This window comes from Stenotrophomonas sp. STEN009, assembly GCF_056760395.1.
This window is the reverse complement of record NZ_JBRRES010000009.1, coordinates 1-56,607: the sequence shown is the minus strand read 5'-3', so window position 1 is coordinate 56,607 and position 56,607 is coordinate 1. Positions and strand designations below refer to the sequence as shown.

Below are 56,607 nucleotides of genomic sequence, written 5' to 3'. Positions count from 1 at the left end.
GGAAGGCTTCATCAAGCTGTTCGGCATGAGCTCCACGCTGTACGCGCAGGTCAATCGCGGTTGACAGCGATTGCGCTGGGGCGCTCCAGCAGAGGCGATACGGTAGCGCCGGGCCATGCCCGGCGGAATTTCACAGGAACTGTTGATTCATGCTTGAACAGACACTCGATCACCTGCAGGCCCTGGTGTCCTTCGACACCCGCAACCCGCCGCGCGCGATCAGCACCGCTGGCATCTTCGATTACCTGCGCGCCAACCTGCCGGGTTTCACCGTTGAAGTGATCGATCACGGGGCCGGTGCGGTCAGCCTGTATGCCGTGCGCGGCACACCGAAGTACCTGTTCAACGTGCATCTGGACACGGTGCCGGATTCGCCACACTGGACTGCCGACCCGCACGTGATGCGCCGCCTGGACGATCGTGTGGTCGGCCTGGGCGTGTGTGACATCAAGGGCGCTGCGGCGGCGCTGGTGGCTGCGGCCAATGCCAGTGACGGCGACGCCGCGTTCCTGTTCTCCAGCGACGAGGAAGCCAACGATCCACGCTGCATTGCCGCGTTCCTGGCCCGTGGCATTGCCTATGACGCGGTGCTGGTGGCCGAGCCGACCATGAGCGAGGCCGTGCTCGCGCACCGTGGCATCAGCTCGGTGCTGATGCAGTTCGCCGGCCGTGCGGGCCATGCGTCCGGCAGGCAGGATGCCGCCGCCAGTGCGCTGCACCAGGCGATGCGCTGGGGCAATCGGGCCCTGGATCACGTGGATTCCCTTGCATCTGCACGCTTCGGTGGCCTGACCGGCCTGCGTTTCAACATCGGGCGCGTCGAAGGCGGGATCAAGGCCAACATGATCGCACCGGCAGCCGAAGTGCGTTTCGGCTTCCGCCCCCTGCCCTCGATGGACATTGATGCGCTGCTGGCGACCTTCGCGGGTCTTGCCGAACCGGAAGCCGCGCTGTTCACCGAAACCTTCCGTGGCCCCAGCCTTCCGGCCGGTGACATCGCCGAAGCCGAGAACCGCCGTCTGCTGGCGCGTGACGTGGCCGATGCACTGGAGCTGCCGATCGGCAACGCGGTGGACTTCTGGACCGAGGCCTCGCTGTTCTCCGCGGCAGGCTATACCACGCTGGTGTTCGGCCCCGGCGACATTGCCCAGGCCCACACGGCCGATGAGTTCGTGACGCTGGAGCAGCTGCAACGCTATACCGACGCCGTGCACCGCATCATCGGCACCGGCGCCTGATCAACCCCACAACGCCGCCATGCCCCGGCATGGTGGAACTGCAACGCGGCGACCGCCGCCCGTGACGAAACCGAAATGTCTCCTGCCCTCCAGCCCCACCGCCAGACCCGCCAGACCATCGTGCGCCTGCTGTCCAGCATGGCCAGCGCGAAGGAGATCAGCCAGTACCTCAAGCGCTTCTCGCAGCTGGACGCCAAGCGCTTCGCCGTGGTCAAGGTCGGTGGCGCCGTGCTGCGCGACGATCTTGAAGCGCTGACTTCCTCGCTGTCCTTCCTGCAGGAAGTCGGGCTGACCCCGATCGTGCTGCACGGTGCCGGCCCTCAGCTGGACGCCGAGCTGTCTGCCGCCGGCATCGAGAAGCAGACCGTCAACGGCCTGCGCGTGACCTCGCCGGAAGCACTGGCGATCGTGCGCCGGGTGTTCCAGCAATCCAACCTGCGCCTGGTCGAAGCCCTGCAGCAGAATGGAGCGCGTGCCACCTCGATCACCGGTGGCGTGTTCGAGGCCGAGTACCTGGACGTGGACACCTACGGCCTGGTCGGTGAAGTGAAGAAGGTCAACCTGGCGCCGATCGAAGCCAGCCTGCGCGCCGGATCGATCCCGGTCATCACCAGCCTGGGTGAGACCGCCGGCGGACAGATCCTGAACGTCAATGCCGACTTTGCCGCCAACGAACTGGTGCAGGAACTGCAGCCGTACAAGATCATCTTCCTGACCGGTACCGGTGGCCTGCTGGACGAGGCGGGCAACGTCATCGATTCGATCAACCTGTCCACCGAGTACGACCACCTGATCGCACAGCCGTGGATCCACGGCGGCATGAAGGTCAAGATCGAACAGATCAAGGATCTGCTCGATCGCTTGCCGCTGGAATCGTCGGTGTCGATCACCCGCCCGGCCGATCTGGCCAAGGAACTGTTCACCCACAAGGGCTCAGGCACGCTGGTGCGCAAGGGCGAGAAGGTGCTGCGCGCGGCCACGTGGGACGAGTTGGATCTGCCACGCCTGAAGGGCCTGATCGAATCCAGCTTCGGCCGCACCCTGGTGCCGGACTACTTCCAGAAGACCAGGCTGCTGCGCGCGTACGTCAGCGAGAACTATCGGACGGCCGTCATCCTGACCAACGAGGCCGAAGGTGTCTATCTGGACAAGTTCGCCGTGCTCGATGATGCGCAGGGCGAGGGCCTGGGGCGTGCGGTCTGGAACGTGATGCTGGAGGAAACGCCTCAGCTGTTCTGGCGCTCGCGTCACGGCAATCCGATCAATCACTTCTACTACGCCGAATCCGACGGCTGCTACAAGCAGGACCAGTGGAAGGTGTTCTGGTTCGGTGCCGATGGCATCGACCGCATCCGCACCTATGTCGATCACTGCGCTGCACGCGCACCGAGCCTGCAGGGCTGAACGATGACCGTCACCGACACCTGGGCGACGGTGCCGACCCTGCGCGGCCAGCATGTGACGCTGCAGCCCTTGCAGCAGGGACACGTGGACGGCCTGCGTGCCGCGCTGGAAGGCAGCGGACTGGACCGGCTCTGGTACACCCAGGTGCCGGCGCCGGCACAGGCAGGCGCCTACGTACAGGCCGCACTGCAGGCGCAGGCGGAGGGCAGGGTGCTGCCCTTCGTCATCCGTGATGCCGCTGGCGACATCGTCGGCAGCACCCGCTTCTATGACCTCGATGCCGCCGTGCCCAGGCTCAGTCTCGGCTATACCTGGTATGCACCGCGCGCGCAGCGTACCGGTGCCAATACCGAGGCCAAGCTGTTGCTGCTGCAGCATGCCTTCGAAGTCATGGGCTGCATCAGCGTGGTGCTGGAAACCAGCTGGTTCAACACCACCTCGCGCACCGCCATCGCCCGCCTGGGGGCCAAGCAGGATGGCGTGCTGCGCAACCACAAGCGGCATGCCGACGGCACGCCGCGCGACACCGTCATCTTTTCCATCATCGATGCGGAATGGCAGGGCGTGAAGCGCCACCTGCAGTACCGTCTGGACAGCCACGCATGAACGATTCGATTTTCTCCCTGGGCATCATCGGTGCCCGCGGCCATACCGGTGCCGAACTGATCAAGCTCGTTGCCGCGCATCCGCGCCTGCGCCTGGCGTTCGTATCCTCGCGCGAACGTGCAGGGCAGCGCCTGTCTGACCATCACCCGGAAGTTCAGGGTGACCTGCGCTACGAGAATCTCGACGCCGAGGCGGTGGCGGCCAAGGGCGTGGACGCGGTGATCCTGGCGCTGCCCAATGGCCTGGCCGCACCGTTCGTGGCCGCGCTTGAAAGCGCCCGGCCCGATACGGTGATCGTGGACCTGTCGGCCGATTACCGCTTCGACCACAGCTGGTACTACGGTCTGCCGGAGCTGACCCGGGGTCGCTACACCGGGCAGAAGCACATCAGCAATCCTGGCTGCTACGCCACCGCGATGCAGCTGGCGATCCATCCGCTGCTGGACCTGCTGGCCGGGCCGCCGCAGTGCTTCGGCGTGTCCGGCTACTCCGGTGCGGGCACCACGCCCTCCGACAAGAACAACGTCGAGCTGCTGGCCGACAACCTGATGCCGTACGCGCTGACCAACCACGTGCACGAGCGCGAGGTGTCGGTGCAGCTGGGGGTGGCAGTGGAGTTCATGCCGCATGTGGCGCCCCATTTCCGCGGCATCACCCTGACCGCCAATCTGTGGTTGAACCGCGCACAGACGCGCGAGCAGATCGTCGAGCGTTTCCAGCAGGCCTATGCCGGCGAAGCACTCATCGAGGTGGTGGATGACGCGCCGTGGGTCAGCCGCATCGCCGGCCGCCACGGTGCCCAGATCGGTGGCTTCACCCTGGCCCCGGGTGGCAAGCGGGTAGTGGTGGTGGCGACCCTGGACAACCTGCTGAAGGGCGCGGCCACCCAGGCCATGCAGAATCTCAACCTTGCGCTGGGCATCGACGAACTGACGTCGATCCCGCACTGAACCCGCATCCGGAGCCCCCATGGCAGACCTTCTTTGGCAGAAACCCGGCGTCGCTGTCGACGCCCAGATCCAGACCTTCCTCGCCGGCGATGACGTGATCCTCGACCGTGAGTTCTTCCTGCATGACATCGCGGCCAGCGCCGCGCATGCACAGGGCCTGCAGCACATCGGCATCCTCGCCGCCAGCGAGCTGGAGGGCCTGCTGCGCGAGCTGGAGGTGCTGGCAGACGACTTCCGCGCAGGCCGTTTCGTGCTGGATACGCGCTATGAAGACGGTCACTCGGCGATCGAAGCGCGCCTGACCGAGCGGTTGGGTGATGCCGGCCGCAAGATCCACACCGGTCGCAGCCGCAATGACCAGATCCTGGTCGCCACGCGCCTGTGGCTGAAGGAAAAGCTGCAGCGCGTCGCCCAGCTCAGCGCCGAGGTGGCCAAGGTCGCGCTCGACCGCGGGCAGGCGGAAAAGGACCTGCCGGTGCCGGGCTATACGCACATCCAGCGAGCCGTCGTGTCCTCGGCGGGCATGTGGTGGGCCGGCTGGGCGGAAGCCTTCATCGACAATGCCATCCGTGCACGTGACACCCATGCGCTGGTCGATGCCAACCCGCTGGGCACCGCCGCCGGGTATGGCGTGAACCTGCCGCTGGACCGTGAACACACCACGGCTGCGCTCGGTTTCGCGCGCATGCAGGTATCACCGATCTATGCACAGCTGTCGCGCGGCAAGTTCGAGCTGGCCGCCCTGGAGGCGCTGGGTGGCGCTACCCTGGACCTGCGTCGCATCGCCTGGGACCTGTCGCTGTTCACCAGCGCCGAATTCGGCTTCGTCGCACTGCCGGCGCAGTACACCACCGGCAGCTCGATCATGCCGAACAAGCGCAACCCCGATGTGATCGAACTGATGCGTGCCACCCACGCCAGCGTTGCTGCGGCGCGCACCGAAATCGAACAGCTGCTGTCGCTGCCGTCCGGCTACCATCGTGATCTGCAGTCGTCCAAGGGGGCCATCTTCCACGGCTTCGGTCGCGGCCTGGCCGCGCTGGAACTGCTGCCGGCGCTGCTGGCCAACCTGGAATGGCGCGAGGACAGGCTGCGCGCGGCGATCGACTCCGGCATGTATGCCACCGACGTCGCGGTCGAGGCCGCCGTGGCCGGCGTGCCGTTCCGCGACGCCTACAAGGCCGCCGCGGCAGGTGCCGACAGCGCAGGGCAGGGACGCACGCCGGAGGGCAGCCTGGCCGCGCGTGTTTCGCCGGGTTCGGCATCGGACCTGCGCCTGGATGAGCTGCGCGCGCGCTGGCAGGCGCTGTCCTGATGGCGGGCACCGTCTATCTGGTCCTGGCCATGCGCCGGCCCGGCTTCAGTGCCACCGCTGTGCAGCCGCATCTGGATTTCCTCGATGGACTGCGTGCGCAGGGCCGACTGCAGCTCACCGGTGGTTTCGCCGACGGCAGCGGCGGTGCCTACGTGCTGTGCAACGTGGAGAGCCTCGCACAGGCGCAGGCCATCGTCGCCACGGATCCGCTGGTGACGATGCAGGCCTCCGAGCTGACCGTGCACGAATGGAATACCCGCTGAGAGCCCGGCCATGACCCCGCACGCCGCCCCCGTCGCTTCGCCGTTTCCCGAACAGGCGCTGCCGCCATGGCGACGTGCCGTCCTGAAGGTGGGCAGCAGCCTGCTCGCTGCCGATGGAGGCGGCCTGTCACCACGCCATGCGCTGGGCCTGGCCCAGTTCGTCTCGGCCAATGTGCTGGCCGGCCGCGAAGTGGTGATCGTCTCGTCCGGCGCGGTCGCCGCCGGCCGCGCGATCCTGCCGCGTGCCGATGCGCCGGGCGCTGCGATGGCCGCGCGGCAGGCACTGGCTGCGCTTGGCCAGGCGCAGCTGATCGGCCTGTGGCAGCGCTTCTTCGAGCGCCCGGTCGCGCAGGTGCTGCTGACCCACGACGATCTGCGCAACCGCCGCCGCTACCTCAACGCCCGCGCCACCCTCACCGAACTGCTGCGGCTGGGTGCGCTGCCGGTGGTGAACGAGAACGACACCGTCTCGGTGGATGAACTCAAGCTCGGCGACAACGACAACCTGGCCGCGACCGTGGCGGCGCTGGTCGATGCCGACGCATTGTTCATCGCCACCGACATCGATGGCCTGTACAGCGCCGATCCGCGCACCGTGGCCGACGCACGGCCGCTGCACGATGTGCCGGAACTGGGCCCGGACGTGCTGGCGATGGCCGGCGGCGCCGGCTCGCGCGCGGGCACCGGGGGCATGCGTACCAAGCTGGAGGCCGCAGCCAAGGCCGGCCGGCTGGGTATCGAAACCTATCTGTTCAACGGCCGCAGCGGCGAGGTGGTGCGCGCGCTGGCGCAGGATCGCCTGTTCGGCACCCGGATCCATGCCGCACGCAGCCGTGAAGCGGCGCGCAAGCACTGGCTGCGCCATGCCCCCCTGGCCGATGGCGCGATCGTGATCGACGCGGGCGCGGCGCAGGCGATGCGTGAGAAGGGCGCCTCGCTGCTGCCCGGTGGCATCACCGGTGCCGACGGTGATTTCCGCCGGGGCGACATGGTGCAGGTGTGCTGGAACACCGCCGAAGGGCGGGTCTGCGTTGCCCGTGGTGTCAGCCAGTACGCGGCTGACGACGTGCGCCGCATCGCTGGCCGCCATTCGCGCGACATCCAGGCCGTACTGGGCTACAACTATGGGGGCAGCGTCGTCCATCGTGACGATCTGGTGCTGCCATGACCGGACCGCAGGACACCCCGATGAGTGACATCCAAGCACAGGCACGCGCCTGCCGTGACGCGGCCCAGGCGGTTGCAGGCCTCGACAGCGAAGCGCGTCGCGCGCTGCTGCAGGCCATGGCACAGGCACTGGAAGTGAATGCCGGCCAGATCCTGGCCGGCAATGCGCGCGACCTGGCCGCCGCGCGCGACAAGGGCGTCGGCAGTGCCATGCTGGACCGGCTGGCACTGGACCCGCCGCGTCTGCTGGCGATGGCCGACGCGGTGCGTGAGGTTGCCGCGTTGCCCGACCCGGTCGGGCAGGTGACCCGCGACGACGTCCGCCCCAACGGCATCCGCGTGCAGAAAGTGCGGGTGCCGCTGGGCGTGATCGCGATGATCTACGAGGCGCGCCCGAACGTGACCGCCGAAGCGGCCGCACTGTGCCTGAAGGCAGGCAACGGCGTGATCCTGCGTGGGGGCTCCGAGGCGATCCATTCCAATACCGCCATTGCCCAGGCATTGGCCGGTGCGTTGCAGGCCAACGGTGTTCCCCCCGCAGCGGTGACTGTACTGACCGACCTGCGGCGTGAGGCGATGCTGGAGCTGCTGCAGCTGCACGAGCTGATCGACCTGGCGATTCCGCGGGGCGGCGAAGGCCTGATCCGCTTTGTCGCCGAACACGCGCGCGTGCCGGTGATCAAGCACTACAAGGGCGTCTGCCATCTGTTCGTGGATGCCAGCGCCGATCTCGACCAGGCCATCGGTCTGCTGGTCGATGGCAAGTGCAGCCGGCCGGCCGCATGCAATTCACTGGAGACGCTGCTGGTGCATCAGCGCGTGGCGGCGGAGTTCCTGCCACGCGTGGCGCAGTCGCTTGGCGAACGGGGCGTACAACTGCGCGCGGATGCCCGCGCGCGTCCGTTGCTGCCGGGCAGCACCGAGGCGACCGACGAGGACTACGCAGCCGAATTCCTCGATCTGGTGTTGGCCGTGCGCGTGGTCGATGATCTCGATGCGGCAATCGCGCATATCCGCCGCTACACCTCCGATCACACCGAAGTGATCGCGACCACCGATGCCGTCAATGCCGAGCGGTTCGTCAATGCGCTGCGCTCGGCGGTGGTGATGGTCAACGCGTCCTCGCGCTTTTCGGACGGCGGCCAGCTTGGGCTGGGCAGCGAGATCGGCATCTCCACCACGCGCCTGCATGCCTATGGTCCGATGGGGCTGGAGGCACTGACGGTCGAGCGCTTCGTGGTCCGCGGCGAGGGTCAGACGCGGGTCTGACCCGGCAGCCGCCAGGCCTGCGCCGGCGGCGAGCCGTTTTACCAGAGGTCTTCCAGCTTTCGCGGCTTGCAGGCCACCCACGATGCGCACAGCATCAGCGTGGCGCAGCCGAACAGGAAGCCGAACGGCAGCGTCCAGCCGTTGCTGACGGTATGCAGCCAACCGACCAGGAACGGACCCAGGCAGCTGAAGCTGTAACCCACGCCCTGCATGAAGCCGGACAGCGCGGCGGAACCGGTCGGGGTACGCGTGCGCAGGTTGATCAGGGTCAGCGCCAGCGGGAAGGTCGAGGGGCCCACGCCGAGCAGGCAGGCCCACAGCAGCGGCGCCTTCATGGGGGCCAGCAGCAGGCCGGCAAAGGCGATCACGAATGACGAATAGCCGATCAGGACCAGCGGGAACGGATTCTGCAGGCGCACCGCCATCGACGGAATGACCAGCGACGGCAACAGGCCCAGCGCCGAGAACACCGCCACCATCACCCCACCGAACGCAGGTGTGGCGCCGGCTTCGACCACGATGCGCGGCAGCCAGGTGAACATCGAATAGGTCATCAACGATGTCATGCCGAACATCAGCGTCATGCTCCAGCCCAACGAGGTGCGCCAGACCTTGCCGTGAGGCTGCGCGGTGGGATCGGCAGCGTCGGCCTGCGGCTTCGGCGCGCGCCTGGCCAGTACCAGCCACGGCAGCGCGGCGGCCAATGCCAGCAATGCCCACATGCCCAGCGATACGCGCCAGCCGGCCGCGCTGGCCACCGGCACCGCCAGCAGTGCCGGCAGCATGGTGCCCAGCTGCAGCACGCTGATGTAGAGCGTGCTCATGGTGCCGACCTTGTTGGCGAAATAGCGTTTCACCAGCGGCGGCACCACCACGTTGCCGATGCCCATTCCAGCCAGCGCGACGACCGCGCCCAGCAACAGGGTGCCGACGTTGCCGGCGCTGGAGCGCAGCAGCAGGCCTGCCGTGGCCAGGATCATCGCCAGCAGGGTGGTGCGCTCCAGGCCCAGGCGCCGGGCCACGGCCGGCGTGGCCACGCCGAACAGCGCGAACGAGGCGGTCGGCAGCATGCCCAGTACGCCGGTCATGGTGGTGCCGAATCCGAACTGCTGGCCCAGTACGTCCAGCAGCGGGGTGATCGAGGTGACGGCAGTACGCAGGTTGACCGCCGCCAGCAGGATGGCGGCGAATGCCAGAACGCGGCCGTGCAGCAGCGACGGCGATTCGGATGAGGAGGAGCTCATGGTGGTCCTTGCAGGTGTCGCACGCCGCCACAGTGGCGTGCAGCGCCGGCATCGGTCTACGCCGACGCGGCAGGTGGGGGAGTGGACATCATTGTACGTGGCTGGCGAGGCGAGGTCCCGTCGGCGCAATCTGTCGCTATCGGCACCTTCCGGCGCGCTGCGGCGCGCCTCTCCGGCGTTGCGTCCGGCGGGTCGCTGGACGGCAGACACAAAAAAACCCGGAGGACGATGGCGTCTTCCAGGCTTCTTGGTGACCACCGGAGTGGTCGGGGAGACAGGATTCGAACCTGCGACCTCTACGTCCCGAACGTAGCGCTCTACCAGACTGAGCTACACCCCGAAGGGAGCCGCCTATTGTAGCCATTCACCCCGATGGCGGCAAGGGGTGAACGCCGTTTCCTTCACGCTGCCGGGGGCAGCGGCTCTTCAGGGAACAAAAAAGCCTGGACGACTTCACCAGGCTTCAATGCGACCACCGAAGTGGTCGGGGAGACAGGATTCGAACCTGCGACCTCTACGTCCCGAACGTAGCGCTCTACCAGACTGAGCTACACCCCGAAGGAGCCGCCTAAGATACCGTGTGAAGGCCTGGGCGGCAAGGTTTTTTTACATTTCAGCGACGATTCTCTGTGTCGATGCGGTTCTGTTCGCGGGCTTCGAACCACATGCCGTTGAGGATGGCGACCGTCGAGGCGAGGCCGGCGCCGAGGATCCAGGCGAAATACCACATGTTCGGTTCTCCTTGGGAGGCAGGGGATCAGTAGGCGTTGGGGTTGCTGCCCATTTCATCGCTGGTGGTCTTGCCCTTGAGCACGCGGTACACCCAGGTGGTGTAAGCGAGGATGATCGGCAGGAACACCACCGTGGCCAGCAGCATGATCCACAGGGTCAGATGGCTGGACGAGGCATCCCACACGGTCAGGCTGGAGGTGGGCTGGCTGGAGGACGGCAGCAGGAACGGGAAGATCGCGAAGCCGACGGTCAGGATGATGCCGGCGATGGCTGCGCCGGAGGCGATGAAGGCCAGGCCGCCGCGACGGGCACGCAGCAGCACCGCGCTGGCGAGCAGGCCAAGCAGGCCGACCAGCGGCGCCAGCAGGGTAGCCGGCATGGTGCTGTAGTTGCGCATCCAGCCGCCGGCCGCGCCCAGCTCGGCGCTCTTCAGCAGCGGGTTGGTGGCGCCGTCGGTGATCACCTGCGAGGTGATCTGGTAGCCCGGCAGGCCGAAGGCCACCCAGGCTCCCCCGACCGCGAACAGTGCGAAGGCGATCAGCGCGGCAATGCTGCCAAAGCGTGCCGAGCGTTCAGCCACCGGGCCATCGGTCTTGATCACCAGCATCGCGGCACCGTGGGCCACCAGCATGGAAACGCTGAGCAGGCCGGCCAGCAGCGCGAACGGCATCAGCAGCCCGAAGAACGAGCCGGTGTAGAAGATGCGCATGCTGTCATCGAAGTGGAACGGCACGCCCAGCAGGACGTTGCCCACCGCCACGCCCATGATCAGCGCAGGGATGAAGCCGCCGATGAACAGCGCCCAGTCCCAGGTGTTGCGCCAGCGCTCGCCCGGCATCTTGCTGCGGAACTTGAAGCCGACCGGGCGCAGGATCAGGGCAAACAGGATGACGAACATCGCCAGGTAGAAGCCTGAGAAGCTGACCGCGTACAGCGGCGGCCAGGCGGCGAAGATCGCACCACCACCCAGGATCAGCCACACCTGGTTGCCTTCCCATACCGGGCCGATGGTGTTGATCACCAGCCGGCGCTCGGCGTCGGTGCGGGCCACGAAAGGCAGCAGCGTGCCCACTCCCAGGTCGAAACCATCCATCACCGCGAAGCCGATCAGCAGGATGCCGAGCAGCAGCCACCAGATCACGCGCAGCGTGGTGTAGTCCAGAAGAATGAAATCCATCTTGGTTTTCTCCTGCCTCAGGCCTGGCCGGCGGCCGGCGCTGCGGCATTGTGGGAAGCATGCGGGCGGGGCGACTGCAGCGACGGCAGCACCTCGTCCGGACCCTTGCGGATCGCCTTGAGCATCAGCTTGATCTCGACCACGATCAGTGCGGTGTAGATCGCGGTGAAGCCGGCCAGGGTCAGCACGATCTGGTGCAGGGCCAGGCCCGATGCCGCGTAGAACGTCGGCAGCACGCCATCAACCGCCCAGGGCTGACGGCCGTACTCGGCGACGAACCAGCCGCATTCGATCGCGATCCACGGTGCCGGCAGCGTCCACAGGGCCAGCGTGAGGAACCAGCGCTTGTCCTGGAAGTTGTTGCGGCACGAGTAGTAGAAGGCCAATGCGAAGAAGGCGATCAGGTAGAAGCCCAGGCCCGCCATCACGCGGAAGGTCCAGAACAGCGGCATCACGCGCGGCACGGTATCCATTGCCGCCTGCGAGATCTGCTCGGGGGTGGCGTTGAGGATGTCCTCGCGGTAGCGCTTGAGCAGCAGCCCATGGCCCAGATCCTGCCAGTGGCGGTCGAACATCTCACGGGCTTCGACGTCGTTCTTGTTCGCGCGCAGGCGCTCCAGCGCACCGTAGGCGAGCTGGCCGCCGCGTACGCGGTGCTCGGCACGCTCCACCAGTTCCAGGATGCCCGGGATCGGCTGGTCCAGCGAACGGGTGGCGATCAGGCCCATCAGGTATGGGATCTTCACCGCATAGTCGTTCTGGTGCGTCTGCTGGTTGGGAATGCCGAAGGCGGTGAAGTCCGCCGGGGCACGCTCGGTCTCCCACATCGCCTCGATCGCGGCCAGCTTCATCTTCTGGTGCTCGCTGGCGGCGTAGCCACTCTCATCGCCCAGCACCACCACCGACAGCGATGACAGCAGGCCGAACGCAGCGGCCACCGCGAACGAACGGCGGGCCAGGTCCTTGTGCTTGTTGCGCAGCAGGAACAGGGCACTGATCGACATCACGAACACCGCGCCGGTCACGTAGCCGGCGCTGACGGTATGCACGAACTTGGCCTGCGCCACCGGGTTGAACACCACGGCCATGAAATCGACCACTTCCATGCGCATGGTTTCCGGGTTGAACACCGCGCCGGTGGGGTTCTGCATCCAGCCGTTGGCGATCAGGATCCACACCGCCGACAGGTTGGTGCCCAGCGCCATCAGCCAGGTGACCGTCAGGTGCTTGACCTTGCTCAGGCGGTTCCAGCCGAAGAAGAACAGGCCGACGAAGGTGGCTTCCAGGAAGAAGGCCATCAGCCCTTCGATCGCCAGCGGCGCACCGAAGATGTCACCCACATAATGGCTGTAATACGACCAGTTCATGCCGAACTGGAATTCCATGACGATGCCGGTGGCCACGCCCATGGCGAAGTTGATGCCGAAAAGCACGCCCCAGAACAGGGTCATCCGGCGCCAGATCTCCTTGCCGGTCATCACGTAGACACTCTCCATGATGGCGACCATGAACGACAGGCCCAGGGTGAGTGGTACGAATAGGAAGTGGTACATCGCGGTCAGCGCGAATTGCAGCCGCGACAGTTCTACGACTGTCTGATCAATCATGGCCTGGCTACCTCGTTGGATAGTGCCGTTGCAGGTGGCGGGAAGGGTGGTCTACGACGTGAATGATGTGACCGACTACTTCAGACAGCCTTGATCCAGATCAATGTATGAACAGGTACGCGAAGAGATCGTATGCGGGCCCTGTGAAAACTGCGACCCCTGGCCGCAGGGGGAGGCTGTTGCCTGTGCCTACAATGCCATCCATCCTCCACTCCCTGTGAAGACCCTTTGAGCGCTGCCGAACCGACCGTCCTTTCGCCGGAAGCAGAGACGAACCGGCAGCGGCGTGCCCGCACCGCGTGGCTGGCCGACCTTGCGCGGGGGGCACGGGGCCGCCAGCGCCTGGCGGCCGTATGCATCAGCCTGTCCGGCGCGCTGCTGATCGGCCAGGCCGCCGCCATCGCCTGGCTTGTGCAGCAGGTTCTGGTGGAGCAGGCGCCGCTGTCCTCGGGCCTGCCGGTGCTGGCCGCACTGGCGCTGATCCTCCTGCTGCGCACGGCATTGGGCAGCGCGACCCAGGCTGCCGCCGGCGATGTTGCCGACACTGCCCGCCTGGCCCTGCGCGAGCGCGTGTTCGCCCGCCTGCTCGGCCACGGGCCGCTGTGGCTGCGGCAGCGCCGCACCGGCGAGCTGGGCGAGCTGCTGCTGCATCACGGTGATGCGATCGAGAATTATTACAGCGGTTTCCTGCCGGTGCGCACTGAAGTGGTGGTGGTGCCCGTGCTGATCCTGGCCGCGGTGGCCTGGGTGGATTGGGTGGTGGCGCTGATCCTGCTGTTCACGGCGCCGCTGGTGCCGTTCTTCATGATGCTGGTGGGGTGGGGCGCCGAAGCGGCAGGTCGCGCGCAGCTGGGCGAGCTGGCGCGCATGAGCGGCCATTTCGCCGACCGTATCAAGGGCCTGGGCCTGCTGCGCGTGTACGGACGGGGCGAGGCTGAGCTGGCGGGCATAGAAGCCGCTGCCGAGGGCGTGCGGCTGCGCACGATGAAAGTGCTGCGGATCGCGTTCCTGTCGTCCACGGTGCTGGAGTTCTTCGCTTCCGTCAGCGTGGCGATGGTCGCGCTGTACCTGGGCCTGAGCTATCTGGGCATGATGTCGCTGCATGCGGCCGTGCCGACGTTGGGCGCAGGCCTGTTCTGCCTGCTGCTGGCACCGGAATTCTACGCGCCGCTGCGACGACTGGCCGCGCATTATCACGATCGTGCCAACGCGCTGGCCGCGGCAGCCGAAGTGGAGCGCCTGCTGCAGTCGTTGCCGGATGAGCAGGGACTGATCGAGAACGAGGTCGTGCCGCTGGCAGTGGAGCCGGCCGAGGCCGCACTGCCGCCGCTGCAGGCGCAGGGCCTGGTGCTGCGCCCGCTGGGCGCGTCGCAGGATGTGCTGCAGGGCGTGGATGTGCTGCTGGAGCCAGGCCAGCGGCTGGCACTGGTGGGTGCCAGCGGCAGCGGCAAGAGCACGCTGCTGGAGGCACTGGCCGGCTGGCTGCCGCCGCGCGAGGGCAGGCTGATGCTGCGCCCCGGCGTGCAGGTGGCCTATGCCAGCCAGCGCCCCTATCTGTTCCACGGCAGCATCGCCGACAACCTGCGGCTGGCCGATCCTGGCGCCAGTGATGCACGATTGCGCGCGGTGGCCGAGGCAGCGCAGGTGCTCACGTTCGCGCAGGGGCTGCCGCAGGGGCTGGATACGATCATCGGTGAACGCGGCTTCGGCCTGTCCGGAGGCGAGGCACGACGCATCGGCCTGGCCCGCCTGCTGCTGCGCGACCCGCAGGTGCTGTTGCTGGATGAGCCGACCGCCTTCCTCGATGCAGATACCGAGGCCGCGCTGCTGCGCAGTCTTGCCGCCTACGCGCGCGGTCGCAGCGTGGTGGTTGCCACCCACAGCCCGGCCGTGATCGCCTGGGCTGATCGCTGCCTGCTGCTGCCGGAAGGACGTCTGGTCGAGCCGGCGCAGGCGGTGCACGCATGAGCCGCTCGCCCGATACGCTGCGTGCGGTGTTCCTGCAGCAGCGGCCGCGCCTGCTGCTGACCATGCTGCTGCTGTGGACCACGATGCTGGCAGGTACCGCCCTGCTTGGCCTGTCCGGTGGCTTCCTCACCGCAGCGGCGCTGGCCGGTGCCGCCGGTCTCGGCCAGGGCTTCAACTTCTTTTCGCCTTCGGCCGGCATCCGTGGCCTGACCATGGCACGCATCGTTTCCCGTTATTTCGAGAAGCTGGTTGGCCACGACGCCACGTTGCGCATCGCCCGCGACCTGAGGGTGTGGTTCTTCCGGCGTGCCCTGCCGCTGGCGCCCGCGCGGCTGGGTGCCACCCGCACCGGCGAGCTGCTCGCGCGCCTGCTCGGTGATATCGGTGAAGTGGACGGCCTGCTGGTCCGCGCGCTGGGCCCGCTGGTCGCGCTGGGTGCCCTGTCGACGGTGGCCGTGCTGTCGGCGGCGATGATCCTGCCGTCCGCAGCGGTGCTGCTGGCGGTGCTGGCCGCGCTGATTGCCTTCGGTGTGCCGTGGCTGGGCGTGCGTGGCCGCGATGGCGAGGAAGCGGATCGCGCCGCGCATCGAGCCGCACTGCGCACTGCCGCGTTTGAAGGACTGGAAGGCGCGGGCGATCTGGCGGCGCTGCATGCCGATGCGGCGTGGCAGCTGAAGGTGCGGGTGGCCGCCAAGCAGTTGGCCGCGCGTGATCGCCGTCGCCGCTGGCGCCTGATCGCCGCGTCGACACTGCACGGCAGCGTGGCCGGACTTGGCCTGGTGGCCATGCTGGCGCTGGCCCTGCATGCGGCCGAGCAGCAGCGCATCGCCGCTGAAATGGCAGCCGGACTGGTGTTCCTGACGGTGGCGCTGATCGAGCTGTGGGCGGGGATGGGCCTGGCATGGCAGTCGTTGCAGTCCGGTCGCATCTCGGCCGATCGCCTGCAGTCCATCGTCGAGCAGCCGCCGGCCGTGGACGAACCGCTGGCACCGCAGCCGGTTCCGGTGCACGCACGCGTGCACTGGGATGACGTCCACTTCCAGTGGCCGGGGGCGGTACGCCCGGTGCTGCGCGGGCTGCAGCTGACGTTGGCGCCCGGCGAGCGCATCGCGATCCGTGGCGACAGTGGCTGCGGCAAGACCACGTTGTCCAGCCTGCTGCTGCGCCTGTGGGATCCGCAGCAGGGCCGGCTGACCTATGGCGGGCGGGACCTGCGTGATTTCGCCCAGGCCGATTGGCATCGGCAGCTGGCCTGGCTGCCGCAGAACGCCCCGGTGTTCGCCGGCAGCGTGGCGGAGAACCTGCGCCTGGGGGATCCTGATGCCGACGATGCTGCACTGTGGGCGGTGTTGCACAGGGTGCGGCTGGGCGAGTGGGCCGAGCGCAATGGTGGCCTGCTGGCCTGGGTTGGCGAGAACGGTGCGACGATGTCCGCGGGTCAGGCGCGACGCCTGGCGCTGGCCCGCGCGCTGTTGCGCAACGCGCCGATCCTGTTGCTGGACGAACCGACCGAAGGCCTGGACGTGGACACGGCCCATGTGCTGCTGCAGGATCTGGCCGGCCTGCTGGACGGTCGCAGCCTGTTGATGATCACCCATGACGACCTGCCCGATGGCGTGGTCGACGCGCAGTACCGGTTGCGCGATGGCGTGCTGATCCGCGAGGCGTGAGCGGCGCGCCTCATCAGGAAAATTCGCGCAGCATCACGGCGATCGAGGCCACATTGGCCAGCACGCACAACCCGAACACCCACTGGAACGCGGCTTTGCGATGCTTGTGGCGGAACGTCGCTTGGCCCAGCAATGCGCCGGGCCAGCCGCCGGCGAAGGCCAGCAGCTGGAGTGTCCGTTCCGGAATGCGCCGGTGGTTGCGTTGCGCGGCGCGCTTGTCATGGCCATACAGGCCAAACGACACGGCACTGGCCAGCAGGCACCAGCCGCCCAGCCACAGGGGCAGAACGCCGCTGATCGTCAGTGCGATCAGCGCGCCGAAGGCGGCCAGCGCGAGATGACGCCGCCATCCCACTAGAGCGTGTCGAGGAAGCTGCGAACAGCCGGGCCGAACCGATCGAAATCGACCAGGAAGGCATCATGGCCCTGCGGCGAGTCCAGTCCGATGAAGCGTGCATCGGCGCCGCCGGCGCGCAGGCCGTCGGCCACCTGCTGCTGCTGCTGCACCGGGAACAGGATGTCGGTGTTGGCACCGATGGCCAGCGCCTTGTCCACACGGATCCTGGCCAGTCCAGCCATGACATCGCCATCGGCATACTCGGCCAGGTCGAACCAGTCCATCGAGCGGCTCAGGTACAGATAGCAGTTCGGATCGAAGAAGCGCACGAAGCGGCGCGCGTGGCCTTCGAGATAACTTTCGACCTGGAACTCCAGGCCGAACGGATCGTCGTCGGCCTGGTCCGAATCCAGGCGCACGCGACCGAAGCGGCCGTCCCATTCCAGCGCCGAGCGGTAGGTGATCACCCCCAGCTTGCGCGCCATGCGCATGCCGGATTCAGGGTACTGGGTGTCGTCGTAGCGGCCACTGTTCCAGCGTGGATCGAGACGGATCGCTTCCCGCTGCAGCGATCGGATGGCGATGGAGAACGGCAGCGCCTGCGCACTGCCGGAAATGTTGATGTGGCTGCGCGCGATTCCCGGATGCAGCATCAGCACCGCCAGCGCGGTCATGCCGCCCATCGAGTTGCCGATCACGCAGGCCAGCCGTTCGATACCCAGCGCACGCACCACCTCGACGGCGGCGCGTGCGCCGTCTTCGATCGACAGCTCGGGGAAGTCGAGCCGGTACGGTTCGCCGGTCGCCGGATTGATCGATGCCGGTCCTGTCGAGCCCTTGCAGCTGCCCAGCGAGTTCACGCAGACCACGAACCAGCGGTCGGTATTGATCGGCTTGCCCGGCCCGAGCATCGCCTCCCACCAGCCCGGTGCGGGATTGCCTGCGTTGCCTGCGGCATGTGCGTCCGGCGACAGGCCGGTGACGATCAGGATCGCGTTGCCCCCATCGGCAGCCAGCGTGCCCCAGGTCTCGTAGGCCACGCGCGCACCGTGCAGGGCGCCGCCGCGCTTGAACGGGAAGGGCGAAGGCAGGGCATGGAAGCGGGTGCCGGGCGGAATGAATTCGGTCATGCGGGCATTCTAGCGGGGCCACATGTGGAGCTGGCGACACGCTGGTTTCCATCAGCGGGCGAATGTCGCACGCCAACCCTGTGTCGGGCATGGCCCGGCGCTACCGATGGCAAGCGCACAGGTAGCGCCGGGCCGTGCCCGGCGAGCGCAGCGGTGCGGTGTTACGGAAACCGCAGTTCCACCACATCCTCATGCGGCAGGGTCACCTTTACCGGCAGGCTCTGCAGGTCACCGTCGCCGCGATTGGCACTGCCACTGCGCGAGATCCGCGCCAGCACTTCCACCTCGCGATGCGCTGACAGGGGGGCGGTGGGCATTGGACTGTCGCCGTCGCCAAGTCCGACCGTGCCGGGAAAACCAGCCAGAGGCAGCTTGCGCACCGCGACCGGCATCGGCGGGCCGCCGACCGCACGTGCCAGCACGAAGATCTGCGCGCCCGCGGGCCATTGCGCATGCTGCACGGAGGTGGGCAGCTGCACACGCACCTGCAGCAGTGCAGGCGAGGTCGCCGGGGCCGGATCATGCGCCTGTGCGGCCGCTTCGCGGGCAATGGCGATCTGTGCCTGCAGCGCCTGCGCGGCACCCGGTTCCAGGTGCGGCAGCAGGCCGCTCCAGACATCGGCGGCTTCGTTGTTGCGGCCGCGCTGGCGCAGGGCGATGCCGAGCAGCCAGCTGGCCCGTTCGGCTTCGGGCGCCAGCGTGCGCGCCCGCTGCAGCCACGATACAGCGGTGTCGTCGAACTGCTTTCCGGCATCGGCCTGGGCGCGCGCCTGCGCCGCTTCCACCAGCACGCCCGGGTCGTCCGGTGCCAGTGCCACCGCGCGTGCGAAGGCTTCGGCAGCCGCGGCGGCGTTGCCCAGTTCGCTCTGCGAGCGGCCGAGCAGGGCCCAGCCATCGGCACGTTGTGGATCGCGCTGCAGCGCGCCCTGCAGGGCCTGCACGCCCTCGCGCAGGGTCGCCACCGATGGCGCCGGCTGCACCCGTGCCGCCTGCGGGTTCCCCACCAGCTGGTACAGGCAGGCGCCGGCGATGCCCACGGCAGCCACGGCGACGACGAAGCCGGTGCGGCCTTGCCGCCGCAGCGGCCACAACACCAGCAGCGCAGTGAGCGCAGCGCTGGCGGCAGCCGCGAAAAGCAGCCAATCGTTCACCAGTCCTCTCCCACGTCGGCCGATGTCGGCGGTGCGGCGGCCACGGTGCGGGCACGACGGCGGACGATGCCCACCACCACCAGCGCGCCGGCGCCCAGTACCAGCAGCGGACCACCCCACAGCAACCAGGTGCCCGGCTGCAGTGGGGGCTGGTAAAGCACGAAGTCGCCATAGCGGGCGACGAGGAAGCGCTTGATCTGCGTATCGTCATGGCCCTGCTGCATCAGCTGCAGTACCTCCCGGCGCAGGTCCTGGGCGATCTGGGCGTTGGAATCGGCCAGCGACTGGTTCTGGCACTGCACGCAGCGCAGCTGCGCGGCGAGGTCGTGGAAACGACGCTCCTCCGCTGCATCACGGAACTGCAGCGGCTTTGGGTCATGCAGTGGTTGCTGCGCCAGGCCGGGCAACGACCCGGCCAGCAGCAGTACCAGCAGCCCGCGCAGGCCGCTACGGAGCAACGCGCTGCGAACCGGCCGCATCGTTCTGAGCCTTCTCGATCTTCTCCAGCGCCGGGATCAGCTTCTCGTCGACCACCTTCTGCGTCATCGCTCCGCTGTACTTCCAGCGCACGATGCCGCTGCCGTCGACGAGGAAGGTCTCCGGCGCGGCCGTTACGCCCCAGTCGATCGCGGTACGGCCTTCGATGTCGCTGAGCACGACCATGAACGGATTGCCCAGCTGTTCCAGCCAGTGCAGGGCATCGGTGGGGTCGTCTTTCCAGTTGTAGCCGATCACGCGCACGCGCTTGCTCTCGGCGAAACGGGTCAGTACCGGGTGTTCCTCGCGGCAGGCCGCGCACCAGCTGCCCCAGACGTTCAGCAGATAGGGCGCACCGCGCAGTTCTTCGCTGCGCACGATCATCTGCGGATCGTGCAGCACCGGCAGCGCGAAGGCGGGGGCGGGCTTGTCGATGAGGGCCGAAGGCAGCACGTCGCGCTGCGGGTCGCCCGACTTCATCACGCCGTAGATCATCAACCCGAGCAGGCCGAAGAAGAACAGCACGCCGATAACGATGGCGACCGGCGGCAGCGGGCGGGAGGGGCGCGGGGCGGGGGACTCGGACATGGAAACTCCTACGGACGACGGAAGCGGCGGTCAGCGGCGGTGATGAATCCACCCAGGGCCATCAGCAGCGCGCCCAGCCAGATCCAGCGCACGAACGGTTTGATGTGGACGCGGACCGCCCATGCATTGTTGCCCAGCGGCTCACCCAATGCCACGTAGACATCACCGCCGATGCGCGCATCGATGCCGGCCTCGGTCATCACCTGGCCACCGCTGGCGTACTGCCGCTTCTCCGGATGCAGCAGGGCCAGTTCGCGGTCGTCGCGGAACACCCGCAGATGACCGCGGTCGGCAATGAAGTTGGGGCCCTCGCGGTGATCCACGCCTTCGAAGCGCACTTCGTGACCGCCGACCACGATCTGCTGGCCCGGTGCCAGCGCCACTTCGCGCTGCACGTTCAGCGCTTCCACCAGCAACGCGCCCGCCAGAAACACGGCGACGCCGGCATGGGCAACGATCATGCCGAGCATTTCGGCAGTAAAGCGGCCATTGCCACGCAACCGCTGCCAGACGAAGCGGGCGGTGCCCAGCGCGACCCAGGCCGCCGCGGCGACGCCGATGCCGGCTTTCCATCCGTTCTGCGGCGCCTGCCACCAGGCCAGCGCACCGAGCAGTACCGCCAGACCGAACCAGGGGGCGAGCAGGGCCATCGCGCGCGAAGGCTGGTCGCGCTGCCATTTCACCAGCGGGCCGAAGGGCAGCAGCAGCACCAACGGCGCCATCAACAGCAGGAACAGGCTGCCGAAGTAGGGTGGGCCGACCGAAATCTTGCCCAGCGCCAGCGCATCGGCCAGCAGCGGGTACAGCGTGCCGAGCAGGACCATCGCGCAGGCGGTGGCCAGCAGCAGGTTGTTGGCCAGCAGCAGCGTTTCGCGCGAGGTTGCGGTGAAGCCGCGGCGGGCATCATCGGCGTCGATGCTCAGCTGGCCCGCGCGCAGCGCGTACAGCAGCAGGCTTCCACCCACCAGCAGTGACAGGAACACGAGGATGAACAGGCCCCGCGAAGGATCGGCGGCGAACGAGTGCACGCTGGTCAGCACGCCGGAGCGCACCAGGAACGTGCCCAGCAGCGACAGCGCGAATGCGGCGATCGCCAGCAGCAGGGTCCAGCTGCCGAAGGTGCCGCGCTTCTCGGTGACCGCCTGCGAGTGGATCAGTGCGGCGCCGACCAGCCATGGCATGAAGCTGGCGTTCTCGACCGGATCCCAGAACCACCAGCCGCCCCAGCCCAGTTCGTAGTAGGCCCACCAGCTGCCCAGGGCGATGCCCAGGGTCAGGAACGCCCAGGCGACATTGGTCCATGGCCGCGTCCAGCGCAGCCAGCGTGCGTCCACGCGTCCCTCCAGCAGCGCGGCCACGGCGAAGGCGAACGGCACCGCGAAACCCACGTAGCCCAGGTACAGCATCGGCGGGTGGATGATCAGTCCCGGATCCTGCAGCAGCGGATTGAGGTCACGGCCCTCCAGCGGGGCCGGGTTCAAGCGCAGGAACGGGTTGGAGGTGAAGATCAGGAAGGCGAGGAAGCCCACGCTGACGATGCCCATCACCGCCAGCACGCGCGCCTGCACGTGCCGGGGCAGGTGCCGTGAGAACAGCGCGACCGCTCCAGTCCACAGCGCCAGCACCAGCGCCCACATCAGCAGCGAGCCTTCGTGCGCGCCCCACACCGCCGAGTAGCGGTAGATGAGTGGCAGCAGTGAGTTGGAGTTCTCGGCCACGTAGCGCACCGAGAAGTCCTGCTGCACGAAGGTGGCGGTCAGCACCGCGAATGCACCGGCCACCAGCAGCAGCTGCGCGTAAGCGGCCGGCCGTGCCACCGCCATCCACGCCGCGTTGCCGCGATGGGCGCCGGCCAGCGGCAGGCCGGCCAGAAGCAGCGACGCCAGCAGTGCGCACAGCAGCAGGATCTGACCCAGTTCGGGCAGCACTCAGCGGACCTCGGGTGCCGTCACCGGCACGTCGTGCTTGAGATGGGCCTGGCCCATCTTGTCGGCCACTTCCTTCGGCACGTACTGCTCGTCATGCTTGGCCAGCACTTCGTCGGCGACGAACACGGCGTTCTGCAGCGCGCCCTCCTGCAGGCGGCCGCTGGCGACCACGGCCGTGCCTTCGGCGAACATGTCCGGCAGGATGCGCGAGGTCGTCACCGCCAGCTGGGCATCGCCATCGGTGACCAGGAAGTGGGCTTCCAGCGAGCCGGGCGGGCGGTTGAAGGAACCCTTCACCACCATGCCGCCGAGGCGGAACCGAGATTGCGGCTCGACGTCGCCACGCAGCACTTCGGAGGGCGTGTACAGGTAGGCAATGTTGCGCTCCAGTGCCATCGCCACCAGCGCGGTGGCCAGGCCGGAAGCGAGCAGGGCCAGCAGGACCCAGGCCAGGCGGCGGCGTTGGACCGGTGTCATCGTTCCAGCTCCGTGGACAGCGACGGTGGGACATCCTGGGCGCTGGCACGTGCCTGCTGCCGCTGCTGCCGGGCCTGTGCCATGCGCCGGGCGGCGCGCAGGCGCAGCCAGGAACCGAGCGCGTCGGCGCAGAGCACCAGCACGAACACCGCGTACGCACCGATCACGTAGGGCAGGTGGCTCATTGCGGGTTCTCCGCAGCAGCCTGCGCGGCGTCGATGCGGCCACCGACCCAGGCCTTGCCGGCCTCGCGGTCGAGATTGTCGGCGCGCGCCTTGGCCAGCACCGAACCGGCGAACCAGAACTTGGTACCGATCACCATCCACCACAGCGGGGCGATCATCGCACTGTCGATGGCCGATTCACCGAACACGTTGATCGACTGGCGCTGGTGCAACCCACCCCACCAGTCCACGGAATAGCGGATCACCGGCAGCAGGCTGACGCCGACGATGGCCAGCAGGCCGGCCGCACGGGCGGCACTGCGGCGGTCCTCGATGGCGTGGTACAGGCCGATCACGCCCAGATACAGGAACAGCAGCACCAGTTCGCTGGTCATTCGCGGGTCCCAGTCCCACCAGGTCCCCCACGTGCCCTTGCCCCAGATGCTGCCGGTGAGCAGGGTGATCAGCGTGAAGCCCGCGCCCATCGGCGCGCACGCCATGGCCAGGATCTCGCAGACCTTGATCCGCCAGATCAGGGCAATGGCGGCGTACAGCGCCATCAGCGCGAATACGAACAGGCTCATCCAGGCGCTGGGCACATGGATGTAGAGGATGCGGAAACTGTCCAGCTGCCGGGCTTCCGGCGGCACCACCAGCAATGCCTGCCAGATTCCGACAAGCAGGACCGGCACGGCCGCGAGGTAGAACACCCGCGACCAGCGGGCGGCGAAACGATCGAACGTGGGCGGAGAACCGAGTTGGTGGAACCAGCGGACAATCGGATTCATGCGTGACGGCTATCCAGCAGGGGTGGATTGGCTCTCAGCTCGATCAACTCAGAGAAATACGAATCGCAGCGGCAGTCGCCAGCGGTGCCAGCACCAGTGCCACCAGCAGGCCGGCACCCAGCATCAGCAGCGCGCCGACCGGATCCTGTCCACGGCTGGCTGCAGCCAGGCTGCCTGCACCGAAGACCAGCACCGGTACGTACAACGGCAACGACAGCAACGCCACGAGAATACCAGAGCGCCGGATGCCCACGGTCAGTGCAGCGACCACACCACCGATCAGGCTCAGCAACGGTGTTCCCAGCAGCAACGATGCCAGCAACATCGGCAGCTGGTCATGCGGCAGATGCAGCATTTCCGCCAGCAGCGGGCTCAGTACGATCAGTGGCAGGGCCGTGGTGGCCCAGTGCAGCAGCACCCGCACCAGCACCAGCCACGCCAGTGGCACCGGTGCCAGCAGCCATTGCTCCAGCGAGCCATCCTCCGCGTCGGAGCGGAACAGCGAATCCAGCGCAAGCTGCCCGGCCAGCAGCACCGCCAGCCACAGCACCGCACCAGCGGTCGCCGCCAGCGGCTGTGGATCGCGTCCCTGTGCCAGTGCGAACAGCACCACCACCAGCAGGGCGAACAGCAGCGGCTGCAACGCATCGCCGCGGCGGCGCCAGAGCAGGCGCAGGTCACGCCTGACCAGGGCGCGCGCGGTCTGCCACAGGCCCGGTTCGGTACCCGGGGCGATCATGCGGCACCGCCGAGGTCGAGCTGGCGGGTACGCACCGGTGGTGCGGCGTAGGCCCCATGGGTGGTGACCAGGGCGGCGCCACCTGCACGCAGGTGTGCCGAAATCATCCGGTTGACCAGGGTGATGCCCTCCAGGTCGAGGTTGGCGTAGGGCTCGTCGAGCAGCCACAGCGGGGCGGGCGAGAGCCAGATGCGGGCCAGCGCCAGCCGCCGCTTCTGTCCGGCCGACAGGTGCCTCACCAGGGTGTCCTCATACCCGGCCAGGCCGACGATGGCCAGTGCATTGCCCGGCATCTGCCGCGCCCGGCGCCCGTGCAGGCCGCACAGGAAGTGCAGGTTCTCCAGTGTGTCCAGGTCCGGCTTCAGCGCGGGAAGATGGCTGAGATAGGCGACGTAGCGCGCCCGTTCGGCGTTGCTGGCGGGCCTGCCGTCGATCCGCACCTGGCCGGCGCCGGGTCGCGCAAGGCCGGCGAGCACGCGCAGCAGGGTGGTCTTGCCGGCACCGTTGCCGCCCTGCACGAGCAGCGCCTCGCCAGCATCCACGTGGAAGTCCAGCGGGCCGAACACGGGCGCGTCATTGCGCGAGAAGCTCAGGCCGCTGGCGGCCAGCAATGCAGGGGTGTCCAAGGGGCAGGGATCTTCATGCCGGAGTGCGGCGGCAATTGTAGCGATGAAATCCGCCCGGTAGCGCCGGGCCACGCCCGGCGAGCGTCAAGCGCGGTATCCCGCTGAAAGGGCATGTGCAAACAGCCGCCCGGCATGACCCGTCACGACCGGCCCGCGCCGCAGGCCGGGTCCGGATTTCGTACACTTCCAGCCCTTGTTCCCATTAGCCCAGGCCGATGCAACCCACCACCAAGCTGCCCAAGGTCGGTACCACCATCTTCACCGTCATGTCCCAGCTCGCTGCCGAGCACGGTGCAGTCAATCTGGGCCAGGGGTTTCCGGATTTTTCCGCGCCGCAGCGCCTGATCGACGAAACCGCCAAGGCGATGGCGGCCGGCCTGAACCAGTATCCGCCGATGACCGGTGTGGCGCCGCTGCGCCAGGCCATCGCGCAGAAGTCACTGGACCTGTATGGCGCCCAGGTCGACCCGGACACCGAAATCACCGTCACCAGCGGCGCGACCGAGGCCATCTTCAACGCCATCCACGCCGTGGTGCGTGCCGGCGAGGAGGTGATCGTGCTGGACCCCGCATATGACTGCTACGAGCCGGCCATCGAGCTGGCCGGCGCAACCGCCGTGCACGTGCCGCTGGACCCGCAGACGTTCGCCGTGGACTGGGACCGCGTGCGTGCGGCCATCACGCCGCGCACCCGCATGCTGATGGTCAACACCCCGCACAACCCCTCCGGTGCGATGCTGGACGAGGCCGACATGCAGGCGCTGGCCGACGTGCTGCGTGGCACGCAGATCTACCTGATTTCCGATGAGGTGTACGAGCACATCATCTACGATGGCCGCCGCCACGAATCGGTGCTGCGCTACCCGGAACTGCGCGAGCGGACCTTCGTCATCTCCAGCTTCGGCAAGACCTACCACTGCACCGGCTGGAAGATCGGTTATGCGGTGGCGCCGCCGCTGCTGACCGCGGAATTCCGCAAGGTGCACCAGTACAACACCTTCACCAGCTTCGGCCCGGCCCAGTATGGCTTTGCCGCGATGATCCGCGACGAACCGGAGCACCACCTGGAACTGGGCGCGTTCTACCAGGCCAAGCGTGACCGCTTCCGCGAGCAGCTGGCCGGTACGCGGCTGAAGCCGCTGCCGGTGCCGGGCGGCTACTTCCAGCTGGTCGATTACTCGGCCATCAGCGATCTGCCCGACCATGAGTTCGTGAAGTGGCTGACCGTAGAGAAGGGCGTCACCGCCATCCCGCTGTCGCCGTTCTACGAAACCGCACCGGCCGGCCAGCGCCTGGTACGGCTGTGCTTCGCCAAGAACGAGGCGACCCTGGACGCGGCGATCGAACGCCTGCGCCTGCTGTGAGCGGAGTGACGACCATGCAGGATCTGCGCATTTCCCTCGTCCAGGGCGACACCCGCTGGCACGACCCGGCCGGCAACCGCACCTACTATGGCGCGCTGCTGGCGCCGCTCGCCGGCACCACAGATCTGGTGATCCTGCCGGAGACCTTCACCAGTGGCTTCTCCAACGAGGCCATCGCCCAGGCTGAAGGCATGGATGGCCCGACCGTGGCGTGGGTGCGTGAACAGGCCAGGGCCTTGAACGCGGCAGTGGTCGGCAGTGTGCAGCTGCGTGACGGCGCGGGCGTGTACAACCGGCTGCTGTTCGCGACCCCCGACGGTGGACTGCAGTACTACGACAAGCGCCACCTGTTCCGCTATGGCGGCGAGCACGAGCGCTATGCCGCCGGCCGCGACCGCCTCTGCGTGGAATGGAAGGGCTGGCGCATCAATCCGCAGGTCTGCTACGACCTGCGGTTCCCGGTGTTCTGCCGCAACCGCTACAACGTGGAACGGCCCGAACAGCTGGATTTCGATCTGCAGATCTTCGTTGCCAACTGGCCCTCGGCGCGTGCCTACGCGTGGAAGACGCTGCTGCGCGCACGTGCGATCGAGAACCTGTGCTTCGTCGCTGCGGTCAACCGTGTCGGCGTGGACGGCAACCAGCTGCACTATGCCGGCGACAGCGCCGTGCTGGATTTCCTCGGCCAGCCGCAGGTGGAGATCCGCGAGCGCGAGCAGGTGGTGACCACCACCATTTCGGCCGACGCGCTGGCACTGCACCGTGCGCGCTTCCCGGCGATGCTCGATGCCGATGCTTTCCATCTGGACGTGCAGGCCTGAACGAAGGGCTGAACGCTGCCCGCATCACCGTGCGCGCCTGCATTCACCCTGCACGCGCGCGCTGCTAGATTCGCCGGCAGTCCGAACGCTGTGGAAGTCCTGCCGATGAACAAGTCCCTTGCCCTGTTGCTGGCGCTGGCCGCCACCTCCCTGGCTCCGGCCGCGCATGCCGGTGGCAACCTCGACTGCCACCTGCGCTACAACCTGTCCGGCTGGTCGCTGATCTACAAGACGGCCTCGGGCACCGGCACCGTCAGCTGCAGCAACGGTGCCAGTCTGCCGGTGCGCATCCAGATGAAGGGCGGTGGCCTGACCGTTGGCAAATCGAAGATCACCGACGGGCGCGGCAGCTTCACCGGCGCCGTCAGCGTGGATGAACTGCTCGGTACCTACGCGTCGGTGGGGGCTCATGCCGGTGCGGTGAAATCCAGCAATGCGCAGGTGATGACCAAGGGCGACATCTCGCTGGCGCTGTCCGGTACCGGCAAGGGCTGGGACCTGGGTGTGGACGGCACGGCCTTCACCATCAGCCGGCGTTGACCGGTTCCCGTCGCGGCGGCACCCGATAACGAAAAACCCCGGCCAATGCCGGGGTTTTTCATGTCAGGCGTGCTGCCGATCAGCCGCCGCGCGGGCCGCCGCGACGGGGGCCACCCGGGCCACGATTGCCGCCGGGGCCGCCCGCACCGCGGTTGCCCCCCGGACCGCCGGGGCCGCGATTGCCACCGGGGCCACCCGGGCCACGGTTGCCGCCGCCGGGACCGCGGCCGCCCGGACGGGCACCCTGCGCCGGCTTCGGGCTGCCATACGGATTGAAGCCCGGGTTGGCGTGGTCGGACGGGAAGCTCGGGGCGTTGCCCGGATGCCCGTATGGATGCTTGTTGCCCTGCGCGCCCTGGCTGCGGTTGCCCGCGCCGGGACGGCCCTGGCCACCGGCGCCACCGCGACCCTGGCCGCCTGCGGCGGCCGGACCCTTCGGCTTGCCATAAGGACGGCCCTGGCCGCCGCCCGGACCACGTGCGCCCGGACCGGCGTTGCGGTGGCCGCTCGGGCCGGTGCTGACGCCATCGGGCACGTACCAGGTGCGGAACGCAGCCGGATTGCCTTCCGGCAGCGAACGGTCATTCTTCGGCTTGCGCTGCTTGAACGGCTTCTGCGACTGCTTGGCCGCGGCCTCGCCGCTGACCGTGAGGCCGCCCTTGAAGCCGCCCCCCTTGCCGTTGCGTCCACGGCCACGGTCTTCGCGCAGGGTGTCGAAACGGCGCAGTTCGCGCCCTTCGTCGGCCGTGCTGTGGCCATTGACGTAGGCGTTGCCACGGCCACCTTCACGCACGCGCACGGTGGTCTTGGCGGCGCGGCGCTGGCCGATCACCGGCTGCAGGGTGAGGGCCGACGGAGCGCCTTCTTCCAGCTTCAGTTCAGCACGCAGCGCTTCGACCTGGGCGCTCGGCAGCTCGACCGACTGGCCACGGGCCAGCTCGCGCGGCAGGCTGACCCGGCCGTAGCGGGTGCGCTTGAGGCGACTGACCTGGCAGCCCTGCGATTCCCACAGGCGGCGCACTTCGCGGTTGCGGCCTTCCTTGACCACGACGCGGAACCAGTCGTGCGAATCGGTACCGCCGATGCGTTCGATCTCGTCGAACTTGGCCGGGCCGTCTTCCAGCGCGACGCCACGGGCAAGGCGGTCGACGATGGCATCGGCCACCTTTTCCTGGCCTTCCGGTGCACGCACGCGGACCACGTACTCGCGCTCGACCTCGAAGGACGGGTGCATCATCGCGTTGGCCAGTTCACCGTCGGTGGTCGCCAGCAGCAGGCCGGTGGTGTTGATGTCGAGGCGACCGATCGCGATCCAGCGCGCGCCCTTCAGCGGCGGCAGCGATTCGAACACGGTCGGACGGCCTTCGGGGTCTTCGCGGGTGGTCACTTCGCCTTCCGGCTTGTTGTAGACCAGCACGCGCGAGGGTTCGGACAGCGCCGTGGCGACGAAGCCGCGGCCGTCCAGTTCGATCTTGTCGCCGCTCTTGACCGACATGCCGGTCTGCGCAACTTCACCGTTGACCTTGACCAGGCCTTCGGCGATGCGCTGTTCCAGCGCGCGGCGCGAGCCAAGGCCAGCCTGGGCCAGGACCTTGTGCAGGCGTTCTTCCAACTTGAACTGTTCGGAGGTGGCTTCGCGCTTGAGCGAGAGCTTGTTCAACGACAGCTTGCGAGGGGTGTCACTCATCAGTTTTGCTCCGGCCGACGGTTTCGAGGTCGGCCTCTGGTTCGGAATCGGCTTGGTCAACAGCCACGGTCGTCGTCGCGACGGCGTTGTCTTCGCGTTCGTTCACTGGCACCGCGCGCTCGCCCGGCGCGGAATCGGGGTGCCCATCATCGAGGGGCGAAGGTGCTTGCTCATCGGTGGCCGCCGCAGGGACTGCGTCGGCGGAATGCGGGGTGTTGCCACCGGCCAGGCCGGCATCATCATTGGCGGCCCCGTCCGGCTCGGCCGAAACGTCGGGGCCGTCGGCGCTGGCGGCAGCCGGTGCATCGCGGTCCAGGGCCAGCTGTGGTTCCAGCTCGCCCAGGTCCTTCAACTCCGACAGCGGCGGCAGCTCATCCAGGCGCTTGAGGCCGAAGTAATCCAGGAAGCCCTTGGTGGTGCCGAACAGTGCCGGCTTGCCGGGCACGTCGCGGTGGCCGACGACGCGGATCCATTCGCGTTCTTCCAGTGCCTGGATGATGTTGCTGCTGACAGCGACGCCGCGCACCTGCTCGATCTCGCCGCGGGTGATCGGTTGCCGGTAGGCGATCAGCGCCAGCGTTTCCAGGGTGGCACGGGTGTAGCGGGTCTTGCGTTCGGTCCACAGCCGGCTGATCCAGCCATGCACCTCGCCGGTGACCTGGTAGCGGAAGCCGGAGGCGACCTCGACCAGTTCCACGCCGCGGCCTTCGCAGCCTTCGCGCAGGTGCTCCAGCGCACGTTCGATGCTGCCTGGCGGTGCTGGTTCCTCCTCCGGGAACAGGTCCTTCAGCTGGGCCAGGGTCAGCGGCTGGCTGGAGGCCAGCAGGGCACCTTCGACAATGCGGTTGATCAGCGGTTGATCCATCGGCAGGCAGCGCTCACTCGTTCTCGTTGGCGGCGTCGTTGTCGTCGAACTCGCTGCTGAACTGCAGCGGGGCATTGGTGTTGCCGGCCGCCAGCGACTTCACGTAGATCGCCGCCAGCGGTTCCTCCTGGACGATGTCCAGCAGTTGCTCCTTGGCCAGTTCCAGCACGGCCAGGAAGGTGACCAGCACGCCCAGCTTGCCTTCTTCAGCAGTGAACAGGCTTTCAAAACGGTAGAACCTGCCGTCTTCCATGCGGCCGAGCACTTCGCCCATCCGCTGCCTCACGCTCAGCGCCTCGCGCTTGATCGCGTGGCCGCTGAACAGCTCGGCGCGCTTGAGCACATCGTGCAGTGCCAGCAGCATCTCCTTCAGGTCCACCGGCGGCGGCAGTTTCACCGTGGCGCGTTCGGGCATGAAGGCATGGGCCACCGTGGTGTCCCGGTCCTGGCGGGGCAGGGCATCGATGTCCTCCGCCGCCTGCTTGAAACGTTCGTACTCCTGCAGCCGGCGCACCAGTTCGGCGCGCGGATCGGCTTCATCGCCTTCGTCGCTGACCGGGCGCGGCAGCAGCATGCGCGACTTCACCTCGGCCAGGATCGCTGCCATCACCAGATACTCGGCCGCCAGTTCGAAGCGCAGCTCGCGCATCACGGTGATGTACTCCACGTACTGCCGGGTGATCTCGGCCACGGGGATGTCCAGCACGTCCAGGTTCTGCCGGCGGATCAGGTACAGCAGCAGGTCCAGCGGACCTTCGAAGGCATCCAGGATGACTTCCAGTGCGTCCGGCGGGATGTACAGGTCCTGCGGGATCTGCAGGACCGGTTGCCCATGCACGACGGCCAGCGGCATTTCCTGCTGCTGGGGGGCGGGCGGCCGGGTTGGCGGGTTCGCGTCGAGCGCGAGTTCGGAAGTCATCTAATGGACATCAGGATTGCAACGGACCAGTCGCGGCACCCGGTGCCGCGCGTGCACCGCGGGCCCCAAGGCACCAGGCGCGCCTGTCTCGGCGCGATTCCACACATATCAAACAGCAGGACGCGCCGCAGGAGACGGCAGCGACGGGACTACGGGGAGGTCGTCTACGTGGCCTGCCCGGAAGCGGCAGGTCGGTCGTCGGGGGCTGCGTTGGCCGCAAAAACCGACGGGTTGCTGCATCCAGCCACGTGCAATGGACTCTAGGGTAAGCCTTTGCCGCGCCAGTGTCCAGCTGCGGCCAGGGCGAGGGGGCTTTGGCTAGAATCGGCGGACCCGACAACGCGAGCGAGGAAATGCCGGTGTGGTATGTGATTGAAGGCTATGACGGCCAGGACGTGCTGACGCAACGGCTGCAGGCCCGGCCGGAACACCTGGCGCGGCTGCACGCGCTGCGTGATGAAGGGAGACTGCTGCTGGCCGGCCCTTGTCCGGCGATCGACAGCGAAGATCCAGGCCCGGCGGGGTTCAGTGGTTCGGTGGTGATCGCCCGCTTCGGGTCGCTGCCGGAGGCGCAGGCCTGGGCCAATGCGGACCCCTATGTGGCCGCAGGTGTCTACGTAAGGGTGCAGGTGCGGCCCTTCCGCCAGGTGCTGCCGTGAACGCGGACCGGATCGAGCGGATCCGTGATGCGCTGCAGCAGGCGCTGGCCCCGAGCGTGCTCGAGATCGAGGACGACAGTCATCGTCATGCCGGCCACGCTGGCGCGCGCGATGGCCGTGGCCATTTCAACGTGCATGTGGTCAGCGAGCGCTTTACCGGCCTCGGCCCGCTGGCCCGCCACCGCGCGGTATACGCGGCGTTGGGCGCGATGATGGAGACCGACATCCACGCGCTGTCCATCCGCGCGCTGGCACCGTCAGAACAGGGCTGAGCCCTTGTCCCGCACTGTCATTGCCGGTCCGTGCGTGGACCGTCAGGGACAGATTTCCATGTCCATTTCAGGACATTCGTCTAACGGACAGTTTACAAGCCCAGATGGAAACGCTTACATTCCGCGCCAATGCTGGTAGGTCCAAGCCGTGGAGGGCGGCTTCGTGAACAAGGCAGCCATTACAATCAAGGATGTCGCACGTGAAGCCCGGGTCTCCGTGGCCACGGTTTCCCGCGCGCTCAACGGGCATGAAAATGTCGCCGAACCGGTCCGCCAGCTTGTGCTGGAGGTGGCCGCACGGCTGCGTTACACCCCGCACGCCGCCGCCCGCAGCCTGAGCAGCCGCCGCACCAACACGGTCGGCGTGGTGCTGCCGGACCTGTACGGCGAGTTCTTCTCCGAGCTGATGCGCGGCATCGACGGCGTTGCCCGCAGTCGCCGCCAGCATCTGCTGGTGTCCAGCTACCACGGCGACCAGGAGCAGCAGGGTGCTGCCCTGCGCGCCATGCGCGGGCGTGTCGATGGCCTGCTGGTGCTCTCGCCCTATGCGGAGAGCCCCGGCTTCCTGACCGACAACTTGCCGCAGTCGCTGCCCACCGTACTGATCAACACCTACCTGCCTGGGCAGGATCATCCGGTGTTGAGCATCGACGACCACGCGGGCGCAATGGCGATGACCCGTCATCTGCTCGATGCCGGTCACCGGCGCATCGCGTTCATTTCTGGCCCGGACCTCAACTTCGACGCGCGCGAGCGCCTGCGCGGCTTCCGTGACGCGCTGGCGGCTGCCGGCGGCAGCGCCGAAGGCATCGAGCTGCCCGGTGATTTCGACGAAGCTTCCGGCCATCGCGCCGGTCAGGAGTTGTTGGCAGCCGGCACGCTGCCCGATGCCGTGTTCGCCGCCAACGACATGATGGCACTTGGCTGCCTGTACGCCTTCGCGCAGGCAGGCGTCCATGTTCCGTCCGATGTCGCCCTGGCGGGTTTTGATGACATTCCGCTGGCACGTTTCGTTCACCCGTCGCTGACCACGATGCAGGTCAGCATCGCCGAGCTCGGCGATCGGGCGATGACGCGCCTGATGCAGTTGATGGACGGCACCTCCACGGAAGGGGCCGGGGACAAGCAGACCCTGGTACCCCGTCTCGTTGTTCGCGATTCCACCACTCCGCCATCCGGCCGTTGAAGCCGGAGGCGTTCCTTCTTTTTTGATTGATCGCAGGGGACCGCACACGCGGTCGCCGCCACCCGGAGATTGAGTTGATGATGCATTCCACTATCCGCACGCCGGCGCGCCGGCTGCTGAGCACCGCACTGGTCAGCTGCCTGATGCTGGCCGCCGCCCCGAACGCCCTGGCGCAGTCGGCCAACGCCAGCCTGCGCGGCCAGGTTGCCGGCGCACAGGCCGGTTCGGAAGTCACCGCCACCAACGTTGCGACCGGCACCGTGCGCCGCGGCACCGTCCGCGCCGACGGCAGCTACTCGCTGATGGGCCTGGACCCGGGCACCTACGACGTGGTGGCCAACGGCCAGACCCAGAAGGTCACCGTGACCGTGGCCTCCACCGCCACCCTGAACTTCGCTGGCGCTGCCAGCAGTACCCCGGGTTCAACCGCGGCCACCAACCTGGACACCGTCAACGTCGTCGCGCCGACCCTGCTGCAGGAAGTGCGCACGTCCGAAGTCGGCAAGACCGTCAGCCTGCAGCAGATCCAGACCACTCCGCAGGTGTCGCGCAACTTCCTGGAGTTCGCCGACGCGGTGCCGGGCCTGATCTTCACCCGTGATGCGAAGGGCAACACCTCGCTGCGCGGCGGCGCCACCAATGCCGATGGCACCAACGTGTACATCGATGGCGTGGGCCAGAAGAGCTACGTCAAGGGCGGCGGTGTGGCCGGCCAGTCCGGCAGCGCCGGCAACCCCTTCCCGCAGCTGGCCATTGGCGAATACAAGGTCATCAGCGGCAACTACAAGGCCGAGTACGGCCAGGTCTCGAGCGCTGCGGTGACCGCCGCGACCAAGTCCGGCACCAACGAATTCAAGGGTGAGGCGTTCTATCGCTACACCGACGAGGACATGCGCGCCAAGACCCCGGCCGAACGCCAGGGCGGCAAGGACAAGCAGGTGTCGGCCGAGAAGGAATACGGCTTCGCGCTGGGCGGCCCGATCATCCAGGACAAGGCCCACTTCTTCGTGACCTACGAAGCCAAGCGCTTCGACCTGCCGGTCACCATCGCACCGGACGGTGCGGTCACCGGTGCCGCCGGTCTGCTGCCGCCCGCCGGCGCCGCCGGTCTCGGCCCGGCCAGCCAGCCGTTCCAGCAGGACCTGATCTTCGGCAAGATCGACTTCGAGCCGACCGACAACGATCGCATCGAGCTGACCTTCCAGGACCGCGACGAAACGCAGTCGCAGTTCAGTGGCCAGACCTCGCCGGAAGCCGGCCGTGAAGTGGTCAATACCGACCGTCGTTACGCGCTGCGCTGGAACCACAGCGGCGAGCGCTACTACAACGAATTGATGGTCACCCACGAAGATTCGTTCAACAACCCGACCCCGCTGACCCTGGCCAACGGCATCACCTACACCGCGCCGGACGGTCCTGAAGACCGCACGATCGTGAAGATCGGTGGCGCCTCGGCACTGGACTCGCAGGTGAAGGGCCAGAAGGGCTGGTCGATCGAAGACAACCTGACCCTGGATGGCATTCAGTGGGCGGGCGACCACACCATCAAGATGGGCGTGAAGTACAAGCAGATCGACCTGTACGCTTCCGATGCGGCGCAGATCAACCCGACCTTCACCTACACCCTGGGTGATCCGGACTTCCCGGATTCCATTCCGTACAAGGCGCAGTTCGTCAAGCCGGTGACCGGCGTGTCGGGCGTGTCCGGCGAAGTACGCTCCAAGTCCAAGCAGTACGGCGTGTTCATCCAGGACGACTGGCAGGTCAATGACCACCTGCAGCTGAACATCGGCCTGCGCTGGGACTACGAGAAGACCCCGTCCTACCTGGACTTCGTGACCCCGCAGCAGGTGGTCGATGCCATCTATTCGCAGGATCCGCGCGCACCCGCCGGCCAGACCTACGCCGATTCGCTGGCGCTGGGCGGCCTGGACATCAGCGACTACATCAGCAACGGTCACAACCGCAAGGCATTCAAGGATGCCTGGCAGCCGCGCCTGGGCTTCTCGTATGACATCAACGCCGACGAGCAGCATGTGATCCACGGTGGTGCCGGCCGTTCCTACGACCGCGACCTGTTCGACAACCTGCAGCTGGAGACCACCAAGCTGGCCCTGCCGCAGCCGACCATCTACTTCCGCAACCCGGCCACCGGGACCTGCATCAACGGTCAGGCCGCCTGCTACGACTGGAATCCGAACCTGCTCAACGGCATCGGCAACCTGCAGGCGCTGGTGGGATCGACCAGCAACGCCGGCCTGGAGGTCGACCTGCTGAACAACAAGCTGAAGGCACCGTACTCGGATCAGTTCAGCCTGGGCATGAGCAACCAGATCGGTGACTGGCTGACCGATGCCACCATCGCCCGCACCCTGAGCTACGACGGTTTCGCCTTCACCCTGGGCAACCGTTACCCGACCGGCCAGTTCTTCGATGATCCGCGCCTGTGCGGCGGTACCGAGCCGGGCCTGAGCCAGGCCTGGAGCTGCAACGTGCCGGGCTTCGGCAGCCTGATCATCGGCCAGCAGGGCATCAAGACCCGTGCCACGCAGGTGCTGCTGTCGGCGCAGAAGCCGTTCACCAAGGAAAGCGGCTGGGGCACCTCGATCGCCTACACCTGGACCACCGCCCGCCACAACCGCGACATCAACGAGAAGTACGCCTTCGACCGTGGCCTGATCGGCGATTACCCGACCATCCGTTCCAACGGCGCTCCCCGTCACCGCCTGGTGGTGACCGGTTCGTACGCGGGCTTCTGGGGCATCACCTTCGGCGGCAAGATCACCCTGGCAACGCCGACGGCCGTCAACGACTGGTACCCCGTGCCGCAGGCCAGCGGCTACACCCTGCCGACCCCGCAGGCGGCCGTGCCCAACGCCAACGGCAAGTTCCTGGTGGGTGGCAAGATCTTCGGCTACCGCTCGGTCGACCTGCAGGCGACGAAGACGTTCAAGATGCCGGGTGATACCGAGCTGTACGCTCGTCTGGACATCATCAACGTGTTCGATTTCGACAACTTCTCCACCTACAACTACGTCAAGACCAACGGCAAGCTGCAGGCCAGCTACAACGAGACCGGTGACATCATCGGTACGCCCCGCCAGATCAAGGCGGAAGTGGGCTTCCGCTTCTAAGCGGGTACGCCTGCTGCAGGAGTCGATGCCGCCGGTTCGCCGGCGGCATCGGCAACTGCGATGATCGCGCTGTCAGGCCACGTTCCCGTGGCTTTTTTAAATGTGTGGTTTGTAAACGATTTCAGATCATTGGACGTTATGCTTTCCCATCGATCAGTCCACCGGAGGAACCGCGCCATGCAGGCACGCCACCTGTTGTCCGCCGCAGCGATGACCCTGGCCATCGCCGCCTGCAAGCCGGCCCAGCAGGAGCCCGCCAAACCCCGGCCGCCGGTGATCCTGATCGAGGCCGACGCACCGCCGCGGCCGATGAAGCCGGAACTGCCGCCGCTGTTCGATGACATTGAACGCCGCACCTTCCAGTTCTTCTGGGACACCACCAATGAAGTGAATGGCCTGACACCGGACCGCTATCCGTCGCGGCCGTTCGCCAGCATCGCCTCGGTCGGCTTCGCGCTCACCGCCTATCCGATCGGCATCGAGAATGGCTGGGTCAGCCGCAACCAGGCGATCGACCGCACGCTGACGACGCTGAAATTCTTCCGTGACGTGCCGATGGGCCCGCAGCGCACCGGCAAAGCCGGCTACAAGGGTTTCTACTATCACTTCCTGGACATGCAGGAAGGCCGCCGCTACGACAGCTGGGTCGAACTGTCGTCGGTGGATACCGCGCTGCTGATGATGGGCGTGCTGTTCGCGCAGTCCTATTACGACGGCGATGATCCGCGCGAGAAGGAGATCCGGCAGATTGCCGATACCCTGTACAGGAAGATCGACTGGCCGTGGCTGCAGCAGCGCGCGCCGCTGATCTCGATGGGCTGGTTCCCCGAAAGCGGCTTCATCGACCACGACTGGATGGGCTACAACGAGGCGATGATGGTGTACATCCTTGCCCTCGGCTCGCCCACGCATCCGGTCAGCCCCGACGCATGGACGGTGTGGACCCGGACCTACGACAACGACTGGGGCGTCTACCAGGGCCAGGAATACCTGTCCTTCGGGCCACTGTTCGGCCACCAGTACAGCCATGTCTGGATCGATTTCCGCGATATCCAGGATGCCTACATGCGCGAGCGCGGCAGCACCTACTTCCTCAACAGCCGCTCGGCCGCGTTGGCCCAGCGCGAGTACGCCATCGCCAACCCGATGCAGTGGAAGGAGTACGGTGAGAACGTGTGGGGACTGACCGCCAGCGATGGTCCGCAGAACACCACCCAGGAATATCGCGGCGAGCAGCGCCAGTTCCGCCACTACTCCTCGCGCGGCGCCGGCCTGCGCGAGAACTTCGACGACGGCACCATCGCGCCGACCGCGGCGGTGGCCTCGATCGTGTTCGCCCCGGAGCAGGTCATTCCGGCCACGCTGGAGATGCACAAGCGCTTCGGCGATTACATCTATTCCAGCTACGGCTTCCTGGATTCGTTCAATCCCAGCTTCAGCTACGACATTCCGATCAAGACCGGGCGCCTGGTGCCGGATCGTGGCTGGGTCGCCAGCGACTACATCGCCATCGACCAGGGCCCGATCCTGACCATGATCGCCAATTACCGCAACGACTTCGTGTGGGAAGTCATGAAGAAGAACCCCTACATCCGCAAGGGGCTGGAGCGCGCCGGATTCAGCGGCGGCTGGCTGGCCCCCGAGGGCTCGTTCCAGCCGCTGGAACTGCAGAAGGACGAGAAGGCTGCATCGGCGCGCGCGGTCGGCATCGCCGAGTCACGCGCGGCCGCCGCACAGGAACAGAAGAACAATGCCAACCGCACCACAGGCCAGGGAAAGTAACGCTGTGCAGAACTGGCTCCATCGCATGCGCCGCTGGGCGCTGCCAGCCCTGGCCGCGCTGGTCGTGGCGGGCTGCGCCCGTACCGAACCGGGCACCACCACCGTGCGCTTCTGGGCGATGGGGCGCGAAGCGGAAGTGGTCAGCGAGCTGATCCACGAATTCGAGGCCGAGAATCCCGGCATCAAGGTGGATGTGCAGAACATCCCATGGACCGCGGCGCACGAGAAGCTGCTCACCGCGTTCGCCGCCGATGGCCTGCCCGATGTCTGCCAGCTGGGCAACACCTGGGTTCCCGAATTCGCCGAGCTCGATGCGCTGACGCCGCTGCAACCGTTCGTGCAGCGCTCGGCGGTGGTCGACCCGAAGGATTACTTCCAGGGCATCTGGGACACCAACGTGATCCATGGCGAGCTGGTGGGCGTGCCGTGGTACGTCGATACCCGCCTGATCTATTACCGCAAGGACCTGCTGGCCAAGGCCGGTTACGACCACCCGCCGCGGACCTGGCAGGAGTGGAACGAACAGATGGCGGCGATCAAGCGCATGCAGGGCCCGAACCGCTATGCCGTGCTGATGCCGATCAACGAGTTCGAGCAGCAGCTGTCGCTGGCGCTGCAGCAACCCGATCCGCTGCTGCGCGACGACGATACCCGTGGCAACTTCTCAAGCCCGGGCTTCCGCCGCACGCTGGCTTTCTACGCCAACATGTTCGAGCAGGGCTGGGCGCCGAAGATGTCCGAGACGCAGATCTCCAATGTCTGGGATGAATTCTTCCGCGGCTTCAACGTGTTCTACATCTCCGGCCCCTGGAACATCCGCGAGTTCAAGAAGCTGCAGCCGAAGGCGCTGGAAGGGCAGTGGGGCACCGCGGCGTTGCCGGGCCCGGATGGCCCCGGTGCGGGCATCGCCGGCGGTACCAGCCTGGTGATCTTCCGCAAATCGCAGCAGAAGCAAGCCTCCTGGAAGCTGATCGAGTTCCTGTCGCGCCCGGAAATCCAGGCCCGTTTCCATTCGATCATCGGTGATCTGCCGCCGCGTCGCAGTGCCTGGGATGCACCGTCCCTGGCCGGTGATCCGCTGGCGGCGGCGTTCCGCGACCAGCTGGAGCGGGTCAGGCCGACGCCGAAGGTGCTTGAGTGGGAGCGCATCGTGCAGGAAATGCGCATCGTCACCGAAAAGGTGGTGCGCGGCGGGATGCCTCAGGACGACGCCGTGGCCGAGCTGGACCAGCGCGTGGACAAGGTGCTGGCCAAGCGTCGCTGGATGCATGAACAACAACGCCTGCAGGAGCGCGCGCCTTCGCCGACGCGTTCAAGCAGCACCCTGGCCGACGGGAGCGCGCAATGAAACGAACTTCGCTGGCCGGATGGATCTTCGCAGGCCCATCGCTGATCGTGCTGGGGGTGTTCTTCGGCCTGCCGGTCGCCTCGGCGCTGGCGCTCAGCGTCACCGACTTCGACCTGTACGCATTGGCCGACAGCAGCAACCTGCGTTTCGTCGGCCTCGGCAACTACATCGACCTGCTGCAGACGCCGATGTTCTGGAAGTCGCTGTGGAACACCAGCTACTTCGTGCTGATCGGTGTGCCGCTGTCGATCGGTGTGTCACTGGGCGCGGCGATGCTGCTGAACGCGCCTGCCGCGCGTTTCAAGGCGCTGTTCCGCACCGCGCTGTTCGCGCCGGTGGTGACCACGCTGGTGGCGGTGGCGGTGATCTGGCGCTACCTGTTCCATACCAGCTACGGCCTGGTCAACTACGGCCTGGGCCATCTGGGCATCAGCCCGATCGACTGGCTGGGTGACCCGAACTGGGCGATGCCCACCATCATGCTGTTCGCGGTGTGGAAGAACTTCGGCTACAACATGGTGATCTTCCTGGCCGGCCTGCAGGCGATCCCGCATGATCTGTACGAAGCGGCGCGGATCGACGGTGCCTCGCGCTGGAAGCAGTTCCTGCACATCACCCTGCCCATGCTCGGCCCGGTGCTGCTCGTGGTCGGAGTGATCACCGTCTCCGGCTACTTCCAGCTGTTCGCCGAGCCTTACGTGATGACGCGTGGCGACCCGCTGCAGAGCACGGTCAGCGTGCTGTATTTCATGTTCGAGGAAGGCTTCAAGTGGTGGAACCTGGGACGCGCCTCCGCGGTGGCATTCCTGCTGTTCCTGATCATCCTGGCGGTGACCACCGTGATGCTGCGCTTTGGCCGCAGGAGGCAGTTGGTATGAGTCGTGAAATCGGCCAGTCGCGCTGGCATCCGTGGTGGATCAACGGCGCGTTGCTGGTGCTGGCCCTGGTCAGCCTGGCGCCGCTGCTGTGGATGGTCTCGGTCTCGTTCATGCCGCAGGGCGAGGCCAGCCATTTCCCGCCTCCGCTGTTGCCCTCGCAGGTGACCACCCACAACTACCACGAGCTGTTCGCGCGTACCGGCATGGGCGGCAATTTCGCCAACAGCCTGCTGGTGTCGCTGGCGATCACGCTGGGCTCGCTGCTGCTCAATACGATGGCCGGCTATGCGTTCGCCAAGCTGAATTTCGTTGGCCGTGAGCGCCTGTTCCAGGTGTTGATGGCGGCGCTGGTCATTCCCGCCCAGGTGGCGATGCTGCCGCTGTTCCTGCTGATGAAGCAGCTGGGGCTGGTCAACAGCTTCGGTGGCGTGATCGTGCCGGCGCTGGCGAGCGTGTTCGGCATCTTCCTGGTGCGGCAGTACGCGCGCTCGATCCCGGACGAACTGCTGGAGGCCGCGCGCATCGACGGGGCAGGGGAGCTGCGCATCTTCTTCCAGATCGTGCTGCCGATGCTCAAGCCGGTGCTGGTGACCCTGGCGATCTTCACCTTCATGGGCGCATGGAACGATTTCATGTGGCCGCTGATCGTGTTGACCGATCAGGAGCACTACACTTTGCCGGTGGCCCTGGCCACCCTCTCGCGCGAACACATCATGGACGTGGAAATGATGATGGCCGGCGCGGTGGTTACCGTGGTTCCGGTGCTGGCACTGTTCCTGGTGCTGCAGCGGTACTACATCCAAGGATTGTTGCTGGGGAGCGTGAAGGGATGAAGGGTGCGATCGCCGTTGGACTGGGCCTGTTGTGGACCTCCCTGGCGATCGCCGCCCCTCCGGCGCTGCCGGCGCCGAAGGTGCTGGACGACTTCGACGATGTCAGTGCCTGGAAGCTGGTGCTGTCCGACCAGGTCAGCGGCTCGCTGCGCCCGGTCAGCGGCGCGGGTGGCGGCCGCGCGCTGTGCCTGGATTACGACTTCCACAACGTATCGGGCTACGTCGGCATCCGTCGCGCGCTGGCGGTTGAGTATCCGGTCAACTACCGCTTCGGCTTCCAGCTGCGCGGTGATTCACCGGCCAATGATCTTCAGTTCAAGCTGATCGACGCCAGCGGTGACAACGTGTGGTGGGTCAACCGCCCCGGTTACAGTTTTCCCAGGTCGTGGACGCCGGTCGAGTACCGGCGTCGGCAGATCGACAAGGCGTGGGGGCCGTCGCCGGAGAAGGAAATGGCGCGCAGCGCCGCGGTCGAGTTCACGATCTACAGCAAGGTCGGCGGACGCGGCACGGTGTGCTTCGACAGACTGACCCTGCAGGGCCTGCCCGCACGGGACGAATCGCCGCTGCGGCCGGAGGTGATTGCCGACACCGCCACGGCGCTGCAGGACCGGATGGTGGACGGCAAGAGCGATACCTTCTGGATCAGCGGTGGGGTGAAGCAGCAGACCATCAGCCTGGACCTGCACAAGAGCCGCGAGATCGGCGGCGCGGTGATCGACTGGCTGCCGGACCTGCAGGCGACCCGCTACACCGTGCGCACGTCCGTGGACGGACGCGACTGGCGCACGGCACGCGAAGTGACCGCCGGTGGGGGTGGCCGTGACTGGCTGGCGCTGCCGGATACCGATGCACGCTATGTGCGCTTCGACCTGCAGGCAGGTCCGAACTGGCGCTATGGCATCCGTGACATCACGCTCAAGCCGCTGGACTTCGCATCCACGCCCAATGCATTCCTGTCGTCGGTTGCGGCTGACCTCCCACGCGGTGCGGTACCGCGCGCGTTCGTGGGCGAACAGCCGTACTGGACCCTGCTGGGTCTGGATGGCGGCCAGCAACAGGCGCTGATCAGCGAAGACGGTGCGCTGGAGCCTGCCAAGGGCAGCTTCAGCATCGAGCCGTTCGTCCGCCTGGATGGCAAGCTGATCGCTTGGAGCGATGTGGCCATCACCCAGTCGCTGCAGGATCGCTACCTGCCCATCGCCAATGTCGACTGGGTGCATGAGAAGGTGGGGCTGGCGGTCACCGGATTCGTGCAGGGCACGCCCGAGCGTGCGCAGCTGATCGGTCGCTACCGCCTGAGCAATCCGGACAAGGTGGCCCACGAGTACACGCTGGCGTTGGCCATCCGCCCCTGGCAGGTCAATCCGCCAACCCAGTTCCTCAACACCACCGGTGGCTTCAGCCGCATCGACAGCCTCGACGTCGGCGAGCAGCTGGTCCGCATCAATGGCGAGCCACGCATCTACCCGCTGCAGGTACCTGATGCGCGTTTTGCCACCTCTTTCGATGGCAAGCTCGATGCCATGCACCTCGCCTCGGGCAAGCTGCCGGCGACGACCACGGTGAAGGACAGCACCGGCATGGCGTCGGGCGCGCTGCTGTACACGATCACCCTGGAACCCGGGCAAAGCCGCGAAGTGGCGGTGATACTGCCGCAGACCGGTGGCTGGGCGCCGCAGGCCGTGGACGTGGCAAAGGCGCAGCAGCAGGTTGCCGACATGTGGCGTGCCAAGCTCGGCGTGGTGTCGCTGCAGGTTCCGAAGGCGGGCCAGCCGATGGTCGACACGCTGCGCACCGCGGTAGCGCACATGCTGATCTCGCGCGTCGGGCCAAGCCTGCAGCCGGGCACGCGCTCGTATGCGCGCAGCTGGATCCGCGACGGCGCGATGATCTCCGAGGGGTTGCTGCGCATGGGCCGCAGCGACGCGGTGCGTGACTACCTCAACTGGTATGCGCCGTTCCAGTTCGAGAATGGCAAGGTGCCGTGCTGCGTCGACGCACGTGGCAGCGACCCGGTGCCGGAGAACGACAGCCATGGTGAGTTGATCTACAACATCGCCGAGTATGGCCGCTACACCGGCGACAGCACGTTCATGGAACTGATGTGGCCGCATGTGCAGGGGGCCTACCAGTACATGGAGCAGCTGCGTGCCAGCGAGCGCACCGAGGAGAACCGTGCACGCAACCCGGCCTTCTACGGGATGATGCCGGCCTCGATCAGCCACGAAGGTTACTCGGCCAAGCCGATGCATTCGTACTGGGACAACTTCTGGGCGCTGCGTGGCTACAAGGACGCTGCGCTGCTGGCGACGCAACTGGGAAAGGTGGAGGCGATGCATATCGCCGAGTCACGCGACCAGTTCCGCGACGACCTGCAGGCATCGCTGCTGTCGGCCATGCAGCAGCACAACATCGATTACCTGCCGGGCTCGGCGGAGCTGGGCGATTTCGACGCGACATCGACGACCATCGCACTGGCGCCCGGGGGCGAGCAGGGCCGGCTGCCGCAGCAGGCCCTGGAAGCAACCTTCGAGCGTTACTGGAAGGAATTCGTCGCGCGTCGCGATGGCAAGCGCGAATGGAAGGACTACACGCCGTATGAGTGGCGCAACGTCGCCGCCTTCGTGCGCCTGGGCTGGCGCGACCGCGCCTGGCAGGCGACCGAGTTCTTCTTCAAGGACCGTGCCCCGCAGGCATGGAACCAATGGGCGGAAGTGGTCTCGCGGACACCGCGCAAGCCGTTCTTCGTCGGCGACCTGCCGCATGCATGGGTCGCGTCGGATTTCGTGCGCTCGGCGCTGGACATGTTCGCCTATAGCCGCGACATGGATGAGTCACTGGTGCTGGCCGGCGGCGTTCCAACAGCCTGGCTGCAGGGTGACGGCATTGCGGTGCAGGGCCTGCGTACGCCGCAGGGGCAGTTGAACTATCGGCTGCGGCGCAGTGACAAGCTGCTGGTGCTGGAGGTGCAGCCCGGCCTGGTGCCACCGGCTGGAGGCGTCGTGCTTCCGTGGCCCTATGCGGGCGAACCGGGTGACGCCACCATCAATGGCGCGCCGGGTGAATGGATCGACCGCGAACTGCATGTGCACGAACTGCCGGCCCGCGTCGAGATCGAAGTGCCGGCGGCGGTGCGTCGCTCCGAGCGCAAGGGACAGTAAGCATGGGTAGGAAGGCATGGCGTGCGCGCGCGGCAGCGTGCGCACTAAGCATGGCGATCGCGCTGGCGCTGCCTGCCGCGGCGGTGGCGGACGTGCCACGGGCGGACGATGGGGACGCAGCCGCCCGCTCGCCTGGCATGGGCATGGTCACCTTCAACCTGCACCACGACCGCGAGGACTGGCCCAGCCGGCGTCGTACCATCCTGGCAGAACTCAAGCGCCTGCAACCTGATGCGATCGCGCTGCAGGAAGTGATCCAGCGGCGCAACGTGCGCAACCAGGCGCAATGGCTCGCCAGCCAGCTGGGCTACCGATACGTGTTCGTGTCCACCGATCCGGTCGGCGCGCCCAAGCGCTACGGCAACGCACTGTTGACGCGACAGCCGATCCTCGCCCAGGGCGAGCACCTGCTGCTGCCGCTGGACGACTACCGCACCGTGGCGCACCTGCGCATCGAGGTGGAGGGCCGGCCAGTCAACCTCTATGCAACCCATCTCAATGAGCGCAGCGATGAAAGCGGCAAGCGCATCCGGCGGACGCAGGTGGAAGATCTGCTGCGCTTCATCGCCGCAACGTCGGATGGCGCGCCGGTGGTGATCGCAGGCGACTTCAACGCACTGGTCGATGCGGGTGACCTGAGCGAGCTGCGCAGCCACTATGGCGACAGCTATGGCAGCGTGCATGTGAACACCGACCTGGCGGCTGTCAGCACCCTCAACCGGCATTACTACCAGGCGCCCTCGCGGATCGATCACATCTTCTTCCAGCAGGATCAGCTGGTTGCACGGGAGGCCAGGCTTCTGTTCGACCAGCCGGATGACAGCGGGCGCTGGGCTTCGGATCATTACGGCGTCTGGACGCGATTGCAGTTCGCGCCGAAACCCTGAAGAACGACCCAGCGGCCTATCCCCGGTCGGCACGATACAGCCCGATGCACAAACAGAAACGGCGGGGATCATCGATCCCCGCCGTTCTGCTGTCACCCGATCAACGAGCGGTCAGTTGGCCGGCGGCGTGCGCTTGGCGGCCTCGTCGTCCTCTTCGTCAGCCTTGGCTTCGGCCGCCTGGGCGGCAGCATCGGCATGGCCATCCGCGACCGGGTCGAGGGTCGGCGTCACGACGGCATCGGCGACCGGCGCAGGGGCGTCCACCGGCGGGGCTTCCACGGCCACCGGTGCGACCGGGGCTTCGGCAACCACGACAGGCTCGACGACCGGCTTCACTTCAACCACCGGGGCCGCCTCAACAGCCACCGGTGCGGTTTCAGGCACGGGCGCTGCTTCAACAGCCGCCGGCTTCGATTCCACGACGGGTGCAGGCTCGACCACGACCGGCTTCACGTCCACCACAGGGGCCGCTTCGGCCACTACCGGCGTTGCTTCGATCACCGGTGCGGCGTCCGCCGACGGGGTTGCCGCCGCCACGGGCTGTGCGGGTGTCGCGGCGTCGATGGCGTCGAGCATGCTGGTCTGCACCGGCGAGGGCGCCGGTTCTGCCTTGGCAGCGGTCTCGACCGGTGCCGGAGGCGCGGCGGTCACCGGCGCGGCTTCAACCACGGCGCTGCTGACCACGGCGGCCGGTGCGGCGGCGACAGCGGCCGCAACGCGGGCCGGCTTCTCGCCTTCGACGATGGACGGCTCGGCGTCGTCATCGAAGTCGAACTCCGGCTGCGAGCGGGCGGGCTGCGTGACTGCAACCGGTGCTGACCCGGCAGCGTGGTCGACACGCGGCTCGGCCCTGTCGGTGCTGTCGGCGTCATCGCCTTCGTCACCGTCATCCTGGTCTTCGCCCAGCGGATCGGTGCCGGCCGCATTCTCGGCGCCACCACGGCGGCGGCGGCGGCCACCACGACGACCACGACGACGGCGGGTCGCGCCTTCGCCGGCCTGCTCGCCCGTGGTGTCGGCAGGTGCCTCTTCGCCCGTCACGGCAGTGGCGTCACCTTCAACGGCGGTGACAGGCGCGACTTCGGCCGGCGCCGCGGTTTCGACCGGCGGCTGTGCGACCACCGGCGCGACCGGCGCCGTAGCTTCCCGCGCGGTCACCGCAGCAGCGGTGACGGCACTGGCCGCCACCGCAGCGGATGCCGTCGCCGTGTCGGTCTGGGCTTCTGCGGCACCACGCTGCGGCTTCTCGGCCGGCTTGTCGCCGTCCTGCTGCGGACGCGGCTGCTTCGGCTGCTTGAGTTTCGGCTGCTGCTGCGGGTTCTGGCCCTGCTGCTCGTTGCGCGGCTTGTTCTGCTGCTGCGGCTGCTGGCCGTCCTTCTGCTTGCCCTGCGGCTGGCCGTTGCCGTTCGTGTTGCCATTGCCACCCTGACGGCCGTCCTTGCGCTGTTCGCCGCGATCCTTGCGGTTGCCGCCCTCCTTCTGCTGCTGCGCATTGCCGTTGCCGCGATTGTCGTCGCGACGGTCCTTGCGGTCCTTGTTGCGATCCTTGTTGCGCTCCCTGCGGCCACCGTCCTGCTGCGGCTGGCGGGCGGCCGGCGGCGCCGGGGCGGGTGCCGGCTCACCACCGAACACGCGCTTGATCCAACCGATCACGCCACCGCCGGTCGACGGGGCGGCGGGCGCAGCCACCACCGGCGCGGGTGCCGCGGCAGCCGGCTCCACTTCCTCACGCACCGGGGCGGGGGAGGTGTGCTTGACCTGGGTCACCACCGGCGGCGGGATGTTCAGCTGGCCCTTGGTGAGGGCGTGCACAGGCAGCTTGCGCGGAGTGCCACGCTGGTAGCTCGGACGGCTGCTTTCCTCGCCCAGTTCGTTCTCACGCAGGCGGGTGACCGTGTAGTGCGGGGTGTGCAGCTGCTCGTCGGCGACGATCACGATCGGCGCTTCATGGCGCTGTTCGATTTCGCGCAGCGCGCTGCGCTTCTCGTTCAGCAGGTAATTGGCGATCTCCACCGGCGCCTGCACCAGCACCTGCCCGGTGTTCTCCTTCATCGCGTGCTCTTCGGCCACGCGGATGATCGACAGCGACAGCGACTCGACGCTGCGCATGCGGCCGTGGCCATCACAGCGCGGGCAGACGATCTGGCTCGATTCGCCCAGGCTCGGGCGCAGGCGCTGGCGGCTCATTTCCAGCAGGCCGAAGCGCGAGATGCGGCCGACCTGAACGCGTGCGCGGTCGTACTTCAGCGCGTTGGCCAGGCGGTTCTCGACCTCGCGCTGATGCTTGTTGGAGGACATGTCGATGAAGTCGATCACCACCAGGCCGCCCAGATCGCGCAGGCGCAGCTGGCGGGCCACTTCCTCGGCCGCTTCCAGATTGGTCTGGAAGGCGGTGTCCTCGATGTCGCTGCCCTTGGTCGCGCGCGAGGAGTTCACGTCGACGGCGGTCAGTGCTTCGGTCTGGTCGACCACGATCGAGCCGCCCGACGGCAGGCGCACGTTGCGCTCGTAGGCGCCTTCGATCTGCGATTCGATCTGGAAGCGGTTGAACAGCGGGATGTCGTCCTTGTAATGCTTGAGCTTGCGCAGGGTCTGCGGCATCACCTGCTGCATGAACTCCTTGGCGTGCTCGTACATCTCCTCGGTGTCCACCAGGATCTCGCCGATGTCGGCGCGCAGGTAGTCACGCAGGGCGCGCACGATCAGGCGCGATTCCTGGTAGATCAGGAACGGGGCCGGCTTGCTCAGCGCCGCCTCGGCGATCGCCCGCCAGACGCTGAGCAGGTAGTCCAGATCCCACTGCAGCTCTTCCGCATCGCGGCCGACGCCGGCGGTACGGATGATCACGCCCATGTCGTCGGGAATGTTCAGCTTGTCCAGTGCGTCCTTCAGGGCAGCCCGGTCTTCGCCCTCGATGCGGCGGGAGACGCCGCCGGCACTTGGCGAGTTCGGCATCAGCACCATGTAGCGGCCGGCCAGGGAGATGAACGTGGTCAGGGCGGCGCCCTTGTTGCCACGCTCTTCCTTGTCGACCTGGACCACCACTTCCTGGCCTTCCTTGAGCAGCTCGCGGATGCCGGCCTTGTTGTGGTCGACACCGGCCTGGAAGTAGTCGCGGGAGATTTCCTTCAGCGGCAGGAAGCCATGGCGGCCACCGCCATATTCGACGAAGGCGGCTTCCAGCGAGGGCTCGATGCGGAAGATCCGGCCCTTGTAGATGTTGGACTTCTTCTGTTCCTTCGACGGCTGCTCGATGTCGATGTCATACAACGACTGGCCATCCACGATGGCAACACGCAGCTCTTCAGCCTGCGTGGCGTTGATCAGCATTCGCTTCATTGTTGCGTTCCTCGCAAGCGGCTACCGCGCGGAACGCCATGGGGTTTCGCCTCTGGATACGGCTCGCCCCCCATTCGCGCAAGCGCGGGGAGGGGGGCTTGGGTTTCCAGCGCTACGACACCACGGCAGGCCGCGGGAGCGCTTCACTCATATGGTTTTTGGGGTGTTGCAGGGCCGCAGGCAGCTGTCAGCCAGGCTGGAGCGCCACGCGGGACATGTTCAGCACGGTTGCGTGTCAGGCATCCGGCGATGGCCGGGAAGGCCGGTGAGCCGCTAACATGGCCGCCCCGCGGGCGGTGGTCGCGCACTGTGCCGGATTCGTCGGAAGCTGGGCTTCTGGCCCTGAGTAACTTCCAACGAAATCAATCCCTTATCTCGCCCCCCGAGTGTAACAGAATAAACAGCCTGATGACCGCCCAAGACCCCACCAAGCCAGCTGGCGACAAGCCATCCGTGCGCATGATCACCGTTCCCGCCGACCGCGCCGGCCAGCGCCTGGATAATTTCCTGCTCGGCCAGCTGAAAGGGGCCCCGCGCAGCCTGGTCTACAAGCTGGTGCGCAGCGGGCAGGTGCGGGTCAATGGCGGCCGCGCCAAGGCCGAGCGCAAGCTGGAGGCGGGCGACGAGGTGCGGGTGCCGCCGGTCCGTCTCACCGAGGAGGGAGACAAGGCTGGTCCTCCCGAGTCGTTCATGCGCCGTCTGGAACAGGCCATCGTCTTCGAGGACCCACGGCTGCTGGCGCTGAACAAACCCTCGGGCGTGGCCAGTCATGGCGGCAGCGGGATCAGCTTCGGCGCCATCGAGACCCTGCGCGCCCTGCGCCCGGGCCAGACGCTGGAACTGGTCCACCGTCTCGACCGCGATACGTCGGGCCTGCTGGTGGTGGCCAAGAAGCGCTCGGCGCTGAGCGAGCTGCAGGCGCTGCTGCGTGAAGACCATGGCGCCGGCATCCGCAAGCGTTACCTGGCCCTGCTGACCGGACGCATGCCCGACGGGGTGATGACGGTGGACGCGCCGCTGCACGTGGGCCTGCGCCAGGGCGGTGAGCGACATGTCCAGGTCAATGCGATCGGCAAGGAATCGATCAGTCATTTCCGCGTGCTGGAGCGGCGTGGGGGCCATTCCTATTGCGAGGTGCGCATCGAGACCGGCCGGACCCATCAGATCCGGGTGCACGCCCAGCATCTGGGGCATGCGGTGGCCGGTGACGACAAGTACGGCGATCCTGCGGTGAACAAGCGGCTTCGTGAGCAGATCGGCCTGAAGCGGTTGTTCCTGCACGCGGCCTCGCTGGAGTTCGCGCTGGACGACGGCAAGACCCCCTACGTGCTGAACGCTCCGCTGGCGGATGAGTTGGTCGAGGCGCTGGACCGCCTGCGCTGACGGCGGTTCGGCGGCGCCGGGCGCTTGGTCGGCACCGTCGCTTCCCTGCGATGAGTGGGCTTGTCACTTTCTTTGCTCGTGCAAAGAAAGTAGCCAAAGAAACACGCCGCCATCCGCGCCGGCGCTGCGCGCCGGTGCCCTGCGCTCCTCGGCTCGCTACAAGGCGGACCTGACAGCCGCAGCGTAGACCCATACCCGCACGCAGCCCTTGTACAGTCGAGCCACGCTCGACTGACGCGCGCAGCGCGGGCTTCGCTTTTTCATTCTTTCATCGCGCGGCTGGCGCGCGCCTATAGCCTGTCAGAGCCTGGTCCAACCCCGGGATCTCGCTCCGCCAGCCGCGAGGGGGCTCAGCCCGTTGGTCGCAACCCGCTCACCACTTGAACAGCACCAGGCTGACCGCCAGCGTTCCCATGCCTGCAACCAGGCCGTACACCGTTTCGTGACCCTTGGCGTAGCGCTTGGCCGCCGGCAGCAGTTCATCCAGGGCCAGGAACACCATCACGCCGGCGATCAGGCCGAACACCCAGCCGAACGTGGCGTGCGACAGCGATCCGGACAGCAGCCAGTAGCCCAGCATGGCCCCCACCGGCTCGGCCAGGCCTGACAGCAGGCTGGCGCCGAACGCATAGAACTTGTTCTGGGTGGCGAAGTACACCGGGACCGCGATTGCGATGCCCTCGGGAATGTTGTGGATGGCGATGGCGAAGGCCAGCGGCATGCCCACCGACGGGCTTTCCAGCGTAGCGAAGAAGGTCGCCAGCCCTTCCGGGAAATTGTGTGCGGTGATCGCCACCGAGGTCAGCAGCGCGACCCGCTTCAGGTACTCGCGGCTGTTCTCGCGGAACGCAGGGTCCTGCTTGTCCAGGCTGTCGTGCGGATTGGGAATGAAGTGATCGATCAGCACGATCACGATCACACCGGCCAGGAACGCCAGCGTGCCGTAGGTGAAGCCGGTGCGCTCGCCATAGGCCAGGGCGAACGACGCGATGGACTTGTTGAGGATCTCCGACAGCGACACGTAGACCATCGCGCCGCCGGCGAAGGCCAGGCCGAACGCCAGCAGGCGCGGATTGGGGCGGCGCGAGAACAGCACCAGCAGGCTGCCGATGGCGGTCGCCAGGCCGGCCGCGAGGGTGACCGCCAGCGCGATCCAGATGTTTTCGGGGGGGATCTGCAGCATGTACCGACGCGGTCCTGGTCAACAGACAACCGCCCCGGGCACTGCCGGGGCGGCAAGGGCGAGGCGGGCGTCGGCTGGCCTCGTCATGGTGTGCGGTCAGCCGCCGCGGCGCAGGCGCTCTTCCACCGCGAAACACTGGTCCGGCTTCGGCTGCGGCGGGTTGAAGCTGACCGGCACCTGGATGGTGGCGGGCACGGCCTGGCCATTGCGGGTGGCCGCCTTGAACTGCCAGCCCTGCACGGCATTCCTGGCCAGCTCATCCAGCTGCGGGTTGCCCGCGCCGCTCAGCAGGGTCACTTCGCTGGGCTTGCCGTCGGTGCCGATGGTCACCTTGAAGGTGCTGGTGCCGCCTGTACCGGTACAGGCCAGCTCGAGCGGGTACTGCGGTGGCGGCGTCTTCACCGCAGCCACCTCGGTCGGCGGCGGCACGGGCGGCGACGGCTCGGAGGCGCCACAGCCGGCGAGGCCGGTCACAGCGATCAGGGACAGGCTCAGCACTCGCACATTCATGGCAGTTGCTCCGTGAGGGCCGATGTCTTGGCCGCGCAGATGAAGTCGTTCTCGCTCAGGCCGCCGACGTCGTGGGTCGAATAGCGCACCACGGCGCGGTCGTAGTGCACGCCCAGGTCCGGGTGGTGATCCTCGTGGTGGGCGATCCAGGCCAGTGCATTCACAAAGGCCATGGTGGCGTAGTAGTCCTTGAAGCGGAAGGTGCGCAGCAGCGCCTGGCCGCCCTCGGCCAGTTCCCAGCCGGGAATCTGCGGCAGCAGCTCGGCCAGGCGGGCCTCGCCCAGCTTGTGGTCGCTGCCTTTGCGCGGCACGCAACGGGCCTGGGCCAGTGGAATCAGGTCGGCCATGGGAATCTCCACCTCGTGTTGACTGAACAATGCGCCGGACGGTGTATAAACCGAATGAGCGGTTGACACTTACTTGGCTAGAATAGCCTGATGATCCAGATCTCCGACACTGCCCAGACCCATTTCCGCAAGCTGATCGAACGCGAGGGCGCGCCCGGCATGGGCGTACGCCTGAGCGCGGTCGATCCCGGCACTCCGCGTGCCGATGCGCGGTTGGAATTCGCCGAACCCTCGGACCTGCACGGCGACGAGTGGGCCGTGGACTGCGACGGGTTCACCCTGTATGTCGACGCCGGCAGCGTCGGCTGGCTCGATGGCGCGGAGATCGACATCGTGGCTGGCGCGGCAGGTGCCCAGCAGTTGACCATCAAGGCGCCGCGCATCAAGGGCGAAGCGCCCGGGGAGGCCGCTTCGCTGGTCGAGCGTGTGCACTGGGTGGTGGAGAATGAAATCAATCCACAGCTCGCCTCCCATGGCGGCAAGGTCGCAGTGCAGGAAGTCTCGGCCGAGGGCGTGGTGCTGCTGCGTTTCGGTGGTGGCTGCCAGGGCTGTGGCATGGCCGATGTGACCCTCAAGCAGGGCATCGAAAAGACCTTGATGGGCCGGGTGCCCGGCGTGACCGCAGTGCGCGACGCGACCGACCACGACAGCGGCCACGCGCCGTACATCCCGCGCGGCAACGCCGCCTGATCGCCGACGCGTGCCTCTGCCCAGAGCCGAGCAACTCATCGACCTGCTGCTGGCGCGCCAGCAGCAACCGATCATCCTGGAGAAGAACACGCGCCTGCCTTATGGCTGGGCGCTGTGGCTGCGCTCGCTGAGCCCGTTGCCACGCCCGTTCCATGCGCGCGAGGTGATCGCGGTGCTGCTGCCCATGCCTCTGCCGGGACGCCCCGGGACGCTGCCGGCGCTGCCCCGCTGGCAGGCGCTGCGGCGCCTGTTGTGGCAGGACTGGGAGCCGGCGCCGCGTGACCAGCGCTGGATGCGCTGGACGTCGGCCGTCGCCAGTGCATTGCTGCACCTGCTGTTCTTCCTGCTGCTGCTGTGGGTGGCGGTGATCCGCACCTCGGTGCCCGCCGAGCAGGGATCCGACGGTGAGCGCGTGCAGATCGAGTTTGTCGGCCGCGCCAGCCAGGAGGGCGGAGGCGACCAGCCCGGCGCCGAATCGGCTGCAGCAGCTGCAGCCGGCCGCACGGCTGCAGGAGACGCGGCAGGATCGGCAACTGCGCCGCAGCCGCGACCGGTCGCGGCGCGCCCGCAGCCATCCCCTGCTGCGGCCCCCGCTGCCGCCAGTACGCCTCCGCAAGCCATGCCGACCGAGCCGGCCCCACCGGCCACGCCGCCGCCTTCGCCGGTCCAGGCGACCGACGTGGCGCAGGCCACGACCGATTTCGTGGTGCCGCCGGTCAGCGTGCCGCGCACCGAAGTGAGCATCGTGCCGCGCGACACAACGCCCAGCGTACGCGAGCGCAGCGTGCAGCCGCTGGAGGCGCCGCCCACACCGCAAGCGCTGCGCACACCGGATGTGCAGGTGAGGGTGCCGCAGATCCGCCAGCCGCAGGTGCAGGAACGTGAGGTGGCCATCGTGGAGACACCCGTCGTGGCTCCGGCGGTGCGCGCAGCGGAAGTACCGATCCGCGTTCCGCAGCAGGATGTGCAGGTGCGCGAACGCGAAGTGCAGGCGGTTGTCGATCCGCAGGTGCGGATGGCGCCGATCGCAGGCCGTGAGCCTGCAGTACGGGCGCCCGCGGGCCGCGACGTGCAGGTGCGCGAACGTGAGGTGGCGTCTGCACCGGTCGCTTCGCCTGCGCCTTCCGGTGGCAGTGCCGCAACCTCCGCCCCCGCAGCCCAGGGCAGCGCGGCTGCGGTGAGCAGTCCCGCGGCGCGCCCATCAGCCGCCGCCACGACACCGGCACAGGCCGGTGCCCGCCCGACGCCGACCCCGGGCAACTGGGCTACGCCGGCCCGGGGCGACGACTGGGGGGCCTCGGATCGCACTCGTGATGGCGCCCGCAGCGGCGCCGCGCAGGCGAGCAGCGCGGGCCGGGGCAACGGCCTGTTCAACGCCGACGGCAGCGTGCGTGTACCGGGGCAGGACGGCCCCGGCAATGCGGAGCGTGGCGCTCCCGGGGGGGACAACGACGGCTGGAGCAAGGAACGCATCGCCCAGTCGGGGACATGGCTGAAGCGACCGCCCTACGACTACACGCCCACCTCGTTCGACAAATACTGGGTGCCGCAGGAGTCGCTGCTGGCCGAGTGGGTGCGCAAGGGCGTCAAGGCGATGGAGATTCCGCTTCCCGGCACCAGCACCCGGATTTCCTGCGTCATCTCCATTCTGCAGGCGGGTGGCGGCTGCGGCCTGACCGACCCGAACATGCAGGACCAGCCGGCCGTGGCCCGGCCGCCGCCGGATATCCCGTTCAAGAAGGAACTGCAGGAAGACAATGGGAGCCGCTAGCGGCTCCCATTGTCCACGCATGTTTCCTTATCCCCGCGCCGTTGGCGCGCCCCCTTTGAACAACAAGGGGGGCTCTTCGCCGGAACCATTGCGGGCGGCCGGCCTTGGTCGGCGTCGCCCCTTTACTCGCTCTGTGACAGGAACACCCAGAACGGCACGTCGCGGCCGACCCAATCCCGGCAGGCTTCGTCCAGCACGTCGAGCAGGGTGTCGAAATCCTTGGCTGCACCAGCGCGCAGCGCGTCGACATCCGCCAGGAACAGCGCATAACCGCTGGCCGGCAGCCACTGCAGGTCGCGAAGATTGTCCGACAGGGCATCCCAGTTGCCGCCGAAACCGGCCGGGAAGTCCAGCTGCGCGGACAGCCGCGCCAGCAGGGTGCGCTTGTCGGTCACGCCCTCCAGATCGATGCGGATCACCTTCAGGCCGGCATCGCGCATGGCCGCGGCAAGCGCGCCGATGTCCGCGCTGTCGATGGCATACACGCCGGCGTTGTTGATGTCGTGCAGGCCGAGGCCGAAATCATCGTGGCTCATCGAGCGTCTCCGGGGGATGGAACGGTGAAGCTGCGGAATGAGCCGTAATGGTCATCGGTGTAGTACCACGCCTCTGCTGGATCGCCGCCCGTGACGATGCGGCGTGCCCCCCGGTTGCCCGCACCGGGGGTGTCGACCGTGTACTCGCGGTAGTAGCCACGCGGCCGCTGCGGCAGGCGCTGCTCGCGGTTGCCGAAGGTGCTGCCATCCTGGCGGTGCGGGAAGGGCCCGCCCCGCTGGATCAGGGTGATGGTCTGGCGTGCTTCGGCGGGAAGGAAGGCGGGCAGGCCGCTGCGTGCGCCATCGCCGTGTGCCGGGGTCGGGGCACTCCGGGCCGGAGCGCCCTGCAGGTCCGGCGCGAACTGCGGTGCCGGCGGCCGCTGCATGACGTGGTTGACGACCAGGCCGAGCAGCAGCAGGGCGATGGCAGTGATCAGCAGCCGGGGGTTGCGCATGGGCACGAACGGGTGAGGGTGGTGCATGCACTGTAGCGCCTGTGCGCTGCACGCTGCATGAGGAACCGCCGCGTCACCGCTGCGTAACAATTGCCGGCATGCTCACCGGCAGGACGCAATTTCCTTTACATCCCCCTTGGTAATCTAGTGGTCTGTCCCCATCATTCACCGCGCTACACCCGACACCGTCGGGTGCCCTCGCAATCAGGAGATGCATCATGGCCTATACCCTGCCCAAGCTGTCCTACGCCTACGACGCGCTGGAGCCGCATATCGACGCGGCGACGATGGAGATCCATCACACCAAGCATCACCAGACCTACATCAACAACGTCAACGCGGCGCTGGAAGGCACCGAGTACGCTGACCTGCCGGTGGAAGAGCTGGTGAAGAAGCTGAAGTCGCTGCCGGAGAACCTGCAGGGCCCGGTGCGCAACAACGGCGGTGGCCATGCCAACCACTCGCTGTTCTGGACGGTGATGGCACCGAACGCGGGCGGCAACCCGGTGGGCGACGTGGCCAAGGCCATCGACAAGGACCTGGGCGGTTTCGACAAGTTCAAGGACGCCTTCACCAAGGCGGCGCTGACCCGCTTCGGCAGCGGCTGGGCATGGTTGAGCGTCACCCCCGACAAGAAGGTCGTGGTGGAAAGCACCGGCAACCAGGACAGCCCGCTGATGGAAGGCAACACGCCCATCCTCGGTCTGGACGTGTGGGAGCACGCGTACTACCTGAAGTACCAGAACCGTCGTCCGGAATACATCGGCGCGTTCTTCAACGTCATCGACTGGAACGAAGTCGAGCGCCGTTACCAGGACGCGATCGCCTGAAGGCGGTGACGGGATGACATGAGAAGGCCGGGGGAGACCCCGGCCTTTTTGTTTGCCAGCTTCTGGACGTCGGGCGGGACCTGGTGGGTTGCGCCCGTTGTGGGCCCCCCCCCGGGGCGAGCACGGGGCGAATAACCCGTGGGCGGATACCCCAGCAAGCGCCAGGGGGGCCAAAAACCCACGCGCCAGGCAGGCACCACCCCCGCGGC

52 protein-coding genes and 2 tRNA genes (1 of these 54 only partly in view) are annotated in these 56,607 nt (G+C 67.3%); 28 read left to right on the top strand and 26 right to left on the bottom strand.

What is annotated here, in order from left to right:
* The 9 genes from ACVOMM_RS06315 to ACVOMM_RS06275 form a co-directional block, all read left to right on the top strand.
* Positions 1-64: the 3' portion of an argininosuccinate synthase gene (locus tag ACVOMM_RS06315; RefSeq protein WP_481525999.1), read on the top strand. 1,133 nt of this gene lie to the left of the window's left edge; only the last 64 of its 1,197 coding nucleotides appear in the window; its start codon lies off the left edge, out of view; it ends in the stop codon at positions 62-64.
* Between the two features lie 85 nt (positions 65-149).
* Entirely contained in the window at positions 150-1,238 is a 1,089-nt protein-coding gene (locus tag ACVOMM_RS06310; RefSeq protein ID WP_481525998.1) for an acetylornithine deacetylase, read from the top strand.
* Between the two features lie 75 nt (positions 1,239-1,313).
* Complete coding sequence (locus tag ACVOMM_RS06305) at positions 1,314-2,642, top strand: acetylglutamate kinase (RefSeq protein ID WP_053519692.1); 1,329 nt, start codon at positions 1,314-1,316, stop codon at positions 2,640-2,642.
* A 3-nt stretch (positions 2,643-2,645) separates the two neighbouring features.
* On the top strand, positions 2,646-3,248 hold the full coding sequence (locus ACVOMM_RS06300) for a GNAT family N-acetyltransferase (RefSeq protein ID WP_065175501.1): 603 nt from the start codon (positions 2,646-2,648) through the stop codon (positions 3,246-3,248).
* The gene (gene argC / locus ACVOMM_RS06295; protein WP_065181934.1) at positions 3,245-4,198 is read left to right on the top strand and encodes an N-acetyl-gamma-glutamyl-phosphate reductase; all 954 of its coding nucleotides are present in this window, start codon (positions 3,245-3,247) and stop codon (positions 4,196-4,198) included. Before ACVOMM_RS06300 ends, argC begins: the two co-directional genes overlap by 4 nt.
* A gap of 19 nt (positions 4,199-4,217) precedes the next feature.
* Positions 4,218-5,513 carry an argininosuccinate lyase gene (gene argH, locus ACVOMM_RS06290; RefSeq protein WP_481525997.1) on the top strand — a complete coding sequence of 432 codons (1,296 nt, stop codon included), beginning with the start codon at positions 4,218-4,220 and terminating at the stop codon, positions 5,511-5,513.
* Entirely contained in the window at positions 5,513-5,776 is a 264-nt protein-coding gene (locus ACVOMM_RS06285) for a YciI family protein (RefSeq protein ID WP_414488219.1), read from the top strand. The genes argH and ACVOMM_RS06285 overlap by 1 nt, the downstream gene beginning before the upstream one ends.
* 10 nt (positions 5,777-5,786) lie before the next feature.
* Positions 5,787-6,944, top strand: coding sequence for a glutamate 5-kinase (gene proB, locus ACVOMM_RS06280; protein WP_053519697.1), 1,158 nt, complete (start codon positions 5,787-5,789; stop codon positions 6,942-6,944).
* The gene (locus ACVOMM_RS06275) at positions 6,941-8,212 is read left to right on the top strand and encodes a glutamate-5-semialdehyde dehydrogenase (protein ID WP_476340986.1); all 1,272 of its coding nucleotides are present in this window, start codon (positions 6,941-6,943) and stop codon (positions 8,210-8,212) included. Before proB ends, ACVOMM_RS06275 begins: the two co-directional genes overlap by 4 nt.
* 38 nt (positions 8,213-8,250) lie before the next feature.
* Here ACVOMM_RS06275 and ACVOMM_RS06270 read toward each other — a convergent pair whose 3' ends face one another.
* The 6 genes from ACVOMM_RS06270 to ACVOMM_RS06245 form a co-directional block, all read right to left on the bottom strand.
* On the bottom strand, positions 8,251-9,456 hold the full coding sequence (locus tag ACVOMM_RS06270) for a CynX/NimT family MFS transporter (RefSeq protein WP_053519699.1): 1,206 nt from the start codon (positions 9,454-9,456) through the stop codon (positions 8,251-8,253).
* Positions 9,457-9,719: 263 nt separating this feature from the next.
* Positions 9,720-9,796: transfer RNA gene (locus ACVOMM_RS06265), tRNA-Pro, on the bottom strand.
* A gap of 141 nt (positions 9,797-9,937) precedes the next feature.
* Positions 9,938-10,014 (bottom strand) — tRNA-Pro (locus ACVOMM_RS06260).
* 55 nt (positions 10,015-10,069) lie between these two features.
* The gene (cydX, locus tag ACVOMM_RS06255) at positions 10,070-10,186 is read right to left on the bottom strand and encodes a cytochrome bd-I oxidase subunit CydX (RefSeq protein WP_053520342.1); all 117 of its coding nucleotides are present in this window, start codon (positions 10,184-10,186) and stop codon (positions 10,070-10,072) included.
* A 27-nt stretch (positions 10,187-10,213) separates the two neighbouring features.
* Complete coding sequence (gene cydB / locus ACVOMM_RS06250; RefSeq protein ID WP_053520343.1) at positions 10,214-11,365, bottom strand: cytochrome d ubiquinol oxidase subunit II; 1,152 nt, start codon at positions 11,363-11,365, stop codon at positions 10,214-10,216.
* A 17-nt stretch (positions 11,366-11,382) separates the two neighbouring features.
* Positions 11,383-12,972, bottom strand: a complete 1,590-nt coding sequence (locus ACVOMM_RS06245) for a cytochrome ubiquinol oxidase subunit I (RefSeq protein ID WP_053520344.1) — start codon at positions 12,970-12,972, stop codon at positions 11,383-11,385.
* A 228-nt stretch (positions 12,973-13,200) separates the two neighbouring features.
* On the opposite strand from ACVOMM_RS06245, the gene cydD reads away from it, so the two are divergent.
* Together cydD and cydC are read left to right on the top strand one after the other, a co-directional pair.
* A complete protein-coding gene (cydD, locus tag ACVOMM_RS06240) occupies positions 13,201-14,940 on the top strand; it encodes a thiol reductant ABC exporter subunit CydD (RefSeq protein WP_065181938.1) in 1,740 nt (579 codons plus the stop codon).
* Positions 14,937-16,610 (top strand): thiol reductant ABC exporter subunit CydC, encoded by a 1,674-nt coding sequence (gene cydC / locus ACVOMM_RS06235; RefSeq protein ID WP_481525996.1) that lies wholly within the window; start codon positions 14,937-14,939, stop codon positions 16,608-16,610. The genes cydD and cydC overlap by 4 nt, the downstream gene beginning before the upstream one ends.
* Positions 16,611-16,623: 13 nt before the next feature.
* Here cydC and ACVOMM_RS06230 read toward each other — a convergent pair whose 3' ends face one another.
* The 11 genes from ACVOMM_RS06230 to ccmA form a co-directional block, all read right to left on the bottom strand.
* A complete protein-coding gene (locus ACVOMM_RS06230) occupies positions 16,624-16,965 on the bottom strand; it encodes a DUF1294 domain-containing protein (RefSeq protein ID WP_053520347.1) in 342 nt (113 codons plus the stop codon).
* Complete coding sequence (gene metX / locus ACVOMM_RS06225; protein ID WP_065175493.1) at positions 16,965-18,077, bottom strand: homoserine O-acetyltransferase MetX; 1,113 nt, start codon at positions 18,075-18,077, stop codon at positions 16,965-16,967. The genes ACVOMM_RS06230 and metX overlap by 1 nt, the downstream gene beginning before the upstream one ends.
* 161 nt (positions 18,078-18,238) lie before the next feature.
* Positions 18,239-19,231, bottom strand: a complete 993-nt coding sequence (locus tag ACVOMM_RS06220) for a tetratricopeptide repeat protein (protein ID WP_481526019.1) — start codon at positions 19,229-19,231, stop codon at positions 18,239-18,241.
* On the bottom strand, positions 19,225-19,671 hold the full coding sequence (locus tag ACVOMM_RS06215; protein ID WP_053516933.1) for a cytochrome c-type biogenesis protein: 447 nt from the start codon (positions 19,669-19,671) through the stop codon (positions 19,225-19,227). The genes ACVOMM_RS06220 and ACVOMM_RS06215 overlap by 7 nt, the downstream gene beginning before the upstream one ends.
* A 4-nt stretch (positions 19,672-19,675) precedes the next feature.
* Positions 19,676-20,293, bottom strand: a complete 618-nt coding sequence (locus ACVOMM_RS06210) for a DsbE family thiol:disulfide interchange protein (RefSeq protein WP_053516864.1) — start codon at positions 20,291-20,293, stop codon at positions 19,676-19,678.
* 8 nt (positions 20,294-20,301) lie between these two features.
* Positions 20,302-22,221, bottom strand: coding sequence for a heme lyase CcmF/NrfE family subunit (locus ACVOMM_RS06205; protein ID WP_065181943.1), 1,920 nt, complete (start codon positions 22,219-22,221; stop codon positions 20,302-20,304).
* Positions 22,222-22,698, bottom strand: a complete 477-nt coding sequence (ccmE, locus tag ACVOMM_RS06200; RefSeq protein ID WP_111186423.1) for a cytochrome c maturation protein CcmE — start codon at positions 22,696-22,698, stop codon at positions 22,222-22,224.
* Positions 22,695-22,883 carry a heme exporter protein CcmD gene (gene ccmD / locus ACVOMM_RS06195; RefSeq protein WP_053516869.1) on the bottom strand — a complete coding sequence of 63 codons (189 nt, stop codon included), beginning with the start codon at positions 22,881-22,883 and terminating at the stop codon, positions 22,695-22,697. The genes ccmE and ccmD overlap by 4 nt, the downstream gene beginning before the upstream one ends.
* Entirely contained in the window at positions 22,880-23,650 is a 771-nt protein-coding gene (gene ccmC, locus ACVOMM_RS06190; protein ID WP_065181944.1) for a heme ABC transporter permease CcmC, read from the bottom strand. The genes ccmD and ccmC overlap by 4 nt, the downstream gene beginning before the upstream one ends.
* 43 nt (positions 23,651-23,693) lie before the next feature.
* Positions 23,694-24,389 carry a heme exporter protein CcmB gene (gene ccmB / locus ACVOMM_RS06185; protein WP_053516872.1) on the bottom strand — a complete coding sequence of 232 codons (696 nt, stop codon included), beginning with the start codon at positions 24,387-24,389 and terminating at the stop codon, positions 23,694-23,696.
* Positions 24,386-25,087, bottom strand: a complete 702-nt coding sequence (gene ccmA, locus ACVOMM_RS06180; protein ID WP_428992327.1) for a heme ABC exporter ATP-binding protein CcmA — start codon at positions 25,085-25,087, stop codon at positions 24,386-24,388. The genes ccmB and ccmA overlap by 4 nt, the downstream gene beginning before the upstream one ends.
* A gap of 143 nt (positions 25,088-25,230) precedes the next feature.
* Here ccmA and ACVOMM_RS06175 point away from each other — a divergent pair, with 143 nt between their 5' ends.
* The 3 genes from ACVOMM_RS06175 to ACVOMM_RS06165 all read left to right on the top strand — a co-directional run bounded on the left by ACVOMM_RS06175 (position 25,231) and on the right by ACVOMM_RS06165 (position 27,740).
* Entirely contained in the window at positions 25,231-26,379 is a 1,149-nt protein-coding gene (locus tag ACVOMM_RS06175) for a pyridoxal phosphate-dependent aminotransferase (RefSeq protein WP_478053639.1), read from the top strand.
* A gap of 14 nt (positions 26,380-26,393) precedes the next feature.
* Positions 26,394-27,200, top strand: a complete 807-nt coding sequence (locus ACVOMM_RS06170; RefSeq protein WP_111186421.1) for an amidohydrolase — start codon at positions 26,394-26,396, stop codon at positions 27,198-27,200.
* Between the two features lie 105 nt (positions 27,201-27,305).
* Positions 27,306-27,740 carry a hypothetical protein gene (locus ACVOMM_RS06165; RefSeq protein ID WP_053516878.1) on the top strand — a complete coding sequence of 145 codons (435 nt, stop codon included), beginning with the start codon at positions 27,306-27,308 and terminating at the stop codon, positions 27,738-27,740.
* 79 nt (positions 27,741-27,819) lie between these two features.
* Here the strand turns inward: ACVOMM_RS06165 and ACVOMM_RS06160 are convergent, their stop codons facing one another.
* The 3 genes from ACVOMM_RS06160 to ACVOMM_RS06150 are packed head-to-tail and all read right to left on the bottom strand — an operon-like array spanning position 27,820 to position 31,211.
* Complete coding sequence (locus ACVOMM_RS06160) at positions 27,820-29,427, bottom strand: pseudouridine synthase (protein ID WP_481525995.1); 1,608 nt, start codon at positions 29,425-29,427, stop codon at positions 27,820-27,822.
* Positions 29,420-30,292, bottom strand: coding sequence for an SMC-Scp complex subunit ScpB (gene scpB, locus ACVOMM_RS06155; RefSeq protein ID WP_180875560.1), 873 nt, complete (start codon positions 30,290-30,292; stop codon positions 29,420-29,422). Before scpB ends, ACVOMM_RS06160 begins: the two co-directional genes overlap by 8 nt.
* Positions 30,293-30,305: 13 nt before the next feature.
* On the bottom strand, positions 30,306-31,211 hold the full coding sequence (locus ACVOMM_RS06150; protein ID WP_053516881.1) for a segregation and condensation protein A: 906 nt from the start codon (positions 31,209-31,211) through the stop codon (positions 30,306-30,308).
* A gap of 359 nt (positions 31,212-31,570) precedes the next feature.
* Between ACVOMM_RS06150 and ACVOMM_RS06145 the strand changes: the two genes are divergently transcribed.
* The 10 genes from ACVOMM_RS06145 (at position 31,571) to ACVOMM_RS06100 (ending at position 45,354) form a co-directional block, all read left to right on the top strand.
* On the top strand, positions 31,571-31,870 hold the full coding sequence (locus tag ACVOMM_RS06145; protein WP_180875561.1) for a YciI family protein: 300 nt from the start codon (positions 31,571-31,573) through the stop codon (positions 31,868-31,870).
* Positions 31,867-32,142 carry a BolA family protein gene (locus tag ACVOMM_RS06140; RefSeq protein ID WP_065181947.1) on the top strand — a complete coding sequence of 92 codons (276 nt, stop codon included), beginning with the start codon at positions 31,867-31,869 and terminating at the stop codon, positions 32,140-32,142. Before ACVOMM_RS06145 ends, ACVOMM_RS06140 begins: the two co-directional genes overlap by 4 nt.
* Before the next feature lie 148 nt (positions 32,143-32,290).
* On the top strand, positions 32,291-33,328 hold the full coding sequence (locus tag ACVOMM_RS06135; RefSeq protein ID WP_053516884.1) for a LacI family DNA-binding transcriptional regulator: 1,038 nt from the start codon (positions 32,291-32,293) through the stop codon (positions 33,326-33,328).
* Between the two features lie 77 nt (positions 33,329-33,405).
* Positions 33,406-36,462 carry a TonB-dependent receptor gene (locus ACVOMM_RS06130; protein WP_053516885.1) on the top strand — a complete coding sequence of 1,019 codons (3,057 nt, stop codon included), beginning with the start codon at positions 33,406-33,408 and terminating at the stop codon, positions 36,460-36,462.
* A gap of 177 nt (positions 36,463-36,639) precedes the next feature.
* On the top strand, positions 36,640-38,244 hold the full coding sequence (locus tag ACVOMM_RS06125) for a glucoamylase family protein (RefSeq protein WP_053516886.1): 1,605 nt from the start codon (positions 36,640-36,642) through the stop codon (positions 38,242-38,244).
* Between the two features lie 25 nt (positions 38,245-38,269).
* Positions 38,270-39,592: a sugar ABC transporter substrate-binding protein gene (locus ACVOMM_RS06120; protein WP_065175484.1), complete on the top strand. Its 1,323-nt coding sequence runs from the start codon at positions 38,270-38,272 to the stop codon at positions 39,590-39,592.
* On the top strand, positions 39,589-40,470 hold the full coding sequence (locus ACVOMM_RS06115; protein WP_065175483.1) for a carbohydrate ABC transporter permease: 882 nt from the start codon (positions 39,589-39,591) through the stop codon (positions 40,468-40,470). The genes ACVOMM_RS06120 and ACVOMM_RS06115 overlap by 4 nt, the downstream gene beginning before the upstream one ends.
* Entirely contained in the window at positions 40,467-41,303 is an 837-nt protein-coding gene (locus ACVOMM_RS06110) for a carbohydrate ABC transporter permease (protein WP_053516890.1), read from the top strand. The genes ACVOMM_RS06115 and ACVOMM_RS06110 overlap by 4 nt, the downstream gene beginning before the upstream one ends.
* Positions 41,300-44,467, top strand: a complete 3,168-nt coding sequence (locus tag ACVOMM_RS06105) for a discoidin domain-containing protein (protein WP_481525994.1) — start codon at positions 41,300-41,302, stop codon at positions 44,465-44,467. Before ACVOMM_RS06110 ends, ACVOMM_RS06105 begins: the two co-directional genes overlap by 4 nt.
* 2 nt (positions 44,468-44,469) lie before the next feature.
* Positions 44,470-45,354 (top strand): endonuclease/exonuclease/phosphatase family protein, encoded by an 885-nt coding sequence (locus ACVOMM_RS06100; protein WP_065181951.1) that lies wholly within the window; start codon positions 44,470-44,472, stop codon positions 45,352-45,354.
* A gap of 111 nt (positions 45,355-45,465) precedes the next feature.
* Here ACVOMM_RS06100 and rne read toward each other — a convergent pair whose 3' ends face one another.
* Positions 45,466-48,693 carry a ribonuclease E gene (rne, locus tag ACVOMM_RS06095; RefSeq protein WP_481525993.1) on the bottom strand — a complete coding sequence of 1,076 codons (3,228 nt, stop codon included), beginning with the start codon at positions 48,691-48,693 and terminating at the stop codon, positions 45,466-45,468.
* A 408-nt stretch (positions 48,694-49,101) separates the two neighbouring features.
* On the opposite strand from rne, the gene ACVOMM_RS06090 reads away from it, so the two are divergent.
* Complete coding sequence (locus tag ACVOMM_RS06090; RefSeq protein ID WP_481525992.1) at positions 49,102-50,076, top strand: RluA family pseudouridine synthase; 975 nt, start codon at positions 49,102-49,104, stop codon at positions 50,074-50,076.
* A gap of 373 nt (positions 50,077-50,449) precedes the next feature.
* On the opposite strand, the gene zupT is transcribed toward ACVOMM_RS06090, so the two are convergent.
* The 3 genes from zupT to ACVOMM_RS06075 all read right to left on the bottom strand — a co-directional run bounded on the left by zupT (position 50,450) and on the right by ACVOMM_RS06075 (position 52,116).
* A complete protein-coding gene (zupT, locus tag ACVOMM_RS06085; protein WP_053516897.1) occupies positions 50,450-51,259 on the bottom strand; it encodes a zinc transporter ZupT in 810 nt (269 codons plus the stop codon).
* A 96-nt stretch (positions 51,260-51,355) separates the two neighbouring features.
* Positions 51,356-51,769: an energy transducer TonB gene (locus ACVOMM_RS06080; RefSeq protein WP_053516898.1), complete on the bottom strand. Its 414-nt coding sequence runs from the start codon at positions 51,767-51,769 to the stop codon at positions 51,356-51,358.
* Positions 51,766-52,116, bottom strand: coding sequence for a 4a-hydroxytetrahydrobiopterin dehydratase (locus tag ACVOMM_RS06075; protein ID WP_053516899.1), 351 nt, complete (start codon positions 52,114-52,116; stop codon positions 51,766-51,768). The genes ACVOMM_RS06080 and ACVOMM_RS06075 overlap by 4 nt, the downstream gene beginning before the upstream one ends.
* 90 nt (positions 52,117-52,206) lie before the next feature.
* Between ACVOMM_RS06075 and ACVOMM_RS06070 the strand changes: the two genes are divergently transcribed.
* Entirely contained in the window at positions 52,207-52,806 is a 600-nt protein-coding gene (locus ACVOMM_RS06070) for an NfuA family Fe-S biogenesis protein (protein ID WP_065175480.1), read from the top strand.
* Positions 52,807-52,816: 10 nt separating this feature from the next.
* Positions 52,817-54,577 (top strand): hypothetical protein, encoded by a 1,761-nt coding sequence (locus tag ACVOMM_RS06065; protein ID WP_481525991.1) that lies wholly within the window; start codon positions 52,817-52,819, stop codon positions 54,575-54,577.
* A gap of 122 nt (positions 54,578-54,699) precedes the next feature.
* Here ACVOMM_RS06065 and ACVOMM_RS06060 read toward each other — a convergent pair whose 3' ends face one another.
* Positions 54,700-55,113 carry a barstar family protein gene (locus ACVOMM_RS06060; RefSeq protein WP_128987931.1) on the bottom strand — a complete coding sequence of 138 codons (414 nt, stop codon included), beginning with the start codon at positions 55,111-55,113 and terminating at the stop codon, positions 54,700-54,702.
* Positions 55,110-55,568 (bottom strand): guanyl-specific ribonuclease, encoded by a 459-nt coding sequence (locus ACVOMM_RS06055; RefSeq protein WP_053516903.1) that lies wholly within the window; start codon positions 55,566-55,568, stop codon positions 55,110-55,112. The genes ACVOMM_RS06060 and ACVOMM_RS06055 overlap by 4 nt, the downstream gene beginning before the upstream one ends.
* A 218-nt stretch (positions 55,569-55,786) precedes the next feature.
* On the opposite strand from ACVOMM_RS06055, the gene ACVOMM_RS06050 reads away from it, so the two are divergent.
* Positions 55,787-56,398 carry a superoxide dismutase gene (locus ACVOMM_RS06050; protein ID WP_049458515.1) on the top strand — a complete coding sequence of 204 codons (612 nt, stop codon included), beginning with the start codon at positions 55,787-55,789 and terminating at the stop codon, positions 56,396-56,398.
* The last annotated feature ends 209 nt before the right edge of the window (positions 56,399-56,607 follow it).

What these genes read in the sequence shown, in the direction of transcription:
- ACVOMM_RS06310 (WP_481525998.1), top strand. Translation starts at nt 150, where the DNA reads ATGCTTGAACAGACACTCGATCACCTGCAGGCCCTGGTGTCCTTCGAC.
- ACVOMM_RS06305 (WP_053519692.1), top strand. Translation starts at nt 1,314, where the DNA reads ATGTCTCCTGCCCTCCAGCCCCACCGCCAGACCCGCCAGACCATCGTG.
- ACVOMM_RS06300 (WP_065175501.1), top strand. Translation starts at nt 2,646, where the DNA reads ATGACCGTCACCGACACCTGGGCGACGGTGCCGACCCTGCGCGGCCAG.
- argC (WP_065181934.1), top strand. Translation starts at nt 3,245, where the DNA reads ATGAACGATTCGATTTTCTCCCTGGGCATCATCGGTGCCCGCGGCCAT.
- argH (WP_481525997.1), top strand. Translation starts at nt 4,218, where the DNA reads ATGGCAGACCTTCTTTGGCAGAAACCCGGCGTCGCTGTCGACGCCCAG.
- ACVOMM_RS06285 (WP_414488219.1), top strand. Translation starts at nt 5,513, where the DNA reads ATGGCGGGCACCGTCTATCTGGTCCTGGCCATGCGCCGGCCCGGCTTC.
- proB (WP_053519697.1), top strand. Translation starts at nt 5,787, where the DNA reads ATGACCCCGCACGCCGCCCCCGTCGCTTCGCCGTTTCCCGAACAGGCG.
- ACVOMM_RS06275 (WP_476340986.1), top strand. Translation starts at nt 6,941, where the DNA reads ATGACCGGACCGCAGGACACCCCGATGAGTGACATCCAAGCACAGGCA.
- ACVOMM_RS06270 (WP_053519699.1), bottom strand. Translation starts at nt 9,456, where the DNA reads ATGAGCTCCTCCTCATCCGAATCGCCGTCGCTGCTGCACGGCCGCGTT.
- cydX (WP_053520342.1), bottom strand. Translation starts at nt 10,186, where the DNA reads ATGTGGTATTTCGCCTGGATCCTCGGCGCCGGCCTCGCCTCGACGGTC.
- cydB (WP_053520343.1), bottom strand. Translation starts at nt 11,365, where the DNA reads ATGGATTTCATTCTTCTGGACTACACCACGCTGCGCGTGATCTGGTGG.
- ACVOMM_RS06245 (WP_053520344.1), bottom strand. Translation starts at nt 12,972, where the DNA reads ATGATTGATCAGACAGTCGTAGAACTGTCGCGGCTGCAATTCGCGCTG.
- cydC (WP_481525996.1), top strand. Translation starts at nt 14,937, where the DNA reads ATGAGCCGCTCGCCCGATACGCTGCGTGCGGTGTTCCTGCAGCAGCGG.
- metX (WP_065175493.1), bottom strand. Translation starts at nt 18,077, where the DNA reads ATGACCGAATTCATTCCGCCCGGCACCCGCTTCCATGCCCTGCCTTCG.
- ACVOMM_RS06210 (WP_053516864.1), bottom strand. Translation starts at nt 20,293, where the DNA reads ATGTCCGAGTCCCCCGCCCCGCGCCCCTCCCGCCCGCTGCCGCCGGTC.
- ccmE (WP_111186423.1), bottom strand. Translation starts at nt 22,698, where the DNA reads ATGACACCGGTCCAACGCCGCCGCCTGGCCTGGGTCCTGCTGGCCCTG.
- ccmD (WP_053516869.1), bottom strand. Translation starts at nt 22,883, where the DNA reads ATGAGCCACCTGCCCTACGTGATCGGTGCGTACGCGGTGTTCGTGCTG.
- ccmC (WP_065181944.1), bottom strand. Translation starts at nt 23,650, where the DNA reads ATGAATCCGATTGTCCGCTGGTTCCACCAACTCGGTTCTCCGCCCACG.
- ccmB (WP_053516872.1), bottom strand. Translation starts at nt 24,389, where the DNA reads ATGATCGCCCCGGGTACCGAACCGGGCCTGTGGCAGACCGCGCGCGCC.
- ACVOMM_RS06175 (WP_478053639.1), top strand. Translation starts at nt 25,231, where the DNA reads ATGCAACCCACCACCAAGCTGCCCAAGGTCGGTACCACCATCTTCACC.
- ACVOMM_RS06170 (WP_111186421.1), top strand. Translation starts at nt 26,394, where the DNA reads ATGCAGGATCTGCGCATTTCCCTCGTCCAGGGCGACACCCGCTGGCAC.
- ACVOMM_RS06165 (WP_053516878.1), top strand. Translation starts at nt 27,306, where the DNA reads ATGAACAAGTCCCTTGCCCTGTTGCTGGCGCTGGCCGCCACCTCCCTG.
- ACVOMM_RS06160 (WP_481525995.1), bottom strand. Translation starts at nt 29,427, where the DNA reads ATGAGTGACACCCCTCGCAAGCTGTCGTTGAACAAGCTCTCGCTCAAG.
- scpB (WP_180875560.1), bottom strand. Translation starts at nt 30,292, where the DNA reads ATGGATCAACCGCTGATCAACCGCATTGTCGAAGGTGCCCTGCTGGCC.
- ACVOMM_RS06150 (WP_053516881.1), bottom strand. Translation starts at nt 31,211, where the DNA reads ATGACTTCCGAACTCGCGCTCGACGCGAACCCGCCAACCCGGCCGCCC.
- ACVOMM_RS06130 (WP_053516885.1), top strand. Translation starts at nt 33,406, where the DNA reads ATGATGCATTCCACTATCCGCACGCCGGCGCGCCGGCTGCTGAGCACC.
- ACVOMM_RS06125 (WP_053516886.1), top strand. Translation starts at nt 36,640, where the DNA reads ATGCAGGCACGCCACCTGTTGTCCGCCGCAGCGATGACCCTGGCCATC.
- ACVOMM_RS06120 (WP_065175484.1), top strand. Translation starts at nt 38,270, where the DNA reads ATGCGCCGCTGGGCGCTGCCAGCCCTGGCCGCGCTGGTCGTGGCGGGC.
- ACVOMM_RS06115 (WP_065175483.1), top strand. Translation starts at nt 39,589, where the DNA reads ATGAAACGAACTTCGCTGGCCGGATGGATCTTCGCAGGCCCATCGCTG.
- ACVOMM_RS06110 (WP_053516890.1), top strand. Translation starts at nt 40,467, where the DNA reads ATGAGTCGTGAAATCGGCCAGTCGCGCTGGCATCCGTGGTGGATCAAC.
- ACVOMM_RS06105 (WP_481525994.1), top strand. Translation starts at nt 41,300, where the DNA reads ATGAAGGGTGCGATCGCCGTTGGACTGGGCCTGTTGTGGACCTCCCTG.
- ACVOMM_RS06100 (WP_065181951.1), top strand. Translation starts at nt 44,470, where the DNA reads ATGGGTAGGAAGGCATGGCGTGCGCGCGCGGCAGCGTGCGCACTAAGC.
- rne (WP_481525993.1), bottom strand. Translation starts at nt 48,693, where the DNA reads ATGAAGCGAATGCTGATCAACGCCACGCAGGCTGAAGAGCTGCGTGTT.
- ACVOMM_RS06090 (WP_481525992.1), top strand. Translation starts at nt 49,102, where the DNA reads ATGACCGCCCAAGACCCCACCAAGCCAGCTGGCGACAAGCCATCCGTG.
- zupT (WP_053516897.1), bottom strand. Translation starts at nt 51,259, where the DNA reads ATGCTGCAGATCCCCCCCGAAAACATCTGGATCGCGCTGGCGGTCACC.
- ACVOMM_RS06080 (WP_053516898.1), bottom strand. Translation starts at nt 51,769, where the DNA reads ATGAATGTGCGAGTGCTGAGCCTGTCCCTGATCGCTGTGACCGGCCTC.
- ACVOMM_RS06075 (WP_053516899.1), bottom strand. Translation starts at nt 52,116, where the DNA reads ATGGCCGACCTGATTCCACTGGCCCAGGCCCGTTGCGTGCCGCGCAAA.
- ACVOMM_RS06070 (WP_065175480.1), top strand. Translation starts at nt 52,207, where the DNA reads ATGATCCAGATCTCCGACACTGCCCAGACCCATTTCCGCAAGCTGATC.
- ACVOMM_RS06060 (WP_128987931.1), bottom strand. Translation starts at nt 55,113, where the DNA reads ATGAGCCACGATGATTTCGGCCTCGGCCTGCACGACATCAACAACGCC.
- ACVOMM_RS06055 (WP_053516903.1), bottom strand. Translation starts at nt 55,568, where the DNA reads ATGCGCAACCCCCGGCTGCTGATCACTGCCATCGCCCTGCTGCTGCTC.
- ACVOMM_RS06050 (WP_049458515.1), top strand. Translation starts at nt 55,787, where the DNA reads ATGGCCTATACCCTGCCCAAGCTGTCCTACGCCTACGACGCGCTGGAG.